The organism is Desulfuromonas carbonis (assembly GCF_054658035.1).
The window spans coordinates 109,803-166,717 of record NZ_BAAHXR010000003.1 but is presented as its reverse complement, the minus strand read 5'-3'; the positions used below and the strand labels follow the sequence as shown (position 1 = coordinate 166,717).

The window sequence follows — 56,915 nt, the reverse complement described above, 5'->3', positions numbered from 1 at the left end:
GGTGCCGGCGAGCTTTCTGTCCTCTGCGGCGCGATGGTCGGCGCCGGGCTCGGCTTTCTCTGGTTCAACAGCTATCCGGCGCAGGTCTTCATGGGAGATGTCGGCAGCCTCTCCCTTGGAGGCGCCCTCGGAACGATCGCGGTGATTACCAAGCAGGAGATCGTTCTCGTTATCGTTGGCGGCATCTTCGTCCTCGAGGCGTTGTCGGTGATCTTCCAGGTCACCTCCTTCCGCCTTTACGGCAAGCGCATCTTTCGCATGGCGCCAATTCACCACCATTTTGAACTCAAAGGGTGGCCGGAGCCGAAGATCATCGTCCGCTTCTGGATCATCAGTATCATTCTCGCCCTGGTCGCCCTGTCGACCCTCAAGCTGAGGTAACATGCGCGTCACGTATGCGGAAAAAGAGGTGATGGTTGTCGGTGCCGGGCGCACCGGGCGCTCCCTCTGCGACTATTTCCTCGCACGCGGCGCACGTGTCACCCTCTCCGATCGCCGTCCGGCGTCGGAACTGGCGGAAGCCGAGGCGCTCCGCGCCAGGGGGGTCCGTCTCGACCTCGGCGGCCATACCACGGCGCTCTTCACCGGTGCCGACCTGGTCGTGGTCAGCCCCGGCATTCCGCTGACGCTGCCGGCGATTGCCGCGGCGATCAGCGCCGGGGTGCGGGTGGTTGGGGAAGTCGAGGTCGCTGCCGCCGAACTGGCGGCGCCCCTGGTCGCCATTACCGGCACCAACGGCAAATCGACGACGACCAGCGTCGCGGGTGCGGTCTTCAGCGCCTGGGGGAAGAAGACCTTCGTCGGCGGCAACCTCGGAACCCCGCTGATCGAGGCGACACAGCGCCAGGACTGGGACTACCTGGTCGCCGAACTCTCCTCGTTCCAGCTCGAGGCGATCGAGACTTTCCAGCCGCGCTATGGGCTGCTCCTCAACCTCAGCGCGGACCATCTCGACCGCTATGCGGATATGGCCGCCTACGTCGCCGCCAAGCTGCGCCTGTTCGAAAGGATGACGGCCGCCGAGGTGGCAATCCTCAACGCCGCCGACCCCCTGGTGGTGGAGGCAGCTGCCGCGATCTTAGCCCGCAAGGTCTGGTTCGATTCTACGCGGCTGCTGGCAGAGGGGATGGGCTATGCCGACGGTGAACTGGTCTGGCGCCAGAACGGCGCCGAAGTCCGGTTTCCGGCGGCCGAGCTGCAATTGAAGGGGATTCACAACCTCGAAAACGTCATGGCGGCGCTGCTGCCTGCACTCCTCGAAGGATGTCCGCCGGCAGTGGCCTGGCAGGCCGCCTGTGACTTTCCCGGCCTGCCGCACCGCATGGTCCTGGTCCGGGTGCTCGACGGCGTGACCTGGTACAACGACTCGAAGGGAACCAATGTCGGCAGCGTCGTCAAGAGTCTGGCCGGGCTTTCCGCCCCGGTCACCCTGATTGCCGGCGGCAAGGACAAGGGGGGGGACTATGCGCCCCTTGCCGACCTGGTACGAGAGAAGGTCGCCTGCCTGATCCTGATCGGCCAGGCCGCGGAGCGGATCGCGGCCGAACTCGGCGGCCTGACGCGCACCCTGCGCGCCGATTCGTTGCCGGCGGCAGTGCGCCTGGCACGGCAGGAGACGCCCGCCGGCGGCTCGGTCCTCCTTTCGCCGGCCTGCTCAAGTTTCGACATGTTCAAGAGTTACGAGGAACGGGGCGAGGTCTTCAGTCGCGCCGTGCGGGGTTTATCGGAACAGGGGGAGAACTGACCGTGGAAGTGCGCCGGGGATTCGATACCACGATCCTGCTGCTCGCCGTAGCCCTCACCTGCTTCGGCGTGGTGATGGTCTATTCCGCGTCGTCGATCATGGCCGCCAAGAAGTACAGCGACGGTTTCTATTTCCTGAAGCGCCAGGGGCTCTTTGCCCTGATCGGCTTCCTGGTGATGGCCGCTTTCATGTACTTCGACTACCGCCGCCTGCGGCGGCTCGCCGTCCCCTTCTTCCTCCTCTGCGGGGTGCTGCTGGTGGCAGTCCTGATCCCCGGCATCGGTTCCCACGCCGGCGGCGCCTCGCGCTGGATTCGTCTGCCCCTCTTTTCGGTGCAGCCGGCGGAACTGGTCAAGCTCGGCATGGTCCTTTACATGGCCCACTCCCTGGCGAAGAAACGCGAAAAAATCCGTAGCTTCAAACTCGGCTTTATCCCCTACATGCTGGTTCTCGCCCTGCTGCTGGTGCTGCTGCTGCTGCAACCTGATCTGGGGAGCGCGATCACCATCGCCGCGGTCGCCATGGTGATGCTGCTGGTGGCCGGTACCCGCCTCAGCTACCTGTTGTCGGTAGTGATCCTGGCGCTGCCGTTCCTTTATTTCCTGGTCATGAACGTCGACTACCGGCGCAAGCGGATTCTCGCTTTTCTCAACCCCTGGGACGATCCGACCAACAGCGGGTTCCAGATCATCCAGAGCTGGATCGCCTTTGGCACCGGTGGTCTTTTCGGCAACGGTCTCGGCGAAGGAAAGCAGAAACTCTTCTTCCTTCCCGAGGCGCACACCGATTTTATCTTCAGCGTTATCGGCGAGGAGCTCGGCTTCATCGGCGTGCTGGTGGTGGCGGCGATGTTCCTGCTGCTGGTGATGCGCGGTATCCGCACCGCCCTGGCCGCGCCGGACGATTTTGGCCGCTTCCTCGCTTTCGGGGTGACGCTGCTGCTCGGCCTGCAGGCCTTTACCAATATCGCCGTCGTCATGGGGATGCTGCCGACCAAGGGCTTGGCGCTGCCGTTTCTTTCCTACGGCGGGACCAGCCTGTTGACCACCCTGATGGGGGTCGGCATCCTCCTCAACGTCTCCAGTCACGCCCCGGGGGAGGTGCGATGAAACTATTGCTGGCCGGTGGCGGCACCGGCGGACATCTCTTTCCGGCCGTGGCCCTGGCCCAGCGGTTGCTGGCCACGGACCCGGAGGCTCAGGTCCATTTCGTCGGTACCGCCCGCGGTATCGAGTCCCGGGTGCTGCCGCAGCTCGGTCTGCCGCTGACGACCGTCGACATCGAAGGGGTGGTCGGCCGCGGCTGGCGCAGCAAGCTCGGTCTGCTCCCCAAGCTGGTGCGCAGCGTGCGGCAGTCGCAGGTGGTGCTTGATCGCTTTGCCCCCGATGTCGTGGTCGGCGTCGGCGGCTACGCCTCGGCGCCGGCGCTGGTCGCGGCGCTGCTGCGCAAGACACCGACCCTGATTCACGAGCAGAATGCCTGGCCGGGGCTGACCAACCGCCTGCTGGCCGCCTGGGTCGATCGGGTCTGTCTCTCGATTACCGATGCCGACCGCGCCTTCCATCGTGGTAAGGTGGTGGTGACCGGAAATCCGTTGCGCAGCGGCATGGAAGAGTGCCCGCCGCTCCCCGAGTCGGGGGCCTCCCTCCTCATCTTCGGTGGCAGCCGCGGCGCCCGGGCCATTAATGACCTGATGCTGGCCGCTCTGCCCGGCCTCGATCCCCTGCGCGGGCAGCTGCGCATCCGGCACCAGACCGGCAGTGACGATTTTGAACGGGTAAAGGAAGGCTATCAGGCCGCCGGCTGGAGCGCCGAGGTGGTTCCCTTTATCGACGACATGGTGGCCGCCTATGGCGCGGCGCAGCTGGTTGTCTGCCGTTCCGGCGCCACGACGATTGCCGAGCTGACCGCCTGTGGCCGGCCGGCCCTGCTGATCCCCTATCCCCACGCCACCGGCGATCATCAGACCGGTAACGCCCAGGCCCTGGCGCGGCGCGGTGCGGCGTTGATGCTGCCGCAGGCGGAGTTGACCGCCGAACTCCTGGCCCGCCTGGTGGGCGACCTGCTCGCCGACCGCGAGCGTTTGCAGAGCATGGCGGGTGCTGCCCGCTCGCTGGCGAAACGGGGTGCGGCTGACCTGATTCTGAAGGAGTGCCGGGCGATTATGAAAACGGTTCACTGATGGCTGAGCCGAGAAGGTAATTAATTATGTACGGCAAGATTCGCAAAATTCATTTCATCGGCATCGGCGGCATCGGCATGAGCGGCATCGCCGAGGTGCTGCTCAACCTCGGCTACCAGGTGAGCGGTTCCGACTTGCGCGAGAGCGAAATCACCCGCCGGCTGAGCGAGCTGGGAGGAGAAATCGCCTACGGTCACCGGGCCGAGAACCTGCGGGAGGTCGACGTGGTCGTCACCTCGACGGCGGTCAAGGCTGACAACCCCGAGGTGCAGGAAGCCCATCGCCAGCTGGTGCCGGTGATTCCGCGGGCCGAAATGCTCGCCGAGCTGATGCGTATGAAGTACGGCATCGCGGTGGCTGGTACCCACGGCAAGACCACCACCACCAGCATGATCGCCACAGTCCTCTCCCACGGCGGCCTCGACCCGACGGCGGTGATCGGCGGCCGTCTCGACCTGCTCGGCTCCAACGCCAAGCTCGGCCAGGGGAAGTTCCTGGTCGCCGAGGCCGACGAGTCGGACGGCTCCTTTCTCAAGCTGTCGCCAACCATCGCCATCGTCACCAATATCGACCTCGACCACCTCGACTATTATCACGACCTGGAGGAGATCAAGGCGACCTTCGTCGATTTTATCAACAAGGTCCCTTTTTACGGTGCCGCGGTCCTCTGCCTCGACGACCCCAACATCCAGAGCATCATCCCCCAGGTCAGGAAGCGTTTCATCAGCTATGGCCTGGCGACCCAGGCCGATTACCAGGCGACCGAGATCATGCACCGGGAAGGAGAGACTTCCTTCACCGTCCTCTGTCGCGGCGAACGTCTCGGGTCGATCTCCTTTCGCATGCCGGGGCGGCACAATGTCCTCAACGCGCTCGCCACGGTGGCGGTCGCCATGGAACTCGAGCTCCCCTTTGCCGAGATCGCGGCGGGCTTCGCCGATTTCGGCGGCGTCGGGCGCCGTTTCCAGATTCGCTACAATGCGGGCGGCATCATGGTGGTCGACGATTACGGCCATCACCCGGCGGAGATCAAGGCGACCCTGGCGGCGGCCCGTTCCGGTTGGGACCGGCGCGTGGTGGCGGTCTTCCAGCCCCATCGCTTCACCCGCACCAGGGCGCTGTTCGATGACTTTGTCACCGCTTTTTACCAGGCAGACACCCTGCTGGTGATGGATATCTACGCCGCCGGCGAGGAGCCGATTGCTGGTGTCGATGCCCGGGCGCTGACGGCAGGCATCGCCGGCCATGGTCATCGGGACGCCCATTACCTGGCGGAGCAGGCCGCGGTGATCGACCATTTGCTGGGGCAGGTGCGCCCCGGCGATATTGTCATTACCCTCGGGGCCGGCAACGTCTGGCAAGTCGGGGCGGAACTGGCGGAATTGCTGAAACAGCGGCAGCCGGAGAGTTCCCCGGCCGGGACCTGAAATTGCGGTCCGGAAACAGGATACTATGCAACGTGACGAGCTGAAAAAGAAGACGATCGGTGTACTCCTCGGCGGCCTTTCGGCGGAACGGGAGATCTCGTTGCGGACCGGTCGCGCCGTCCATGCGGCGCTGGTCGCCGCCGGCTACCGGGCGGTAGCGATCGATGCCGGCCGCGATCTGCCGCAGCAGCTGGCGGAAGCTGGCGTCGAGGTTGCCTTCATCGCCCTGCATGGCCGCTTCGGTGAGGACGGCACGGTTCAGGGCCTGCTCGAACTGATCGGCATCCCCTATACCGGCAGCGGCGTCCAGGCCTCGGCGGTGGCGATGGACAAGGTGACGACCAAGAAGTTGCTGCTGCACCATGAATTGCCGACTCCGGCCTTCGAGGTGTTCCATCGCGGTGAGGACGTGGCGGCCCTGGCCGAGCGCTGCCGGCACTATCCGCGGGTGGTCAAGCCGGCCCGGGAGGGGTCGACGATCGGGGTTCACATCGTGCACGATGCCGCCGAACTGAAGGCCGGGGTTGCCGAGGCCCTGGAGCACGATGACCTGCTGCTGATCGAGGACTATATCCCGGGCGCGGAGGTGACCGTCAGCGTCCTCGGTGAAGCGGTGCTGCCGGTAATCCAGATCGTCCCCAAAGGGGGATTTTACGACTACCAGGCCAAGTATACGGCGGGCCAGACCGAGTACCTGCTGCCGGCGCCGCTGGAGCCGGCCCTCTACGCCCGCCTGCAGCAGGTCGCACTACAGGCCTGCCGGGTCCTCGGCTGCCGGGGGGCGGCCCGGGTCGATTTCATGGTGCGCGAGCGCGAATTCTATTGCCTCGAGGTCAACACCATCCCGGGAATGACCGAGACCAGCCTGCTGCCCAAAGCGGCGCGCCAGGCCGGCATCGATTTTCCGGAACTGGTGTTGCGTATCCTCGAGGATGCCGGGTTGAACAAGTAGTGGTCAGGCGATAGCAAGGATAGCGATGCGGGATTTCAAGAGTGACAAGCCGGCCCGGGTCAAGGGCAACCGCCTGAAGCGGGAAAAACAGCCTCTCGACTGGAGGAAGCTGCTCCATCGCGGGCTCGGCGTCACTCTGTTCCTCGGCAAGCTGGCGCTGGTGATCCTGTTGGTCGGTGCTGCCTTTCTCGCCGGCCGGACGGTCTTTCATTCGGACTATTTCGCCGTCGCCGCGATCCGGGTCGAAAACCTTCAGCGCCTTCTGGAGGACGACGTGATCGGCCTCTCGGATATCCGCCCCGGGGTCAATATCTTTGACCTCGACCTGGAAGCGATCGGGCGCAAGATCGCCGAAAATCCCTGGGTGGCGACGGCCGAGGTGCGCAGAGTCTTTCCGCGCGAGGTCGTCATTTCAGTCCATGAGCGGGAGCCGCAGGCGATCATCAACCTCGGCTATCTCTACTATATCGACGGCAATGGCGAGATTTTCAAGGTACTCAGCGGCGAGGACCGTCTCAATTACCCGGCCCTGACCGGCATCGACCGCAAGTTTTTACTCGACAACCCGGGTGAGGCGCATGCCCTGCTCAGGGATGCGATGAACCTGCTCGCCGAGCTGGCCGGCCGTCGCGTCTTCACCCTCGACGAAATCTCGGAGGTTCATCTCGACCGGGAGGACGGCCTCAGTATCCATACCCTGGTGGGCGGGGTGCCGGTGCGGATGGGGTTTCGCGATTTTCGCGGCAAGCTGGACCGCCTTGAGCGCATCTATCCGGAGCTGCAGGGGCGGCTGACGGGACTGAAATACATCGACTTGAACGTTACGGACCGGGTGATCGTCAAGGTGGACACCCTCCGTAACGGCCGCGGCTAGGACACGAGAGCGAGGGGAAGGGGAGGACCATGAGCAGCAGAAGAGGAGAAAACCTGATTGTCGGCCTGGACATCGGCACGACCAAGATCTGCGCAATCGTCGGCAACATGACCGACGAGGGGCTCGACATCGTCGGCATCGGCACCAGCCCGTCGAAGGGCCTGCGCAAGGGCGTCGTCATCAACATCGAGAGCACCGTCGAGGCGATCCAGAAGGCGCTGCGCGAGGCCGAGCTGATGGCCGGCTGCGAGATCAAGTCGGTCTTTGCCGGCATTGCCGGCGGCCACATCCGCGGTTTCAATTCGCAGGGGGTGATTGCGATCAAGAACCGCGAGGTCAACAAGGACGACGTGCGGCGGGTGATCGACGCCGCCAAGGCGATTGCCATCCCGATGGACCGCGAGGTGATCCATATCCTGCCCCAGGAGTTCATCATCGACGACCAGGACGGCATCAAGGAGCCGTTGGGGATGAGCGGCGTGCGCCTCGAAGCGAAGGTCCATATCGTTACCGGCGCGGTCGCCAGCGCCCAGAACATCATCAAGTCGTGCCAGCGCGCCGGCGTCGGTGTCGCCGACATCGTCCTCGAACAGCTCGCCTCCAGCGAGGCGGTCCTCTCGCCGGACGAGAAGGAACTCGGCGTGGCGCTGATCGACATCGGCGGAGGCACCACCGATATCGCCATCTTTGTCGACGGTGCGATCAAGCACACCGCCGTGCTGTCCCTGGGGGGGAACCATCTCACCAACGACATCGCCGTCGGTCTGCGCACGCCGATGGCCGAGGCGGAGAAGATCAAGCAGCAGTACGGCTGCAGCCTCACCTCGATGGTCGGCAAGGACGAAACGATCGAGGTGCCTTCCGTCGGTGGCCGTGAGGCGCGGATCCTCTCGCGCCAGCTGCTCGCCGAGATTCTCGAGCCGCGGGTGGAGGAGATCTTCACCCTGGTCAACCGGGAGATCGTCAAGAGCGGGTTCGAGGATGTCATCGCCTCGGGAGTGGTGATCACCGGCGGGACTTCGATCCTGCCAGGGATGCCCGAACTGGCCGAGCAGATCTTCAACCTGCCGGTGCGCCGCGGCAACCCGCGGGATATCGGTGGTCTGACCGACGTTGTCAATTCACCGATCTACGCTACCGGCGTCGGCCTCGTCAAGTACGGCAGCCGCAATCTGCAGACCCGCAACTTCAGTGTCGGTGAGGCGAATATCTTCGACAAGGTGGTGCGGCGGATGAAAGAATGGTTCGGGGAGTTTTTCTGATTCCCATCGCAGTTCAAGGAACAAGAGGCAATCGCGGAGAAGGTTCAACAATCCGGCGCTACGGAGAGTGTCCGGAGTAACCAGAGAAGGGAGGGAGTCATGTTCGAATTTGATGAGAATGTGGATCAGTCAGCCAAGATCAAGGTGATCGGGGTCGGTGGCGGTGGCGGCAACGCGGTCAATACCATGATCGTGTCCCAGATCGAGGGGGTCGAGTTCATCACCTGCAACACCGACGCCCAGGCGCTGAAGACGAGCCGCTCGCCGATGAAGCTGCAGCTTGGCGCCAAGCTTACCAAGGGGCTCGGCGCCGGGGCCAACCCGGAAATCGGCCGGGAGGCGGCCCTGGAAGACCGCAACCGGCTTGCCGACGTCCTCGCCGGCGCCGACATGGTCTTCATCGCCGCGGGCCTGGGCGGCGGAACCGGCACCGGCGCGGCGCCGATCATCGCCGAGGTCGCCCGCGAGTCGGGGGCGCTGACGGTTGGTGTCGTCACCAAGCCCTTCTCGCGCGAAGGGCGGCAGCGCCTGAAGAAGGCGGAAGAGGGGGTCAGCCAGCTCAAGGAAGTGGTCGATTCGCTGATCGTCATCCCCAATGACCGTCTCCTCGGCCTCGCCGGCAAGAACATGAGCATCCTCGATGCCTTCAAGCCGGCCGACGACGTGCTGCGCCAGGCGGTGCAGGGGATCTCGGATCTGATCACCACCCACGGCCTGATCAACGTCGACTTTGCCGACGTCCGGGCGATCATGAGCGAGCGCGGCATGGCAATGATGGGAATCGGGGTCGGCGAAGGCGACCGGCGGGCCGCGGAAGCGGCGCACATGGCGATCAGCAGCCCGCTGCTGGAGGATATCGACATCTCTGGCGCCCGCGGGGTGCTGGTCAATATCTCCGGATCCTCCAACATGACGATGGAGGAGTTCGACGAGGCGTCGCGCATCATTCATGAGAAGGTGCACGAGGACGCCAATATCATCATCGGCCTGGTGATCAACGAAGACCTCGGCGAGCGCATCAAGATTACTGCCATCGCCACCGGTTTCGGGGCCTCCTTTGAAAAGGACAAGCGTCACGCCGAGGAGTTGAAGAAGAATGCGGCGGCCGTCGCCATGGGCAAGATCGACCGCGACCTGCCGACCTTCATCCGCGAGCGGCAGAAGAGTGCGCCGCGCAGCCTCGGCACCGTGGCTGGCGACGAGGATCAGTACGATATTCCGACCTTCCTGCGCAAGCGGGTCGATTAATCGCTGACCGCTGACCGCTGATCGCTTGGTTTTTTTCGCCAGAACGCCGTCCTGTGCCGGTTCTCCGCCCGGCATGCCACGGGGGCGTATCTGTTCCACGCTGCAATGCCTGACGACTCCCTCGTCAACCGGGCCGCCCCTGGCGGCCCTTTTTTTGTGCGCCAGGCGTACCTGTTTGGCAGCAAGGGTCCAGTTGGTGTAGTCTTGTGTCCATCGGGAAACCCAGCTGGGCACGGCGTGGTTTCCGAATCGGAAACGAGTCTTGCCTCAGCTCCATGAGATATTCCCCCTGTTGCCGGTAATGGAATCGGATGTCGCGAAAATTGCTCGACAAGGCACGCCGCCGCCTGGAGGCGGAGAGCGGTTGCCACGCCAACCCCTGGGGGGGACGGCTCAGCGTGGCGCTGGTCTATCCCAACACCTATCACCAGGCAATGAGCAATCTCGGTTTTCTGACCGTCTATCAGCTCCTCAACAGCCGGGACGATACCCTCTGCGAGCGCTTCTTCCTCCCCGATACCGACGACCTCGCCGAACACCGGAAAACCGGTTACCCGCTCTTCTCTCTCGAATCGAGGCGCCCCCTGGCCGATTTCGACCTGGTCGCCTTCTCGATCTCCTTCGAGAATGACTACCTCAACCTGCCGCTCCTGTTCGAGCTGGCCCGTATCCCTTTCTGGCGGGAGGAGCGCGGCGACCGTTATCCCCTGATCCTCTGCGGCGGGGTCTGTGCCTTTCTCAACCCGGAGCCGCTGGCCGAGGTCATGGACCTGTTTGCCATCGGCGAGGCCGAGCCGTTGTTGCCCGACCTTCTGGCGGTCCTGCTCGCCGCCGGACCGCGGGACGGGTTGCTGGACCGCCTGGCCGAGGTGCCGGGACTCTACCTGCCATCCTTTTATACGGTGCGTCAGGCGGCGGATGGTTTCATCACCGATGTCGAGGTCGCGCCGCCGGCCCCGGCGCGGGTCGCGCGGCGCTGGCAGGCTGACCTCGATGCCAGTGATACCCGCTCCTTCGTCCTGACGCCGGAGACTGAGCTCGGCGACATGGCCCTGACCGAGATCTCCCGGGGGTGCTCGCGGGGGTGTCGCTTCTGCGCCGCCGGCTTTCTCTTCCTGCCGCCGCGGGAGCGCAGCCTGGAGAATCTGCAGCGCCAGGTGGGCGAAGGGCTCTGTCATCACCCCAAGCAGGGGCTGGTCGGTGCCGCGGTTTCCGACTACCCGCAGATCGTCGAACTGGAGGAGTCGATCCTCGCCGCCGGCGGCAAGGTCTCGGTCGCCAGCCTGCGCATCGATGCCTTGAGCGAGAAAGAGGTCGCTGCGCTCGCCGCCTCCGGGCACCGCACCGTGGCCCTCGCCCCGGAAGCGGGGAGCCAGCGCCTGCGAGACCTGATCAACAAGAATCTCGACGAGGAGCAGATTCTCGCCGCAGTTCAGCGCCTGGCCGCCGCCGGCATTCCCAATCTCAAGCTCTATTTTCTCATCGGCCTTCCCGGTGAGGAGGAGAGCGACATCGAGGAACTCCTCGCCCTGGTGGGCCGGGTGCGGGAGGTCTGGCTGGTCGAAGGGAAGCGGCGCGGCCGGCTCGGGCAGATTACCCTCTCGGTGAATCCCTTTATTCCCAAGCCCTTCACCCCGTTCCAGTGGGCCGCGATGCCCGCCGATGCCATTCTCAAGGCCCGCCTCGGCCAGCTGCGCCGCGGCATCGCCCGGCTCGGCAACGTCGAGCTGCACTCCGAGTCGCTGCGCGCCGCGACCCTGCAGGCGCTCCTCTCCCGCGGCGATCGCCGGGTCGGACGCATCCTGCCCGCCTTGGCGTCCGGGCGTCCTCTGCGGGCTGCCTGTGCCGCTGCCGGGTTCGAGCCGTCCTGGTTCGTGCACCGACAACGCGCTGCCGGAGAGACTTTTCCCTGGGAAGTTCTCGATAGTGGCGTCCGGCGGGACTATCTCTGGGCCGAGTACCAGCGTGGTCTGACCGAACAGCTTTCGCCGCGTTGTCAGGCGGGCTGCCGCCGTTGCGGCGTCTGTGGCTAACGGAGGCCGGCGCCTATCCACACAGCCAGCCCCTGTGCTGGTTCGCAGCAGATGTTGCGCTTATCACCCTGTTGCCAGTAACAACTCCTGTTTGATAATTGAACAGATCGATTTATTCCCCTCTTCGCCAGAGGGTAAAGGGGGTATTGTGTAGTGGACCCTGGGGAGTTCGGTACTCCCGCCCGCAGGGTAACCCGTTGTAATCAGAGAACCTCCCGAAAGACCTGAAGACTCTACCGCCGCTCGATTGAAATTCCGTTCCAGAAAAATGACCAATTCGGTTATATAAAGTTGTATTAAAGTCCGTCTCTGGTATATACGAAGGACGCGCCGGAAGTGCTGGACTACTGCCGGTGTCGTTTTTTAACAGGTACCGCCAAGGAGGAGACATGGATAACGCATGCAGGACAGTGCTACGCCGTTCACGGGTAATCTTCATTGTCGGTTGTCTGCTGCTCCTCGGGCCGGGATGGGTCGGGGCGGCAGAAATTTCGCTGCAATCGGAGACCCTGTTCCGATTCATGCAGCGGGATACGCTGACGACCAGGGATGCCGCGGTGCTGCCGATTTACGAATACCTGCAGGCGGATGCCGGCAATCTCAACGCCCGCGGGCTTTCGCTCCACCTTTACGGCTGGGGGCGGGCCGATCTCGGCAACGGCGATTATTACAGTGATGATCCGAGTGGCGAACTCCTCTACGGTTACCTCGAATACACCCGGCCGTTCAGCAATTTCAACCTACGCCTTGGCCGCCAGTACGTGATCGCCGGCTTGGCGAACGACAGTATTGACGGGCTCTCCCTGCGGACCGATCTCGGTCCCTATTTTACGCTCTCCGCCTACGGCGGGCTGCCGGTCGCTCTCGATACGGCCGCCGGCCGTAGCGGGGACAGCATCTACGGTGGTCGGCTCGCCCATCACTTCGGCACCCGCTACGAAGTCGGCGTTTCCTACCAGCAGGTTGCCAATGACAGCGTCACCGAGGATCAGCAGGTCGGGATCGATCTGGCCCTTGCGCTCCCTGCCGGTATCAGCCTCTCCGGCAAGTCCAGCTACAACCTGGAGAGCGATGGCTGGGGGGAAAACTTCTACGAGGTGCGTTTTTCGCTGGGCGATTTTCACTTCCGCCCCTTTTTCGAGAGTTACAATTATCGTGATTATTTTGCCGCCGGGGAAGAGACCCCCAACCCCTTCTATATCCTGAGCCAGGGTAACGAGGCGCTCACCGCCTACGGCACCGACCTCCTCTGGACCGGGCTCGGCAGCTGGGAGGTCGGCGCCAAGGTCAAGTTCTTCAACTACGATGTCAACAACGATTCGGCCGCCTATTACGCGGCCATCCTCACCTGGCATGGCGCGGAGCTGACCCAGGCGGGGGGGGAAATCGGCACCAGCCAGGGGGATGCCGCCAGCAACAACTATCTGCTCGGCAGGCTCTTTTTCTACTGGGACAAGCCAATCGATCTGCCGCACACCTTTGTCAGCGGCGATCTCCTCTATGCCTCCTACGACAAGCCGGTCTACGGCCAGGACGGCTCTTTCTTCGCCTCCCTCGGCGCCGGTCACCGTTTTCTCGATGACCACCTGGAGCTGAAACTCTCCGCTGATTACAGTTCCGATCCCAACTTCGACAGCGACTGGCGAGGGATGCTGGTGGCCAGTTACCGATTCGGCCGCTAAGCGGACAAGGTACCTCGACTTCCTTCAGGAGCAGATATATGCCTAAGCGACTCTTCTTTGTCCTCGCCGTCTTGATTCTCCCTCTCACCCTTCTCTATGCTTGCGCCGGGCTGGAGCGGGGGTATGTCTTCCCCACCCAGCACCCACCGGAGGCGGAGCTCGGCAGCAACCGGCCGATGTGCACCGATTGCCACGATTCGCGCGATGACCATGTCGCCTACGTCGATTTCAATCACACGACCTTCTTTACCGAAAGCCATCGCAGTGTGGCCGGTCGCAGCGCCCAGGTCTGTGCCATGTGTCACCAGCAGAGTTTTTGCAACAGTTGCCATGCCACTGGCATCGAGCTGAAACCTTCTGTCAAGGACCAGAGCGATACCTACCGGCGCATGCCGCACCGGGGCGATTACCTGACCCGGCACAAGATGGACGGCCGGCTCGACCCGACCTCCTGCTACCGCTGTCACGGCAACCCCAAGGCGGCCCGTACCTGTGCCCCCTGTCACGGCTGATCGAGCAAGGAGACGCGTATGCTGAACACCCGATTCCGTCTGTTCCCCCTGCTGCTGTTGCTTGCACTGCTGGGGGGTTGCTCCAGCGGCAATTCCGATGGGCCCCGGCCCGGCCCGGTCCACCCCCAGAACTGGGCGGCCCTTCATGGTGCCGAGGCAAAGACGGACCTTGCCTCCTGTACCCTCTGCCACGGCCTGGACTTTCAGGGGGGGAGGATCGGGATCTCCTGTTACGACTGTCACCTTGCCGGACCGCCCTTTGCCCTGCATCCACTCGCGTGGACTAACGTGGTGACCGACCATCAGGGATTTGCCGACAGCTACAGCTGGACCGGCTGCGCTGCGGCGGCCTGCCATGGTGCGACCCTGCAGGGGGGCGCTGGCGGGCCGAGCTGCCTGCGCGCTACCCTCGGCAGCGTTGCCTGCCACCCGGGAGTCGATCCGCCGGCACCGGGCAATCACGTCGCTCCCTTTACCGACCCGGCCAACCACGGCCCCCTGGCCAAGAGCAAGCAGCTCTATTGCCGCAACTGCCACGGCCGGCCTGACAATATCTTCGACGGCGGCTTCGTCGCCGATGCGCTGATTCTCAACAATCCGTCCGGCAACTGCTCTGGCTGTCATAGCGCTGCCCAGGCCCACCCGACCAACTGGCAGGGAGGCAATGACGCCGGCGCCGGCAACGACGCCCAGGACAATAACTATGCCTCCTCCCACCGGGGGCTGAATACCCCGGGGTGCCAGCTCTGCCACAGCACCACCGCTCCCGGGATTGGCCCGATCGCGGCGGCGCCGAGCTGTTTTGACGCCAATCACACCAACGCCAACGGCCTCACCACCGGTTGCCATGGTTCTGGCGGCCCGGGCGCTACCCATTCGCTCAGCCCGAGCTGGTTGCTGCCAAGCGGTACGGTTGCCAGCAGCCATGTCCAGGCGAGCATTGCCGGAACCCCCGATTGCAGTGCCTGCCATGCCCAGAGCGGCGGTCTGATCCAGCCCGACTGTGGCAGTTGCCACACGGCCACGGCGCCCAATAACGTCTCCGGCAGCTGTGACTCCTGTCACAATACGCCCCCCGACGGGTTGGCCCCGGCCGGCAATGCCCGCCCCAACCGGGCCGGCGGCCACCTCGCCCACGATGCGCTGACCACCGCAACCGGCAACTGCTCGGCCTGTCATAATGGCGCCGGGAGTGATACTCTCAGTCACTACGACGCCACTGCCCCCGCCAATGTCGCCTTCGTGGCAACCTACAGTGCCAAAGCCGGTGCGGCCGCTTTCACGCCGGACGGCGCCAACCCGGCCACCGGCAGCTGTACCAACGTCAGCTGCCACGGCGGACAGACCAGCCCCGACTGGCTGACCGGTTCTCTGATTGTCGATCAGGATTGCACCTCCTGCCACGAGCAGGGGACGGCGGCACAGGCGCCGGAGAACAACAGCTATTACTCCGGTCGCCATATTACCCATGCCGGTACCGGCGGCCGGGCGGACACCGCCGGCTACAGCCCGACCTGCAGCGCCTGCCACGACGCCACGGCCCTGGCCGTTGACCATTTCGCTAACCTCGACACCGCGGCCTTCGAGGGGACCCCGGCGGCAACCCTGGTTGCCGGCCTCGGTTACGACACCACGGTGACGCCGCCAACCTGCACCACCAATATCGCCGGCTGCCATAGCGGTAGCACCCGCTCCTGGAGTGCCACCGGCGGCGCTCCCCATGCCCTTGACGGCAGTTACCTGCTGGGAAGCAACCACGGTCCGGACGCCAAGGGCCTTAACTCTTCCATCTTCCCCAATGGCATGCTCGACTGTCAGCCCTGCCACGGAGAGGCCGGCGGCGCCGGCAGCAATCCGCAATTCAATATCGGTATCTTCAGCCAGGGCGGCAACGGTTGCGAGGGTTGTCACAACACCGGCACGGCCCATCCCTCGGTCTCTTCTATCATGTCGCCGCCGAATGAAAGCGTCGACTGGTACGATGGCAGTTATACCCACCGCAACGTGCCCAACGCGCTCTATTCGACTGCCTGCGCCCTCTGCCACGGAGCGAACCTCGAAGGGCTGCCGGCGGGAACCGGTCCCTCCTGTTCCGCCGGGGTCTGCCATGTTGCCGACCCGGTGGTCAACTCGAGCGGCTGTGTTTCCTGCCACGCGACGCCCCCTTCCAGCGCCGGTGTGGCCGGGAACGTTCGCCCCAACCGGGCCGGCGCGCACACGTCGCACAATGCCTTGACCGGTGTCACCGGCAGCTGCGCTGTCTGCCATAATGGTGTCGGTTACGGGACCCTGGCACATTTTGATATGATGGAACCGGCCGATGTGGCGATTCCGGCCGTTGCCGGGGGCTACATGGCGCAGACCGGCGGCAGTCCCGTCTTCACACCCAATGGGACCGATCCCTCGACCGGCACCTGCAGCAACGTCAGCTGCCACGGCGGCAAGACGACCCTCGACTGGGCGACGGGGAGCCTCGCCACCCTGACCGGCAATGCCCTTTGTCTCAGCTGCCACGCCTCCGGCACCAGCCAGTACAACAGCTATGACTCTGGACGGCATAACCGGAACACCAGCCATACCAATTTTGCCCTTTGCACCGAGTGTCACGATCCGACCAAGCTGACCAACTCGGCTGGCATCCACTTCAATGATCTGGCGACGACCGCCATGACCGAAGCGAAGCTGACCATCAAGCTTCCGGGGACCGGGACCTACACGCCGGGGGCGATATCGAGGACGGGGACCTGCAACAATTTCACCTGCCACGGATTTACCCACTCCAACGAATCCTGGTAGTGTTGACAGGTCGAGGTATCAAGGTAAAATTATGACCGTTTCACGAATCTATCCCAGGAGGATTTACCCATGAGCCAGGAACGTACCGGTGTCATCACCTTCAAAGGCAACCCCATGACCTTGCTCGGCCCCGATGTCAAGGTCGGCGACGCCGCCCCCGATTTCCGGGTGGTGGACAACGGGCTGCAACCGGTCACCCGCGACAGCGCCAAGGGGAAGGTGCAGCTGATCACCGTCGTGCCGTCCCTCGACACGCCGGTTTGCGACACCATGACCCGCAAGTTCAACGAGGAGGCGGCCAAACTTCCGGGGTCGGTCGTTGTCTACACCGTCAGCCTCGATCTCCCCTTCGCCCAGAAACGCTGGTGCGGCAATGCCGGGATCGAGAAGGTCCAGACCCTCTCCGATTACCAGGACCGCTCCTTTGGCCTCAACTTCGGAGTTCTGATCAAGGAGCTTAAACTTCTCGCCCGGGCTGTTTTCGTGATCGGCAAAGACGGCAAGCTTGCCTACCGGGAGATCGTCAAGGAAGTCACTGCCGAACCCGATTATCAGGCCGCGCTTGCCGCCACCCGTGCCCTCATCTAGGTACCTCCGGCTACCTGTTGCGAAGCGATCGCCCCGGCCACCTGCCGGGGCGATCGTGCTTTGGAACAGGAATCCAAAAGACCACATTCTCCTCCTGGACCGGCCTTTTGCCGGAATCACGTCCCCCGGTCGGGCGCGCTCCCGGAATCGCTGGGTCCGCCGGCAAGTTTCCCCCCGGGAAATTAAAGACACTCGAGAACACGCGACCCTCGCGACGAGCAGGGCACGACAATTGCTAATCCTTTTCGACAGAACGTCAGCCGAAAGGGGTTTCTCATGCTCGATTTACGGGTTCTCCACCCCGTGAAGCGGTTTATCCGCTTCATCACCTTCGTCGACCTGCCGATCCGGAAAAAATTCACCCTCTACTCGGTCGGAGTTCTCTTCTGGTTCCTGGCGATGGCGGTGCTATCTTTTGTTGCCATGTACAGCATCAACGGCAGCTATAACCGGGTCATCAACGAAGTGATTCCCCAGGACCGGGTGGTGCAGAAGATCATTCGCAATCTGCAGGCCCTCTCCATCGATGCCTCCGGCGCCCTCAAGGCCCGTGACGTCGAAGCGGCGGTCCGCGCCGCCGATCTCTCCCACAAGCGCCTCCTCGATATCCGCAGCTTCATCTCCGCCCTCGCCCTGGGGGGCGAGGTCAACGACTATTCCCACGATACCGGCAAGCTGCTGGAAACGGTCCGCACCAGCTCGGTTCGCAACGATCCGGCCGGAGTCGAATTCCTCAAGCAGTTGACCAGCCAGCTCGGTGCCATCGACGAGGCAAACCAGGCATTCTTCTCCTCCAAGCTCGAACTGCTGAAAAAGGGGAGCGGCGTTCCCGAGACCCTGGCCAAGACCCACGACCAGCTGCAGGAAGAGCTCTACGCCGCCAACAACCTCGCCGTCGACTATTCCGCCCAGCTTTCGGATCTCTATTCCGGTTACGCCCGCACCATCGGCCAGACTATCCGCCAGACCTCGCTGGTCATTGCCGGTGTTCTCGGCATCGCCGTGCTGCTGCTCGCCCTCTTCACCGTCTGGATCGCCGGGGCATTCGCCCGGCCGATCCGCTCGATCATCGACCAGATTCACAGTCTCGGCACCGGTGACGTCGACCTGACCAACAAGATCAAGATCAGCTCACGGGACGAGATCGGCCAGCTCTCCTCCGAGTTCAACGAGCTGATGGAGACGGTCTACGGCATGACCATGTTCAAGAAGGTGATCGAGGAGGACTCGACCCTGGAAGACGTCTACTCGCGCCTCGGGGACGCCTTCGGCAAGGAGTGCGGGATCGAGGAGTTCGTCATTTACGAGGTCAAGGACAATCACCGCGAGATGCAGCCGGTCTATCCGGCGATCGTCGCCAACAAGGATCTCGCCTGCAACCCTGATATCCTCGCCAACTGCGAGCTCTGTCGGGCGCGCAAGACCGGCCATTCGATCTCCTCCCTCAACTACCCGGGGGTCTGCAAGATGTTCAAGCAGGAGACCGGCCTCGAACACGTCTGTATCCCGATGATCATCGGCGGCCGCACCGGCGGCGTGGTGCAGTTTCTTTTCCGCCCGGACAGCACTGGCAAGGTCGATGCCCACGATGACGCCCGCATCTTCAAAGCGGAGACCTACGTCAACCAGGCGCTGTCGGTGATCGAGGCGAAGCGGCTGATGAATACCCTGCGCGACTCGGCGCTCAAGGACCCGATGACCGGGCTCTACAACCGGCGCTTCCTGCAGGACCACGCCGGGCCGATCATCGCTGGTCTGCAGCGGCGCAAACGCACCCTCGGCCTGGTGATGTGCGACATCGACTACTTCAAGCAGGTCAACGACAAGTTCGGTCATGATGTCGGCGACCAGATCCTCAAGGAGACCGCGTCGATCATCCGCAAGAGCGTACGCGAGGCGGACATCGTCATCCGCTTCGGCGGCGAGGAGTTCCTGGTGCTGGTGGTCGACATCCACCCCGGCGAGGCGCTGACCGTGGCCGAGAAGATCCGCCAGAACATGGAGGCGATCAAGTTCTCGACGCCGGACGGGCCGCTGAAGAAGACCATCAGCCTCGGCGTCAGCGAATTCCCCGGTGACAGCGAGGCCTTCTGGCAGGCGATCAAATACGCCGACGTTGCTCTCTACAAAGCGAAGGAGACCGGCCGCAACCGGGCGCTGCACTTTGTGCCGGAGATGTGGACGGGGGAGGAGTTCTAGCCTGTCGCCAAGTGGCACCCCGCAACCGGGTATTGCTCCGTAACCTGGTGCGTGAGGCACCAATCTGTTGCCGGTTTCGGCGGCAACAAAGATAATTTTTTTTGGGGCTAATGCGAAGAATCACTCAAATGGGTGATTCTTCTTTATTCCCTCTCTGCTACTCTCTTTTTAAAATCCCACTCTTCCTGTCAACAGTCCGTCAATGTCTGGAGCTCTTCATGGCCCAGTGTCGGAATTCCCTGGCTCCCGGTCTGGCTCTTGGTTTCAGTAGCCACCAGACGTTGTTGCACCTCGCGGACGCTGCCACTCTCCATGTCGTCGACCATGGGAATCAGCGGATCCAGGTCTTCCCTCCCGATTGACCCGGAGCGAGAGACTCTCAACCTTTGTTTGCCGTGCTATGCTGTAAAGCCCCTGACAATCGTCAGGGGCTTCTTTTCTGCGGGGAGGAGGAAGGCAGGCTCAGCGGGGCGGATCGTCCTTCGGCTTGAGCAGGTGATCGAGGGGGTTGCGCGCGGCGCTGCGCAGCCGGGTGTAATCGGACCAGAGGCTGCGGGCCCGGGCAAGGAGACGCCGGCTGGTGGCGGGGCCGAGGAGGAGCAGAAGCAGCCCGCCGATGAGGATCATTTCCGTCAGTCCCAAACCGAACATCGTCGCCTCCGTAGAAGGGAGATTCATCCTCGCACGGATCGGTCGCCGAGGCAAGCTGCGCACACGAACAGCTGCGCACACGAAAGGGTCTGGACCTCGCTGCCGATTTGCGCTATCGTTTGATTCCTGACCGAAAACGATATCAATTCCCGAACAGGATGAATTTTCAGCAATGAACGTCGAACAGATGAAGCTGGTGCTGGCCGAAATCCTCACCAAGACCGATCTCACCCCCTGCATCGTCGGCCACCGCGGCGTCGGCAAAACCGCTGGCGTAATCCAGGTCTGCCGGGAGATGGGGCGCCGTTACGTACCGTTGCGCCTTGGCCAGATGGAGGTCGGCGACCTGGTCGGTATCCCCTTTCGAGATGGGGAAACGATGCGCTGGTCGCGCCCCTCCTGGTGGCCGGCCGACGACGCTGCCGAAACGGTGGTGCACTGCGACGAGCTGAATCGTGCCCAGCAGGAGGATACCCTGCAGGCGATCTTCCAGTTTGTCGAGCCGCCGGTCGAAGGAGAGCGCCGCGCCCTGCACACCCACACCCTGCATCCCCGTCACAAGGTGGTGGTCTCCATCAATCCCCCGGACGGCAGCTACCAGGTCGCGACCCTCGATCGGGCGCTTCTCGACCGCATGGTCATCCTCCAGGTCGAGAGCGACTACGCCTGCTGGGCGCGCTATGCCCGGGAACGGCGGCTCGACACGGAGGTCTGCCAGTTCCTCGGTGCCAACACCCATCTGCTGGCCCGGCAGGACCAGCCCTTCGAACTGCCGGTCGAACCGACCGAACGCGCCTGGGAGATGGTCAGTATCCTGCGGCGCTCCTGTCGCTTCCCGGCGGAACTGGAGATGGAGGTCTATGCCGGTATCGTCGGCAAGGAAGCGGCGGTCATCTTCCTGCGCTGGTGTCACGAACAGCGTGAACGCCCGGTAACGGCGCTCGAAGTGCTCGACAGCTGGCCCGAAGTGGCCGCCCGGGTGGCGGCCCAGCGCGACGATCTGCAGGCGGTGACGCAGAGCGATGTGGTCGTCACCCTCGACGGCGGGCTGGAACTGACCGCCGCGCGCGAGGCCAACCTGGTCGCCTATATTGCCGTCCTCCCCCGTGACCAGCGCTTCGGGCTGGTGAAATCGCTGGCGCGAATCCCGGCAGTGGCGGCGGCAATTACCCAGGACAAGTACGATGCGGTGGTCTTCGAGGCGATCGCAGCGATCAGTGGCGAATGCTGACAACCGAGCCATGAGCGATGAGCAGTGAGGCGGTAACGGGACTGGAAGGGGTGCGCAGCGCCATCGTGCGGCTGCTCAAGGAGCGTCCCTTCTACGGCCACTTCCTGCTCCCCTTCCGGCGCGAACTCGGGCCGGGACCGCAGGCGCTGGGGGTGACGATCCGCGGCGGCGTCCCGACCCTCGCGGTCTGTCCGCCCGCCTTCGCCGGCTATAGCGCGCCAGAGCAGCAGGCGCTTCTCGAACATGTCCTCAAGCATGTCCTGCACCTGCATCCGCTGCGCCGCAAGGAGCGTCACAGCCAGAGCTGGGACATCGCCTGCGACCTGGCGATCAACCCCGGCATCGCCAACCTCCCCCTTGCGGCGATCACCCCCGAACGGCTGGGGTTGCCGGCAAGGCTGGCGGCCGAGGAATATTACCGGCTGGTGACCCGCCCCTACGATAGCGGCAACCTGGACGGGGAGGGGTACGGCAATGCCGCCCGCGACGCCGGCAGCTACCAACAGGCGGATGCGGCCGGCGAGCGGCCGTTAGCGGACCCCCTGGCCTCAGCGCAAACCATCGACGACCACCGCGCCTGGGCCGAGGCGGACAGCACCCCGGCACCGCTCGGCGAGGAGGTGGTGCGCGGCCTGGTGCGGGAGGCCTGGCGGGCAAGCCGGGGCGAGGTGCCGGGGGAAGTGCGGCAGCTGGTGGCCGGGTGGCTGGCGCCGCCGATCATCCCCTGGCGCCAGGTATTGCGGCAATTCGTCGCCACTGCCGGCCGGGTCGGACGGCGCTCAACCTGGAAACGCGAGCATCGGCGCTTCGCGCATACCACCCCGGGCATCCGCAAGCGCCAGCGGCTCAACCTCCTGGTCGGGGTCGATGTCTCCGATTCGACCGACCGGCAGCCGCTGCGGGAGGCCTTCGCCCGCGAGCTGCTACAGCTCGCCCGCGGCCGGGAGAGCCTGATCACCGTTCTCTATGCCGGCAGCCGCATCCAGAAGATCGAAACCTTTCGCAGCAGCGCCGCCGTCGCCGAGGTCTACCACGGCGGCGGCTTCACCGACCTGCGCCCGGTCTTTGCCTATGCGCGGACCATGCAGCCGCGACCGGCGGCCGTCATCTACCTGACCGACGGCTTCGGCGCGGCGCCGCAGGAGATGGAGTTCCCGACCCTGTGGGTGCTGACCCGGGATGGCCAGAGGCCGGTCCCCTGGGGGGTGGAGCTGCGGCTCGATACCTGAGTTGACAGATTGAATCAGACCAAAGGGAGATAACAGATGGAACAGCCGCAGCCGATGACAGTCGAGTCGGTACAGGCGATGCTCGAAACGGCAGGGGCACGGGTCATGGCCCGCTCCGGCCGCAGTGAGAATTACAGCGCACCGCGGGAATTCTCCTTCGAGGTCCGGGGCGTCTGGCCCAACGGTCTCGGCCTGCATATCGTCGCGCGCCAGTTCAACTACCGCGATCCCTGGGAGGCGCAGGGGCGGGTCAACGACCTGGTCGATGTCGCGCTGCTGCGTGACGGGAGCTTTTCGCCGCTGCCGAAGGGGTACGCCTGGTTTCAAGGGCGGGACGAGGAAGTCGGGATCGACGAGACCGCCCTGCGCGAGATTATCGCCGTGGTGGCCGGGATCAACCCCAAGCTCTTCCGCCTGCAGGAGCTGACCGGGGATCTTTGAAACGGGTGCAGGAATGAAGCAGGAAGAGCCGGCCGCAAGCCGGCTCTTCCTGCTTCAGGGCACTGGGCGGCGCTGGTGCCGCCAGAGGGAGATTCCCAGGGTGACGACGGTGAGCGGTGCGATGAACCAGGCCATGGTACGCATCAGCTGTGGCAGGCTTGGATGTTGGGTCGATAGCAAAAAGACGAGCAGGGTATAGGCGCCGTAGTAGACGAGAAACAATCCCCCTTCCCAGCGTTCAATGCGGTGGCCGAGCCAGAAGATGGGGAGACAGGCGATCGCAACAATCAGCATTACCGGCAAGTCGAAGGCCCAGGCCGTCTCTGGCACCGGGATCCCGGCCGGGGAAACCAGGGCGGTCAGGCCAAGGACACTGAGAATGTTGTAAATATTGCTGCCGACGACATTGCCAACGGCGATGTCCCGCTGCCCGCGCAGGCTGGCCAGGGCCGAGGTGGCGAGCTCCGGCAGCGAGGTACCGATGGCGACCACGGTCAGGCCGATGACAAGGTCGCTGACCCCGAAATGCTGGGCAATGACGACCGCGCTGTTGACCAGCCAGCGGGCGCCGATCCCGAGCAGGATCAGGCCGCCGACGATCAGCAGCAGTTGCATGGTGCGGCTGGCGTGCCCGCGCGCCTCGGCCGGGATTTCCTCCTGCGCCGCCCGGTTTTCGCGGCGGCTGCGGTGGATGGCCCAGGTGGTATAGAAGATGATCCCGGCAAAGAGGAGCAACCCTTCGAAGCGGCCGATGCTGCCGTCGAGGGCAAAGAGGAGGAGCAACAGCGAAGTGCCGATCATGATCGGCACTTCAAGGCGGATAACCTGGCGGTGGACCACCAGCGGAGCCACCAGCGCGGAGAGACCGAGGATCAGCAGGATGTTGGCGATGTTGCTGCCGACGACATTGCCGAGGGCGATGCCGGCTTGGCCGTTCCAGGCGGAGAAGACCGAAACCCCGAGTTCCGGGGCGCTGGTGCCAAAGGCGACCACGGTGAGGCCGACCACCAGCGGTGAAATACCGAGCCCGATGGCGAGCTGCGCCGCGCCGCGCACCAGCAGCTCGGCGCCGGCGATCAGCAGCACGAATCCAGCCAGCAGCAACAAAAGGGTCAACCAGGTCATCTAGGTATCCTTGTTCTCCAATGCTAGGACCGCCCCCCCCTTGGCGTGGCCGGGCAGGGAGGATTAAAATGAGACCGAGGAGGGATCACCCCAGCCAAGGAGAACCACCATGCAAGCATTGCAGATCATGGATTCCATCTACTGGAGCGATCGCTGGTCCGCTGAGATCGGGCGGCGGCTGGCGGTGGCCGACAGCAGCGAAGGTCTCTTCATCTTCCCAAAAGAGTTGTCGCGCCGGCAGATTCTCGAAGTGCTGCAGGAAGTTCCGGCCGATCTGTACCGACTCTTCGAGCTGGAACCGGCCGCCGAAGCGGACTGCCAGGTCATGGCCGATTCAGGCGCCTGCTACCGGCGCCTGAACTGAATCCTAGACGACCCGCAGCCAGCCGGCCGGACCTGCGGCGACCCGTCCGACGGGCCATGCGCTGACGTGCCGCGCCTGCAGGGCCATTTGTAACACGGTCAGTCGCTCCGGCGCCACCGCCAGCAGCAGACCCCCGGAGGTCTGTGGATCGGCGAGCAGGTCGAGGAGGGCGCGGTCGAGGCGCTCGGCCTCCACCACTCGCGGCAGGTAATGCTCGCGATTGCGGTAACTGCCGGTGGGGATCAGCCCCATGGCGGCCAGTTCGCGGACTTCGGGGTAGCTGGGAAGGGCTGCGCCGTCGAACTCCAGCAGCACCCCGCTCGCTTCCGCCATCTCCAGGGCATGACCGAGCAGGCCGAAGCCGCTGATGTCGGTGCAGGCGGCGACACCGGCTTCAAGCATCGCCGCGGCCGCTTCGCGGTTGAGGGTCTCCATGCCGGCAATCGCCTCGGCCATCTCTGCCTCGCTGATCATCTCCCCTTTGAGGGCGGTGGCGAGGATGCCGGTACCGAGGGGTTTGGTCAGCAGCAGCAGGTCGCCGGGACGCGCGCCGCGGCTGGAAACCAGGCGCGCCGGGTCGACCAGGCCGGTCACCGCCAGGCCGATCTTCGGTTCTTCGTCCTCGACACTGTGGCCGCCGACGATCACCGCGCCAGCTTCGAGGACCTTTTCGGTGCAGCCACGCAGGATCTCCACCAGGACCGAGGTGTCGAGGCAGGGAGGGAAGGCGACCAGGGAGAGCGCCGTCAGCGGCGTCCCGCCCATGGCGTAGATATCCGACAGGGCGTTGGCAGCGGCGATGCGGCCATAGCTGGTCGGATCGTCGACGATCGGCGTAAAGAAATCGACCGACTGCACCAGCGCCCGGTTCTGGTCGAGGCGGTAAACTCCGGCATCGGCACAGGGAATCGTGGCCGAGAGGAGGTTGGGGTCGTCAAACTGCGGTAATTGGCGCAGCACCTGCGCCAGCGGCCCGGGGGCCAGTTTGGCGGCTCAACCGCTGCTGCGGGAGAGGCTGGTCAGTTTGATTGGTCCGCTCATCGGCTCACCTCCTTCCCTGTTCGTGTTCATTTGGCTCATCCATCCTGTCATTCGCGGATTTTTCCATGGGCAGTTTCCAGGCCACCCGCGCATCGCCCTGGCGCAGAGTGTACTTGAGTCCGTCCCAGAATTCCAGCAGTGCCTGCACCTGTTTGCGGGAGCTGCCGAGGAGGTCGCGAAACTCGGCCAGGGTCAGGGTCTGCTGGCGCGCGAAGTGGTCGTGCAGCAGTTGCAGTGCCGCCTGGTAGGTGTCGCGATGGAAGAAGGTCTCGTCGTTGAGGCGCACCAGTCGCCCCTGGCTGAAGAGGTAGGCAAGGGCGGTTTCGGCCGCGGCCGGCGCGATTCCCAGCCGGTCGAGCATCTCCTGCCGGTTCTTGGCCTGGGCGCCGGCGTCACGGTAGGCATTTTCGATGTTGGCCACCAGCCGCTCCAGTTCCGGGGGCAGGGTCGGCGCAAAGGTTGGTTGCGCCACCAGTTCGCCGCTGCAGGTCAGTTCCTGGGCGGCGCTCATCAGGGCGGTCAGCTGGTCGAAGCCTTTTGGTCCGAGGGCCGCAGGGAGCAGGCTCTTGACCGTGGCCCGGGGCATGCCGGGGAGGATCGGGTGGCTGGCATGGTAGCCCGCGACGGCCTCGATCAGCTTGCGCCGCCAGGCCCGCAGGGTCGCGGTGGTCAGCCACTGGTCGCCGAGAAGTACGACCCCTCCTTGGGCCGCCAACTCCTCGAGGTGGCTGCGGATGCGCTCCTGGCCGAGCCCGGAGAGCTGTTCGAGTTCCTTGACCCTTTGAACTTCGTGGTCGGCAAGCTTCTGCAGCAGAAACGATTTCTCGCCCGACTCGAGTTCGCGCAGCGCAGTCATGACCTCGTCGCGAAAACGGCGGTGCTTTACCGGGTCGGGATCGATCACCACGCCACCGCCGATGGTGGTCATCGGCGAATAGGAGCGAATGATGAAACGGTCCTGGCGATGGGCAACCAGCGGCCGGTCGAGGTGGATCTGCACCAGGGCGCTCTCTCCCGGCTTAAGCTGGTCGCGATCGAGCAGGGCGACCAGGCCGACGACCCGGGCGGTGCCGAGGTAAAAATGGACCGGATCCCGGAACTTTAGCGGCCGCGGGGCGGAGTCGAGAAGGGTAAGGCGGGCGTCGAGGCGCTCGGTCTGCTCAAAAATTCCCGGCGTCCCGACCACGGTTCCCCGTTCGATGCGGGCCCGGTCGAGCCCAACCAGGTTGAGGGCGACCCGTTGGCCAGCCAGCGCCTGGTCGGTCTTCTTGCCATGGACCTGGACTTCGCGCACCCGCACCTGTTCGCCCGGCGGCAGGACTTCCACAGTCGCGCCGGCAGTGACGCTGCCGGATATCAGGGTGCCGGTGACGACGGTGCCGAAGCCGCTGACACTGAAGTGGCGATCGACGGGGAGGCGTAACGGGCCATCGGCGTCTTTGGGTGTGGTGCTCTTGAGCTGTTCGCGGATGGTTTTGACCAGCTCCGACATGCCGGCGCCGCTGATCGAGGAGACCCGGCAGCAGGGTGCTTCCGCCAGGAAACTGCCTGCCACCTGCTCACGGACTTCCTCTTCGACAATGTCGATCCAGTCGGGCTCCGCCAGGTCACACTTGGTCAGCACCAGGATGCCCCGTTCGATGCCGAGGAGTTGCAGAATGTCGAGATGCTCGCGCGTCTGCGGCATCACCCCTTCGTTGACGTCAATCACCAGCAGTACCAGGTCCATGCCGCCAACGCCGGCGAGCATGTTGTGGATAAAGCGCTCATGGCCGGGGACATCGACCACCCCGGCGACTTCACCTCCCGGGAGGCGAAACGGCGCGAAGCCGAGATCGATGGAGATACCGCGGTCCTTCTCTTCCTTGAGCCGGTCGGTCTCTTCTCCGGTCAGGGCGCGGATCAAGGCGGTCTTGCCGTGGTCGACATGGCCGGCCGTTCCGATAATGAAGTGGCGTTTGCTCTGGCTCATGGCTCTGGCGTGGTGACGGCGGCCAGGGCCGCGACGAGTGGCCCTTCCTCGTCGCTGGCGAGGGTGCGCAGGTCGAGGAGCAGGCGGTCTTCATGCAGGCGTCCCACCACGGGAAGTTCGCCGTTTCTCAGCCGGGTGGCCAATTGGTCAACGGAGCCGTTCTGCGGGAATAACGCCAGGGCGTAACCCTCCAGTTCGGTCAGCGGCAGGGCGCCGCCACCGACCGTCGCCGTCGCCGCAACGACCTGAACGTCCAGTGCCGCGCCGCAGCTTTTCCGGATCCGCTGTTGCAGCCGCCGGCAGCGGCGGCGCAGCTCGTCTGCCGACCGGGAGAGAGTGCGCAGGGCCGGGATTTCGGCCAGGGCCCGTTGCGGATCGAGATAGAGGCGCAGGGTCGCTTCCAGCGCGGCCAGGGTCAGCTTGTCGCTGCGCAGCGCCCGGGCCAGCGGGTGGCGGCGAATCGTCTCAATCGCTTCACGTCGACCGACGATCAGTCCCGCCTGGGGTCCGCCGAGAAGCTTGTCGCCGGAGAAGGTGACGACGTCGAGACCGGCGGCCACCGCTTCGGCCACCGTCGGTTCCCGGGGCAGGCCAAAGGGGGAGAGGTCGAGGAGCATGCCGCTGCCGAGATCTTCCAGGACCGGGAGATTCTTTTCCCGGCCGAGGGCGACGAGCTCGGCGCTGGTGACGCTGCTGGTAAAGCCGACGATGCGGTAATTGCTGGTATGGACTTTGAGCAACAGCCCGGTGGCCTCGCCGATGGCGTTGCGGTAGTCGGCGAGGTGGGTCTTGTTGGTGCTGCCGACCTCGCGCAGAAGGACGCCGCCGGCCGCCATGACATCGGGGATGCGAAAGGCGCCGCCGATCTCCACCAGTTCGCCGCGGGAGACGATTGCCTCCCGGCCCTGTGCCAGCGCGGTCAGGGCCAGCAACACGGCACCGGCGTTGTTGTTGACCACGGTCGCCGCTTCGGCGCCGGTGAGGCGTTGCAGCAATCCCTCAATGTGGCTGTAGCGGTGCCCCCGTTCGCCGCTGGCGAGGTCGAGTTCCAGATTGGAATAGCCCTTGGAGACCGCTGTTACTGCGGCCAGGGCGGAGGGCGCCAGGGGGGCGCGCCCGAGGTTGGTGTGGAGGATGGTGCCGGTCAGATTGAGGACGGGGCGCAGGTTGAGCGCGGCGAGCCGGCGGGCGCGGCTGGCCACCTGCACGCTCAAACGGCCCAGGTCAAGGTCGACGGGTTCCTGGCCAGCAAGGAGTGTGGTACGCAACTCGGCCACGACCTGCTGCGCCGCCTCGACCAGAAGCTGGTGGGGGATCTCCCCGGCCAGGGCGGTCAGCGTTTCGCTGGCCAACAGGGTGTCGATGCCGGGAAGTTGACGCAAGAGGTTCGATTGGGAAGCGGTTTTGGACATTGGTGCTCCATCGATTTGCATGAAAAGAGCCGGAGGATACAGGCGCTATCCCGTCGGCCAGGAGGGCATCTGCTTATGTAACAAATTACCATGATAAAAACAAGCTAATGACCCTGCTTGCAACCTTTCAAAATATGAAACCGTAAGCGCCAAACAAATTGTTCAAATATTCGGTTAAATCATACGATCCCTTGCTTTTCGCATGCCCGAAAAAATCGCTGTAGCGACTTTGTCCGGGAATCCAACGGGCAGGTCCGCTGCGACTTTCTCGATCACCTTGTCCACATCTCCCAAAACTCTTCCCAGAATCTCCGACATCTCATCTTTAGGGAAATTGCACCTTTTGGCTGTGGCAAACCAGTGCCTTGCAAAAATCCCTTCCCATTTGTAATGACGTCGATTCCCAGAAACGGCCATGGCCATGGAGATCTCTTTCCTGCTTTTGAGAATGGGATAGGCTGAAATGACGTCATAGGCTGGCGTGAGCCTGTAGGCTCCGGTGGGCAGAAGGAATATGCTGAAGTTCTTTGCGTGTCCATCTATGGCACCCAGTACCCAGAACAAGAATACCTGGGTCATGAATAGTTTCCGGTCCTCAAGGCTATTCTCAGAGCCCAGGAGCAGTGCCATGATCTCCTCGATGCCGGGCCCTCCATCTGATTCGTATTTGAGGTTCGGCGGAACATTCAGGGCCTGGCACATGTCTTCCTGTGGCAGTCGAATCAACCAGGATCTGTCTTTTGCCCATCGCCGGTCGAAGCGTTCAACGACCAGGGTCTTTATACTTTCGAAGGTCATGATTTCTGCGTTTGCGATCGGCACGCCATAGGCCTTGAAAATTGCGTGGCAGAGCCATTCGTTTTCAAGGCTTTCACTCAGGTCCAGGTCGCTGTGCTCGATCCGGCCAATCGGCAGTTTGACAATATGGCTGGTCGGAGTTGCTCCCAGTGGCCGATGCCATCCGTCTTCGCGCCGCAAAAATGCTGATTTTTCCTGTGCCCCGGCCATTGATATACGAAACTCGTTTTCCGCGGACATTCCCAGCGGTTTGGTCCGGTAGCTTTTAAGCGTTTCTGCAATTTCCGCGTCGGTCAACAGTTCGGATTCGATGGACTTGATGGTGACAGGAGGATGCTCTGGGGAAAGCTGAATCGCCCCGATGCAGTCTCTGCCGATGTGCCACAAAAGATCAAAGCCGCGATTTGACCTGGCCCCGAATTTTTTCTGGATTCGGTTTCGAATCGGCAGGCTGTCCGGCAACAGGTTGTCAAAGAAATTTTCAACGACATCACCTGAATAAATCTGCCGTGCCAGAGGCATGGAGAGCGAGAGCGGCCGCCCGGATCGGCTCCCCAACCACCCATCGTCGTAGCGGAATTCGAGCTTCCCGGTGGATGCCCGGGTGAGCAGGCCCACGTCTTCGCCATTCATGGCTACGAACAGCTCAGACCTTTGGCGTTTGCGGCCCATTTACCAGTTGTCCCCTTTACTCAAGTCCGCTGAGATGTCCCGTGGCTTTACGGTCATTTCCATGCCGAGCGCAGCCAGTAACCGGAACAGCGTGTCGATACGGGCGTTTGACTCCCCTGTTTCAATACGGGAGACCATGGCTTGCGTAATCCCGACAAGATTTCCGGCCTGTTGTTGGTTTAGTCCTTTTTCGTTTCGGGCTGATTTCAGGATCTGCCCGAGAACTTTTGGTGATGTTGCTTTTTGCATGACGTTACTCTCCCGTCCTGCCGGTTTTTTAGGGGATCCCAACATTGCTCAAGAATATATCTAGTTAAGCATAAAGTCAAATTATGTCGAAATAGGTATATGGGAAATTTATGCCGCATTAGATATGAGGCGAGAGGGGTTTTCTCCTCGGTTTGGTCTCGGTAGCTCACGCACACCAGGTGCCTTGAAGCGAAACGGTGGCGGCCCATACCCCTTTTCGGCAGAGGAAAACTTGAAATGCTCGAATATCCCATGCTCATCCCGTGAAGGAATTATTCGCCTCCAGAGGTTTCGGTAAAGGAATGGCGAAACCAGAGCCGGGGATAAAAATTTCCACAAAAGAGTTGACAAGTACTAATCGGATTTCCTATAGAAGAGGGGCTAGAACACTGGTTTAATGTTTGTCATGCCGTGGGGGGGATTGACGAGGACCGCTACGGGCCGCCGGAAGGCGTTGCTTTAAGCGGTCTTTTTTATTGACTCAACTTTCGCACCGATCAAAACACTGCAACAGAGCGAAAACACGTGGATCTTTCAGAAAATACAGGCCGGAAGTAGCATCGGCCGTCGAATTATCGCCGGAATCTGCGCCATGAACTCCTCCAAGGCGGCGGCAACCGGTGCTGCGATTTCGTCGGCGAACTTCTTGAGCATCTGGCGGAATGAATTCAGCAGCAAAGTCACGGCCTCGGCGAAACTGGCTTGCCGCAGCTCGTCGCAGCCGGCATGAAACAGAGTCCCCAACGTTCTCGGATCCTTTGCCGAGCGCCTGGCGAGTTCCAGCATGATGTAGCGGGCGAAGACAATCGTTGTATGGGCTACCAGCGCATCGTAACTGCGGCTCTGAAATTCTTTGGCCAATTTCAGATAGCTCTTTGAGATCTTGAAAAAAACTTCGATGTCCCAGCGGCGCTTGTAGAGCTTGACGATCTCTTCATCGGCAAGATCGACATCGGTCGATAGCAGCGCCAGCCACTTCTTGGTGTTGCGGGCGCGGACAAAGACGATCTTAGCCATAATAGCCCGGTTGCGGGAATCCGTCCCCAGCTCTACCTGGACCGAGGCCAGAATCTTTGCTCGGCCACACCGCTTGCGGACACTCTTGTACAATTCTTTGAGGGTGAGATCGAAACCTTTATAGCCGTATCTGGTCTTCGCCTCCTTGAGCATGCAGATGACCTGCTGCTTCTGTTCGAGCAGGCCGATGATCGTCGCAGGAAAGGCGAACCAGCTGTCGAACAGCAGATAATCGGCCCGGATGCCGCTCTCTCGGGCCTGCTGCACCAGATCCTTGAGCACCTCCGGAGCCTTGCGCAGACTTTCGGCCCGACGCTTGAATCCGTTAGTCCGCTTATCGACTGCGGCCATGGGAGCCAGGCGGTTTTTCTGCTTGGCGGAACTGAGCAGACTGAACGAGACCGGCAGATAGCTGGAACCGTCCGACCAGCCCAGGGTCAGCAGGCGGAAGCCGCGATAGTAGCGCTTGTCGTTATGGTCATGGACACGCGCCAGAAGTTCGACTTTCTTGCTCCGATTGCGGTCGTAGAGTGAGTCGTCGACGATGAAAACCTTGGGTGTCTCTTCGGCCGTCAGCGGCAGGATCGTTTTGCTGAGCACCGTCGCGCAGAGCAGGTGGAGAAACTTCCGCCAGTTGGCGTTTGAAGAATTCAGAAAGCGGTACACGGAATCCTTGCCGATCTCCGCTCCTGAGGATTCGGCCAGCAGATAGCGGAAGAGGTTCTTGCCGGTGAAGACCAGGCTGAAGATCATCCGCATGACCACAACCGGGGCGATCCCGCACTGTTTGACGATGTTGCTTTGCTTCAGTAAGAGTGCGATGCGCTGATTATCAAAGAACGACGAAATTTGGTTCTGACATGAAACAGTTTCTGCTACAATCGGGCTCAAAGCATCATCTCCTTGTATGTGTCTAGGTTGTTTGGCGACTACCTATTTTACAGCAAGAGATGATGCTTTTGTTTAATCAAAAGTTGGGTTCAATTCCCCGCAGCTTGCTGCGCGATTTTTACTAAGGGTGTAGGCTGTTGATACCCCGTAGCTTGCTGCGGGGTAGTTCATTTGCTATTGGAGGGGCTGGTGAAAAAAGGTTTAGCGCTGTTAGTGCTGGTGCAGGTGTTGGTTTGGTTCGTGGCCGGTTTGGCCCTGGCCGCCGATCCGGAGGACGAACTGCAGCAGTTGCTGCACAGCCTGCGCAGCCAGGCCGTCCAGATGCAACGCCAGCTGAGTGCCGCCACGGTCGTTGCCGACCCCCTGGCCCCTTTGCGGGATCTCGGCCAACAGCTAGAAATCCTCGACCTGTTGCTGGCGGAGCGATACCAGACCCGGCTGGAACCGCAGGCGGCACCAGCCGGGATCATTGCCGAGCGCCAGCAAGGGGTGAGTGAGAAGCTGCAGGCGACCGTCGCCCAGGTCGGTGCGGAACTGGCCAGGCTCTCCACCCTGCTTCATCCCGCCGCCACCGACCTCCAGCCGCTGCTCGATCTCCTCGATTCCACTCTCTACGTCCCGTCCGCACCCCTGTTGGGGAACCTCCCCTATCGTCATCTGCAACTGCCGGCGGTTGCCCCGCGCCAGACCCCGACGGTCGTTCCCGCCTATCGGGGCGGTCCCGCCTATCGGGGCGGTCCCGACACCGTCGATGCGGCGGAGCTGAGCGGCGATACCCTGGCGAGCGTCACCCCGGAGATCGCCGAACTGGCCCAATCCCTCGACTGGAGTCCGGTCGCCATCTACCAGTGGGTGCAACAGAACATCGCTACCGAGTGGTACTGGGGCGCCATGAAGGGGGCGGCCGAGACCCTGCGGCAGAAGAGCGGCAACGACGCCGATCAGGCGACGCTGCTGGTTGCCCTGCTGCGCGCCGGGGGCTTTCCCGCCCGCTACCTGCGCGGCGTGATCGAGTTCGACCCGGGGAGCGGGCGTTTGCAGAACCTGCTCGGGCTCGACGATCCCCAGGCGGCCCTGCATTACCTGCAGCAGGCCGGCATCCCCGCCGAGCCGGTGATCGCCGGCGGAAGAATCGCCAGTGTACGCTTCGAGCATGTCTGGGTCGAAACCGAGGTCCCCTACAGCAACTACCGCGGGGCGGTGCTCGATGAGCAGGGGAAGATCTGGCTGGCGCTCGATACCCACCTCAAGCCCGACGGCTATCTCGACACCCCGGCGGCAACTCCGGTTTCCGATACGCTCCTGGGCGGATTGCGCGATGACTACTTGACGACCGTGCGCAGCGAGTCCCCCCTTGAATTCTTCCAGCAGCGCTACACGGCCGCCACCGGCGCCCCCTGGAGCGCCGCCCTGCGCAGCCGCAGCCTGGTGGCGGCGCCCCTCGACCTGCTGCCGGCCAGCCTGCAGTTCCGGACCCTGGCGATCACCGAAGCCAGTGCAAAGTTTCCCGCCGAGCTGGTGCAGCAGGTCACCTTCCGCGCCGGCAGCGACGACGGCAGCGAACTCTTCAGCCTGACCCTGCCGGTGGCCGAGGTCACCAATCGCCAGATCGTGCTCAGCTACGAGCCGGAGACCGTCGCCGATCAGGAGACGATCGATGCCTATGGCGGTCTTTCCAACACCCCGGCCTACCTGGTGCGGCTGCGCCCGGCCCTGATCATCGACGGCGAACGTCGCGTGGTCGCCGGCGACGGGCTGGCGATGGGCGGGGACTACCAGCTGACGGTGCTGTTCACCGGACCGAACGGCCGCGAGGGGCAGAGTGCTCACCACGTCGTCGGCAACCTCGCCGTCCTCGGCATCGCTGCCCAGCAGGCCCTGCCGGTGGTTGAACTGCCCGAAGACCAGCAGGACGCGGCCTGGTTGCTGCAGGGGACCGCCCAGCGCTACATCGCGCGCTGGAACGCCGCCGAGGAGGAACTGGCCGCCGCCCTCGATCTGGCCATCGCCCGGCCGTTGCCGACCCTGGTCACCGTCGGCGGGGTGCTGGAGGTCTCGCATCTGCTCGACCTGCCACGGCAGTTGACCTGGAAAGGCCTGTTCATGGATGCCGGTCTGCGCCGCGTCGAGGCCGTCGCCCGGGCTGGCCAGTTGCAGCGGGTCGCCGCGCTTATGGGACTCTCTGCCCTGCAGGGATCGGTGCTCGAAGAGCAGGCCTTTGTCGACGACTACCAGGTGGCGGCGGTGGCGACTGCCAAGGTCCTCGCCCTGGCCGCCGATGCCAGTCAGCCGTCGTCGATTCTGACGGCCGTCAATGTCGATGAACTGCTGCCGACCTTGAACCTGCCGGAAAACGTTCGCGCCGATATCGAAGCGGCGGTGCGGCAGGGACTGACGGTCACTCTGCCGGGCAAGACCTCCCTACAACTCTGGTCCGGGTATGGTTACCGCAAGGAGGACCCGGCCACCGGCGAGGCCGGCTATATGCTCTCCGGCATGCTCGCCGGCTCGATGACCGTCGAGGAATGGGCGCAGGGCTACATCAAGGATCTGCTCGAAGCGCCCTTTGCCGACCCGCCCAACCGCGATCCGCTGGCTGCAGCCCACATCGTCAAGATCGCGGTCAGCGACCTGCAGAGTGGTCTGGTCGGCCAGCAGCTTGAAAAGCCGCTGGCGGTGCTGGTGACCGACATCAAGGCGCGGCCGGTGGTCGGTGCCGCGGTGACTTTCAAGGTGCTGGAAGGAGCGGGGAATTTCGCCGGCGCCGCCGAGGAGGCGGTACTGACCGATGCCCAGGGGATTGCCCGGATCCAGCCGGTGCTGGGCCAGCATACCGATGTCAACCCGAGTTTCCAGCGAATCGATCAGAGTGACCCGAATATCACCCAGGTTGGCGTTAATCTTTTTGACGCGGCGGTGCCAAGCCGTTACGGCGAGCTCTCCCTGCCTCAGCCCTTCCAGATCTATGGAAAACCCGACGCGGCGGCCAGCCTCCTGAGAATGCTTGGGGATGGCAATACCTCCCTCGTCAACAGCCCGGCCGAGACCTTGTCCCTGAAGGTCCTCGACCAATACGGCAACCCGGTCTCCAATGTGGCGGTGACGTTCGAGGCGCAACCGACCTCGGGTTACGCCTATCCGCTCCCTCCGAACCACCGCAATATCGAATTTTACCAGCCGGCCGAATGTCGCAGCGATTTTCCGCTCTGGGAGGAGTGCCAGGGCGTTTCCAGCTCAAATCTGTCGGTCACCTCGGCCTGGTACGGGGCCAGCGTCGATACTTTCCTGGGTGACTCGGTTGGTACCCGCTATACCGTCAAGGCGACGGCGGACGGGGTTCCGGACCCGGTCTTCTATACCCTCTACAGCTGGGGAGCGAACCCGGCCGACGGCTATTATCCCCCCCGTCTTTGGGCCCGGCATCTGGCCAGGGTCAACGACAACGCCCAGGTCATCGATGCGGTTCGGGTCGGTGACGCCTTCGAAACGCCGTTGCAGGCAGCACTGATACTGACCTATTCCGACTATGTCCTGGAGGGGCCGAGAACCTGTTCGACGAAAAACCCGGACGGCACGACAGAGGAATACGATTGCTGGGACCTGAAAGGGACGGGGCTGATCCAAACGCGCAGGATTACCGACGGAACGGTCGATTTTGTGCCCCAGGGCGGGGGCTCGGTCGATGCGACCGAAGCCACCAAGGATGGCCTCTACCAGACCCATTTCACCGCTGGTGACTTCCCGGTCCTGAACAAGATTGATGTCCGGGGTGAGACTGTCGTCAAGGTGCCGGTGGTTATGGGGGAGGTCTACGACGATACCTATTTCGACGCATTCGGTTCCGGGTTGAAGTCAGCGACCCTCCCCGAGCAGAGCGTGACCCTAAAGAGTGGGCAGGTGGCGCTGTTCGACAAGGACACCAAGGAACTGATCCCCATTCAGAACCAGCAGAAAGAGACCTATCGGGTCTACGGTGTTGATGTTCCGACCACCGTCGACCCGGAGCTGGTCATGCTCGGTGACGGCGGTATGGCGCGCCAGGATGTCATTTTCGCCTACACCATCCAGCCCCAGGGGGGAGGGGAGGCCGGCTACGCCGCCCAAAACGCCCAGCTCGATCTCTTTGCCGGCGACTGTAACGGCAAACCGAACGCCAAGGACCAATGGGTCGGTTTTCTCGTCGGTGACGCCACCCGCGGGGCCGGGACGGCAGTCTTCAGTCATGGGTCGGTATTCGACCCGGCCCGACAGTACTGCGTACAGATGGTGCTCAATCGCGGCTCCTCCGCAGCGATCCTTGGCGACAAGGTGAAGGTGCAGACCCTCTACGCTGATCTCGACATCGACAGCGACAACAATGCCGGCTGGCAACAGGACGGTACTCACAACCTGCCGAGCCGCAACCCCCTGGAGGACCAGATCGAGGATTTGGAGGACCTGCCGGGCAAGGTGCTGCGTCCCAACCTGGCCGATACGGACAAGGACAAGGTCCCGGGCTATGCCGACGGCATCAATGTCAATGAGCAGCAGGGAGACGGCGCCAGCCAGCCCTTCTATCCGTTGAAATTCACCGTCGAAGGGAGCGTCGTCGATCTGGGCGCTGCGACGGTGAAGTTCAAGTATTCCGCCAGCGATCCGGCACTGATCGTGGCGAAAACGGCGGATGATGGAAAAGTCTCCTATCCCCTGCCGGTTGGCGGCGGCACCATGCGGCTTTGGACCAAGGACGGTCAGTTCAGTCGCAAGGTAGCGGATTTTAAAGAGGGTGGGGACTACCTGACGCCGAACAAGGTGTACCCGCTGGGGTTGTTCAAGGATGTCGAGACGCTCTTTGCCGAGGGGATTCGCGGGGTTGTCGAGGCGGATGAAAAGAAGATCACCCTGGTGGTCGATCCGGATGGCCCCGCCGGACCGTTGCCGGAGGTCGATGGCGACTTGGTCCTCGCAACGCCGATTTATGCGGCGCTGGTGCCGGACTACAATCATGATCGGGTGATTGACGATCTGGACCGTGAGCGGGCTGGTTTGGGGGATACCTATTATTTCTGGATTAATGATGATGACGATAGTGGCGAAACTGGGGGGAGTGATATTCCTGGAGATACAGGTTTCCTCGGTCAGCTGGATTGCGTCAGTGCAACGGTCGATGGTGTGCGCGATCTGATCGACTTTTTCCCCGTCGCATTTGAAACGAAAGAGTTGGTCAATACCTTTCCCTTGTCGAGATATAAATATCGGCTTCGGGCTCAAGATAGTCAGGTGAATGTGTTGTTTCCTGAATTGACCACATCAACAGTCGACACCTATCTTGTTGACGTTGATACTGCAAGGCGACTTTCCGATCACTGGATAAAGCTGGTTCCGGCTGATGGAAAAATGTTGGGCATAAGAGGGGATCAAACGCTAAAAACCCCTCAAGAAGAGCTGGACGAAGTTTTGCAAAAGTCCGCATCAGACGCAGACCAGCCAGTCTTGTTGTTTGAGGGGAATAAAAAGAGTGCCCTTCCTTTGACTTTGGATATTTTTGACGAATCGGAACAGATGGTATTTTCGACGCAATTGAATCTTAGTCTCGATGGTGTGGAGCAGATGTTCAGGCACCTGAATTTAATACCAGCCGTCGCCAACCGAGATGGCCGAAACGTTCAGCCTGAGCACGGTTCGAAGGAAACGGGAGAGCCAGATCGGTTCCTTGGGCCGGATGTACAACCGAGCAACTATCCCAATAGCGAGTGTGCCAATACTTACCTCGTGATGTTACATGGATTTAAGGTCAACGGCCAAGATGCGCGTGGCTGGCATTCTGAAATGTTCAAGAGGCTATACTGGAGTGGCTCCAGAGTGAGACTTTTAGGTGTTTCTTGGTATGGGTTCGAGAATATCCCCGATTATCATCAGAATGTTGCCAATGCTTTCAAGACGGCGTCAGTCTTTGGAGGACGACTCAAGCTAGTTGTCGGTGACATGTCTATTTCCATCCTAGCCCACAGTCTTGGAAATATGGTCGTTTCAAGCTATTTAGAAGATTATCACTGGCAACTGCCACCAGAGCAGCGCCCCAATTTATCAAAATATTTCCTGATTAGCCCTAATTCTCAGCTGAGGGGCGAGAGCGCTTGGGCATCCAATATGTAGGGGCCCCATTGTTCAATTCATCGCTACGGCTTGGGCTCTTGTAGGGGCGATCCGCATCAAGCTGAGAATCGGACCTAATCAGGAAATATTTTATGTTCAATGCCGCAGTGGCTCTCGAAGCTTATCTCGGCGATTATCAGGAGTATGCTGAAGGAAAAGGAACTGAACTCTATGCCTTGGATAACCCAATGGTTCATCCCAGCTGGTACGAATATCAAAAGCGTCTCGGTTCAAGTGAATGGCACCAACTTTTCAATGATACTGATGATCCTCGCAATAAACTAACTTGGCGCGAGAGATTTGCAGATATCACCCAAAAGGGTGTGAATGTTTATAGCTTTTACTCCCGGGGGGAAGACGTACTTGGTACGCATTTAGGGGACCCTGGGTTGTTTGAAGCTGTAGGAAACGCCCTTTTGAACGAAGGCCGTTACTCATGGGTGTTTCAGGAAAAGTGGAAAGGACGCGCACCCTATGATGGTTATGGTGGCACAACCTTGATGGGGTGGGCGTTCAACTCGAGCTATTATGTGCTGTCGGATAAGTTTGCTGCTAGCTCAATTCCAGCGAGCCAATTAAAAACAATTCCTTTTTTTCGGAAACTGCAATCAGGAGAATTGGGGAGTAGTTTGTTTGAGGATTCTGTCAGTGCAGAATATGTGGACCAGTGCCGAGGTGAATTGCTTGCCAAGGCTTTTCCGGCACTGACACTTCCGGTGGGAGGTGCCTTTGGAGGAGATATGACTAGCGATGAGTTTCTTGATTATGCTTTTGATATGAATGGCGAGGACTTTAAGGATAGTTTAAGTTGGCCCGAATCTAGGGGGGAAGATAAAAACTGGAAGCATTCTGATCTTAAAAAAGTGGCATACCCTTTCAACTATAGAGTCTTTGAAAAAATTAATATATTGGAGCAATAGCATGAAATACATACTAGCAGTCATAGTGGCAGTCTTTTTAATAACCATTTTTTGCACTAGTTCGAGAGTGTTTGCAAATCAAGAAAAATTAACCATTAAAACATTTGATGATAATGAAAGGCCAGTTGAAGGCGCGAATGTTGGTGTGTCATTTGAGAGAAACACCTCTCAGGGAACACAGGTTTCCACTGTAAGGGGGAAAACCGATGATGATGGATTTTTCACGGCACTGGGAAGCGGCAATGGCTTTATCTCTGTTGGAGTCCATAAACAAGGGTTTTACGATACTTATTATAACTACACATTCTCGGAACATGGGCTTGATCGTTGGCTGCCATGGAATCCTGTTTTTAACGTTCATTTGCGTAAAATTGAAAAACCAGTTCCCATGTATGCACGCAATACAAGGCACTCAATAATTGAAATTCCTGAAATAAATAAAGATATCGGATTTGATTTGGTTGAGTTTGACTGGGTTATTCCTTACGGTAGCGGTACTCATGAGGATTTTATCTTTCACTTGAATCGCCGGGTGATCGACAGAAAAGATTTTGACGCGACTCTAACGATTACCTTTTTAAATAAACATGACGGTATTCAACTGATCCATGAAGATATGGAAAACGGCAGCTTGTTCAAATTGCCAAGGTATGCTCCAGAGAAAGGGTATAACAGTGAACTCATTTTAAGAGAATGGCGAAATTCAGGTGATTACAACGTTAAAAGGAATTTCGACTTTCTTGGCAGCGACGTGAATTATATATTCCGAGTCCGCTCAGAGGAGGATGATGGACTATTTAAACGAGGAATGTATGGAAAAATTTTGGGGGGTATTGACTTTACGGCAGTGCATTCGAAGACAGCCAAGATTTATTTTAAATACTACCTCAATCCTGACTACACGAATAATCTTGAATTCGACCCGAAAGAAAACCTCTTCGGACTCCTCCCGCCGATGGAGCAGGTTGGAGTCAAGTAGGAAAAGGGGTCGGGCTCGTCAGCAGAATCTGTGGGTGCCTTCCGGTTCGGGTAGGCAGCCAAGTGTATGATACAAGGCGATTTTTAGGACCTCGTAACTGCGAAAACCGTACGCTTTTCTACAGGTCACTTTCGCTTTGTTGTTAAGACCCTCGACAGCTCCCAGGGCGATCTGCTCCCGGGCGCGAAACCAGTTGAGCAGCAATTCCCGATGAGACCGCAGCATCTTCGCCACCTGCTTCATCGGTTGAATGCGGGAACGCATGGTGCGCCGGCACCACTCGTCGAGGAATCGGGCGGCCCAAGCGGCCCGCTGGTACTGCCAGAACCGTTGGAAGTCCTCCTTGAGCAGGTAGGCCCGGATCGTCTTGAGGTTGCAGGCCAGCAGTTCCTTCAGCTTGACGCCCTGCTTGTCGGTCAAGTTCTCCGGGCGTTTGAGGATGCACCAGCGGCTGCGAGTGAGTACCGGCTGCTCTCCCTTGGCCCTCAGCTCCCGGGTCTCCTGGGCGCGAACTTTATCGAGAGCCTTGTTCATCTGGCTCATGATGTGAAAACGGTCCAGGATGTGAAGCGCTTTTCCGGCCGCCGCCGCCACGATTTGCAAATACGGCTTCCACATGTCGCTGCAGACGAACCGGAGCCGGGCGGTACGCTCAGCGCCGAATTCCTTGAAGAACTGCCGCAGGGTCCTCTGGGTCCGCTCTTTGCCGATCCACAGCAAGCGACGGCAGCCGGCGTCGATCTGGTAGACCACGGTCAGGTAGCTGTTGTGCCCCTTCTTGTAGGCGATCTCGTCGATGCCGATGGCGGTGACGTTCTCCAGGTCGCGGTGGGCCAAGCCCCAGGCGACGGCCATCTTGACCGAGCGAAAGACGTTGTCCCAGGAGGTTTGGAAGACGTCGCCGACCTCCTTCCAGGACAACCGTCGCGCCCAACGGGCCAGGAACCAGGCATAGGTGGTGGTGAGGTGATTCTTCCCTTCGGCCCAAGGGACCTTTTCCACCTTGACGCCACAGCGCGGGCAGTCAACCCGGCGCATGGAATAGACGAAGAAGACGGCGATGCCCCACAGCGGGACGAACTCAAAGCGCCGAACCGGCAACGTGTCGTAGCCTGGGGCGCTGCGCCCGCAGCCCGAGCAGATCGGACGGCTACCGTCTCGGGGACGGATATCGATATCAAGGACCGTGGCTTTTCCCTGTTCCCGCCAGCGAGAGGAGCCGTAGACAAAACCACTATGCTTCTGGACCCGATTCAGGATAGACTTGACCAGCATCCCGGTTTCCTCCGCCTGGTTATGGGGTAGTCTTGGTCGACGTCCATAATGCCAGACTTGGAATCGGGATGCGCTTTTTTCAGCAACCGGTAGGCTGCTCAGCCCCCATCCCGGGGTTGCTGTTTACCCACAAATTCTGCGGAAGAACCAGGGGTCGATAAGGGTCAGCCCCAGACAGAGGGGTCGATAAGGGGCAGCCCCAGACATGGGACAATCGAAGGTAAAAGCGAGGCCGGAATGCCGGGGAGGGGGAGATGGCCAGACCGCTGCGGATCGAATACGAAGGCGCTTTGTATCATGTGACCGCGCGTGGCAACGAGCGGCGCAAGACCTTTTTCTCGCGTCGGGATTACGAGAAGTTTTTGGTCTATGTGGACGAAGCGCGGGAAAAGTTCGTTATCCGGCTTCACGCCTATGTGCTGATGAGCAACCACTATCACCTGATTCTGGAGATACCGGCGGGGAATCTGAGCCGAGCGATGCACCATATCAACAGCGAGTACATGACCTACGGTAGATTCAATTTGTAAGTGCACCAAATCGGCAATGGGGCATTTTGAGAGACAGACAAATTCCTTTCCCAGTTTTTAATGCGAGTTCCAATCACTGCAATTTCCATCGATTTGGAGGGTACCTGTGAATATCGCAACAAGATTCGCCCTGCTGGTATTGATACTGGTCGATTCCGCCAGCCTCGCATCTGCCGCTACCTTTACCGGCTATCGACTGCTGAAAATCTCCGCTGCGGATCAACGTGCTGTTATCCAGCAACCCGACGGCGCGCTCAAGGCTATTGCAACCGGTGACGGGGTCGATGGGGCGCGGAAGCCATATAGGTTCCAGGTCTACACATTCACAAGTTGATTCTCATGGGAAGAGGGGACCATGGGCAGACCGCTACGCATTGAATACCCCGGCGCCTTTTACCATGTCACCGCACGCGGAAACGAACAGCGGGAGATTTATAAGAGCGTTGCGGATCGAGAGCGGTTTCTGGGCTATCTCGCCTCAGCCACTGAGCGCTATGGCGCCGCCGTCCATGTTTGGTGCCTGATGACCAACCATTACCACCTGTTGTTGGAAACCCCCGAAGGAAATCTTTCGCGGATCATGCGCCACATAAACGGTGCTTACACCAACTACTTCAACACCAAGCGTCGCCGGGCGGGGCATCTATTTCAGGGACGCTATAAGGCGATTCTGGTGGACCGTGATGCCTACGCACTGGAGTTGTCGCGTTACATCCATCTCAACCCGGTGCGGGCCGGGATGAGCCTGCGGCCCGAGGAGTATGCCTGGTCTAGTTATCGGAATTATGTGGGGCAGCAGGTCGCCCCAGGATGGCTTCGTCGGGAGGAAGTTTTGGGTTACTTCGGCGGGGATGAGACGCGTTATCAAGGATTTGTGGAGGAAGGCCTGAAAGCCGCGATCATGAACCCCTTAGACGAGGCGCTGGCATCTACCATTCTCGGAGGGGAGAAATTCGTCCAGGAGATTACCGCTCTGCATCTGTCCGGAGTATCGCCGAACCGCGATCTCCCGGGCATACAACAGCTGAATTCCCGCTGGTCGATAGATGACATTGTGGCCGCGGTTGAGGCGACTCTGGGTGCGGAGAAGGGCTTGTCCCGAAGTGTGGCCATTTATCTATGCCACCGCCACAGCGGCGCGAGGTTGCGGGAGATCGGTGAGAGGTTCGGTGTTGGCGAGTCGGCAGTTTCCCAGGGAAGCCGCCGGACGCGGGAGAAGGTTGCAGAAGAGGAAGGGCTCAGGGTGAGGGTTGAGCGAATCTGCCAGGCCCTGGGCATTGTCAATGTGTAGACGCGACACCTTTGGACTGCTTTCTCAAGGAAGAAATGCTCGCCAACGAGATTCCGGCGCTGACGAATGCGGCGGGGCATCGAGGGGTGAGGGAGATTAGAGTTGATCACCCGGATCGTGACATCGATATCCGGTTGCAGTATGCGGTTGGAAAGCCGTGGCCACAGGATAGATTGAACGGGTTTGAATGGCGGCATAGCGATACCTATGTCGTCGCCTACCCCTTTCTGTCTGGATTATATGATGAATGGGTTAAAAAGATAAAAGGAGAGTAGCCATGAGGAATGCTCTAGCCATTGTACCGATAATGTTTTTTCTGTTGGCAACAAGCTCCCCAGTATTGGCCATTGGCATGGTGAAAATTAACGTCAAAGTTATCGATGAGGCCGGTATCCCTCTCGAGGATGTTAAACTGAGGGTGTAAAAAAGATTGTGTAAATGGCCATTCAGGGGTACACCGGGACCCCACCCTCTAAGGAGCCCCCATGGCCATCGAAAAAGATCTGCTGGACCGTCTGCTTGCCGACTACAAGAAGCCCGAAGACCTGATCGGCGAAACCGGCTTGCTTAAACAGCTCACCAAGGCCCTTCTGGAACGAGCTTTGGAAGCGGAATTGACCCAACACCTGGGGCACGAGAAGCATGCTCCCGTGGCCACGAAAGGCGGCAATGCCCGCAATGGCAAGTCGGCCAAAACCATCAAGGGCGAATTCGGCAAACTGCCGATCGAGGTTCCGCGTGACCGGGACAGCAGCTTCGAGCCGCTCATCATTCCCAAGGGCCAGACCCGCTTCGCCGGCTTCGACGGCAAGATCATCTCCCTCTACGCCCGGGGGATGACGACCCGGGAGATCCAGGGGCATCTGGAAGAGATTTATGGCGTCGAGGTCTCTCCCGCCCTCATTTCCAGCGTGACCGATGCCGTCGCGGACGAGGTCAAGATCTGGCAGAACCGACCGCTCGACGCCCTCTATCCCATCGTCTATATGGACGCGGTCCGGGTCAAGGTGCGAGACAACGGCCACGTCAGCAATAAAGCGGTCTACCTGGCCCTGGGCGTCACCCTGGACGGCATCAAGGAGGTCCTGGGCATGTGGGTGGCCGAGAACGAGGGCGCCAAGTTCTGGCTACAGGTGGTGACCGAGTTGAAAAACCGGGGTGTCGAAGACATCTTCATCGCCTGCGTGGACGGGCTCAAAGGTTTCCCCGAGGCCATCGAAGCAGTCTTTCCTCGCACCCAGGTCCAGCTCTGCCTCGTTCACATGGTGCGCCATTCTCTCCGCTACGTCTCCTGGAAACAGCGCAAGGAAGTGGCGGCCGATCTGAAGTCCATTTACCAGGCCGCGACGGCCGAGCAGGCCGAAATGAACCTGACGGAGTTCGAAGCGAAGTGGGATAAAACCCACCCCTCCATCGGCCAGTCCTGGCGGCGCAACTGGGAGAGAATCACCCCTTTTTTCGCCTACCCGGCGGAGATTCGCAAGGTGATCTACACCACCAATGCGATCGAATCGCTAAACATGTCGCTGCGCAAGGTCACCAAGAACCGGGGCTCATTCCCCAACGACGCAGCCATGTTCAAACTGCTCTACCTGGCGCTGAACAATATCGCCAAGAAATGGACCCTGCCGATTCGGGACTGGAAGGCCGCCCTCAACCAGTTCTCTATCTTGTTCGAAGGCAGGTTGCCGGTTTACTGACGACAAAAACCCAAGCCATTTACACAAACTGATTTACACCGCCGTTAAACTAAGCGTGCGGTTTTCCGGTGGCGAAATGCCAGTAATGAAAAATGCCGACGATCATGGTAATTGCAGCATCACGGCAAGTTCGAATGATGGCGTTGTTGTCGGAACGGCTATCAAGGAAGGCTATTACAACAGTACCTTTAATCAAAAGTTGGGTTCAATTCCCCGCAGCTTGCTGCGCGATTTTTACTAAGGGTGTAGGCTGTTGATACCCCGTAGCTTGCTGCGGGGTAGTTCATTCACGATTTCTATGTCAAAAAATTCGGTTTTTGGCAGCCGTGGGGAAAGGATCTCACGGTCGTCATGCGTCCAATCGTCAACCCGGTGCCGATGTATGTGCGGAACCACTCCTTTAAGGTTCCCGTAAAAGGCGAAGAGGTCGGTTTCGATCTGGAGAAGGCCGATTGGGTGATCCCCTATGGCCAGGGAACAACAGCGGATTTTGTGTTCAAGTTCGTGCAACGCTTTGACAATATGAACAACTACGATGCAACCATGATATTGACATTTTCAAATCCATTTGATGGCATCCAGGTTGTTAAAGACGATGGCGGTGGTGATTTCAATATCGGAAGTTGGTACAGATTGCAAAGAACTGCACCTGAGACTGGGTATTTGCCGAGAATTGAAAAGCGTATTTCAAGGGGATCGTATGGAAGATATTCCGACATTGAAGATGATAATAACTACATCTTTCGGATTCGTTCTGAAGTTGGTGAGAATGGCAAATTGAAACAAGCTATGTATGGCAAAATTCGCGGCGAACTGAGGCACTTTGTAGGTGATGGTGGCGGGATAAAAATACACTACTACCTAAATCCCGACTATACCCGAAACCTTGAATTCGACCCGAAACGCAATTTGTTTCGATCATTGCCACAGAACGAAAATGTCCGACAACCTTAAAAAAAGTCGGTTCTTCCGCAGAATTTGTGGGTAAACAGCAACCCGAAGAGCGATAGAAAGCCATATAGGTTCCAGGTCTACACATTCACAAGTTGATTCTCATGGGAAGAGGGGACCATGGGCAGACCGCTACGCATTGAATACCCCGGCGCCTTTTACCAAACAAGCCATAGGGGTCAGCCCCAGACATGGGACAATCGAGGGTAAAAGCGAGGCCGGAATGGCAGATTCAAATTGCAAGTGCACCACAATAGCAATAAGACACTTTTAGGGAGAGACAACCTCCTTTCCCAGTTTTTATGCGAGTTCCAATCACTGCAATTTCCATCGATTTGGAGGGTACCTGTGAATATCGCAACAAGATTCGCCCTGCTGGTATTGATACTGGTCGTTTCCGCCAGCCTCGCATCTGCGGCACCCTTTACCGGTTATCGCCTGCTTAAAATCTCCGCTGCGGATCAACGCGCTGTTATCCAGCAACCTGACGGCGCGCTTAAGGCGATTGGAACCGGTGACGGGGTCGACGGGGCGCGCGTGACTGAGATTGCCGAAGGTCGGGTGGTGTTGGAGGGAAAAGACGGCGAGACGGTGGTCGTGCGGCTGGAGAAGGGGAGGCAGCGGATCGAGACCTATCAGCGCCTTGGCGAATCGGCGCCGCCGATGACCGTTCCTGCGGATGGGGATGCCGGGCTGGCGTTACCGAGCGGATCAGGCGCCCGTCAGTAGCAGGTCGAGCGCCGCGATAATAGTGTCGCGTTCGGCGGCAAGAGTGGCGACGGTTTCCCCCAGTTCGCTGCGGGCAATGCCGGCCAGTTCGGGCGTTGACAGGATCACTCGGGTTCCCTCAACGGTGAAGGCCGGATTCAGGATTTGCAGGGGGTGCGCAATGCTGGCAGCGGTCAGCAGTGGTACCACCACCCGGGTAGCAAGCCCGGAGAGGAGATCGGCCTGAATGTCGAGCAGGTAGGGAACCTGGCGCTTGCTGGCCGGGTCGGGGTTGCGATGGACGTCGAACTGGGCCATCAGAAACGCCTCCGGCCGTCGCTGAAGACGCCCTGCTCGGCCACCCGGCCATTGTAGGCGTCGATCGCCTCGGCATTCTCCTGCAACCAGAGCTGCCGGCGCTGCTGGGCCACCAATTCCGCGAGGCGGTCTTCCAGTGCCCGGGAGAGGTTGATACCGAAGGCCTTTGCCTGTTGCAGCAGGTCGCTGTTGATCGAAACGTTGGTCGCTTTTTTCGGCGCGGAAAGGTTGTATGCCGCTTCCATGGGCGTCTCCTAGTTATTTGGTTTGTTGTTATTTTATGCGCATGATATATGCGCGTCAATCTTTTGCTTTGCTGAATTAGTTGATATCGGCGCAGTTCTGCCTGTAGCGGAACCGGTTCCTTGGACACAAGTTTAGTGTGAAGTAGAAACCCCCGTCCTCTGGACGGGGTCAGAGTCCTTTGGCTTTGCCAAAAGGGCTCATGGCAATCCATATTCAGGCGTTGTTCCCGCAACGACCTGAACAGAAAGGAAAGCCATGAGCCGTTTTCGAAAATTAACACATGCGATCTGGCACTGCCAGTATCACATCGTCTGGGTGCCCAAGTATCGCTTCCGGATATTGGAAGGTGAACTGGCGCAAGAAGTTCGAGCGTGTATCCGGATCTTCAGCGAGCAGAGTCACTGCGAGGTCGTCGAGCTGAATGTCCAGAAAGACCATATTCACCTGATCATCATGGTGCCGCCCAAGGTGTCCATTTCGGAGTTGATGGGGCGCCTGAAGGGCCGATCAGCGATACGTATTTTAAAGAACCATCCCAAGTTGCGGAAGAAACGCTACTGGGGCAATCATTTTTGGGCGCCCGGCTACTGCGTTGACACGGTAGGCCTGGATGCCGAGATGATCAGGCGCTACGTGCGGTATCAAGAGCAGCATGAGAAGAAAGTGGAACAACAGCAACTCAAATTCTAATTGTTGTGGACGTGGGAACAACGCTCCGGTGACCCTCTTTGGGGGTCACCGGCAACGCCCCCTCTGGGGGCGCCTTTAAAGCCCCGTCCTCTGGGCGGGGTTTTTTTACATTATGCCGCCTGACGGATTTCGTCGGGCGACCGGAAGCCATTTTTCTCGACTCGCCATTCGCTGTTGTAGAGTTCGACGAAGGTTTTCACGGCCTCGCGAACATCATCGATGGTACGGAATATTCGGCCATAGATGGCTTGCTCTTTCAAGGTGCGGTTGAATCGTTCAGCAACTCCGTTGGTCTGTGGTTCGGCAACGAAGGCAAAGCTGGGGGTGATTCCCCAGAACTTGATCTGGTTCAGAAAATGGTCTGAGAGGTACTGGGTGCCGTGATCCATACGCAGAGACAACCCTCGGGCAATATCTTTCTCTACGCCCCCATAGATGTTGTCTAACGCCATGGAAAGTGGTTGAAGAGCAGCATAACGGTCGCCGGTCTTGCAAACATGCCAGCCGACACATTCGGCGTTCCAGTGCTCGACGGCGCTAAAGATCCAGACCCAGCCTTCGTCGAGAGTGAATACGCGGGTGCCATCGGTGCCCCACATTAGATTCGGAGCCATGGTGATGATTTTACCATCATGCGCCTTGGCTGCTTTGGGCCAACCCCGGTGAGGTGACAACAGATGATTCTCGCGCATCAACCGCAGAACCCGCTTGCGTGCGATGCGCACGCCGTCACAAATCCGCAGCCTGGCCCAGACCTTGCGGTGTCCTTCGCCGGTGAACGGGGACGTGGCCAGATCGTGACGGATCATGGCGAGAAGATCCTCATCACTGATTGACGGACGTGGGCCACGACGCTTGGGAGTTGATTGCGGAATCTGGCGCGAGGCATGGTAGAACGAGGAGCGAGCCTGCTCCCAAACATTGCAAACCCGCTGGACGCCGTAGGCCTTTTCAGCGCCTGGGGAGATCGTTTGGCTCATTTCGACGACCTCCGTTTGGCTAAAGGGCCGGGTTTTTTAACCCGTTCCCAAAGTAGTTCGTTTTCCATGGTCAATTCGCCGATCCGGCGCATGGCCTGGTTGAGTTCCGCTTGAGTCGGATCGTTCTGACGTTGTTTCAACGACTCATCGATTCCGGTCAGCGCTTTCTCTCGCCACTGCTCCAGGCGGTAGATTTCGATGTTCAACTCGCGGGACAGAGCATCAACCGATTCGCCCCGCAGCAAGCGCAGAACCACTTCACGCTTGCGGGCAGCGCTCCAACGTTGCCCTTCGGCCAAAGGCCCAGTGACTGTTTCGTTCTTGTTGTTTGTTGTCATTATTAATCTCCTTGGACATCGGGATTCTATCCCAAATCAGTGTCCAAGAAAACTGGTGCCGCTATAGGCGCAGTTCTGCCGTGCGTATCGGTTGTCTATTCCTGGAGGGGATTCGATGAAATCCATTGTCGTGCGTCCGGAGGGGCGTTCCCGGTTCAACCTGGCTACTTGTCTGCTACTCTGCCTGACCCTGCTTTGCGGCATCGCCCCACCGGCCCGCGGCGAAGAGCCGCTGGCGACCTGGCGCGGCGATCTCGGCAATATTACGCCTCAGACCCTGCAGTGGGGGGCAATTGCCGCAGCGGTCGGCATTCTGCCGCTGAGGAGGATCGCAGGCGGGTCAAACGCCGATTTCCGCCAGACCGGCATCGTGCAGGGTTGGGAAGAGTGGTGTCACTGGTTGAAAGCGAGCGAGGAGAAACAGTAACGGGCAGGGCCGGATGGCCCTGCCCGTAATGATTTGGCGGGAGTAGATGGGGATCGAACCCACCGCGGACGGGATACGCCCGCCACCGGTTTTGAAGACCGGGCGCGTCACCAGACTACGAACTACTCCCGAGCGAAGACATTAGATTATCTAAATACCATGTTTCGTTACATCGGGCAATTGGAAACAACCCGCAGCCGCCGCGGCCCGAGACCGCAACTCGCCCTGGCAGCCGGTTCATGGGATCTGGGCGCTGGGGTCGGAAATGGCGGGGATGGATGGGGTGGCGGTCCCCGCCGCCCCGTTGTTGCCCAGGAAGAAGTAGAAGGTCGCACCTTGGCCGGGAGCGCTTTCGGCCCAGACCTGGCCACCGTGGCGATGGATGATGCGCTGCACGGTCGCCAGGCCGATACCGGTACCGTCGAACTCGCCGGTTTCGTGCAGGCGCTGAAAGGGCGTGAAGAGCTTTTCGGCACGGGCCATGTCGAAACCGACGCCGTTGTCACGGACAAAGCAGGTGCGCTGGCCGGCGCGCTGGACGACGCCGAACTCGATCAGCGTGGTCCCGGTCCTGGCACTGTACTTCCAGGCGTTGCCGAGGAGGTTGGCGAGAACCACCAGCAGCAGGCTGCGATCGCCGTTGACGACCACGCCCGGGGCGATCCGGAATTCAGCGGAACGCTGCGGCTGGCGCTGGCGCAGCTCGGCCGCCAGGGTTTCCACCAGGGCCGAGAGATCGACGGCCGTACGGTTGAGTTCTCCGCTGGTAACCTGGGAGAGGCTGAGGAGAGCCTGGATCAGCTGCTCCATCTCCTGAGTCGACTGGCCGATGCGCTGCAGTGTCGCCATGATTTCCGGCGGTTCCGGGAGGGTTTCGTCGGCGAGCAGGACCTGGCAGAGGGCGCTGATGCGCGCCAGCGGGGTACGCAGGTCGTGGGAGACCGAGTAGCTGAAGGACTGGAGTTCACGGTTGGCGGTTTCCAGCTGCAGGGTGCGATCGATAACGCGCTGTTCCAGCTCCCGGTTGAGCCGTTCGACATCGGCCCGGCTCTGCTGCAGGCGGTCGACCATGGTGTCGAACTGGGCGGCGAGGTTGCCGAATTCGTCGGGGGTCGCAAGGTTGATGCGGTAATCGAGGTTGCCGGCGCCGATGATGGTGATGCCGGCGCGAAGCTGACGCAGGGAGCGCAGGATCTGCTGAATCAGCTTGGCCGTGCCGACCGCCAGCAGCAGCGAGACGAGGATAACAACGATCACCCCCTGGCGACTGGCGGCCCGGGTCAGGTTGAAGATCTCCTGGCCGCCATCGTCGAGGGCCAGGGCGAGTTTCGGCATCAGGCCGCCATCGAGGAGCGGATCGAGCTGTTCGACGATCAGGGCCAGGGCCGCGCCGGTCTGGTTGTTCTGTTTGAGGTGGATCGCCTTTTCGGCCAGGGCGAGGACCTGGCCGTAGCTGCGCTCGATGGTAACAACCTCGTTGAGCAGATCGGAGCGGCTGGCAGGGTCGAGGGCGGCCTTGCGATTCGCCGCCCGGGCGCAGGCCTCGATGGCACTTTTGGTGTCCTTGCCGTAGTCGGCGAAGAACTGGCGGTCATGGTCGGCGCCGAAGAACAGGTAGTCGAGCAAGGCCTTGAGCTGCTTGTTGACCCCGGCGCTGAGGCGGTTGACCGCCAGCAGGTAGTCGATGGAGGCCTGGGTGCCACGGATCTGGTGCAGGGCATCGCTGGCAATCCAGGGGATCATGCCGGCGCTCATCAGCAGGTCGAGGTAAGCGTCCTGAACCTCGTTCAGGCCGTCCTCCAGGGATTCATCGATCCGGGCCAGCACCGCCCCTTCGATCAGGCGGTCGGATTGATCGGCGAAGAGTCGCTGCGCCTCGCTCTGGTGCCCGGCATCGACCAGACTGAAGAGGTGATGGATCTGCTCTTCCCAGAGGTCATAACTGGCCCGGATGGTCTCCGCTTTCGCCAGGTCTTCCCCCTCCCCCTCGACGCCAAGCGCTTTTTGCTGGCGGGCCGAACCCTCCCACAGCTCAAACGATTGCCGGGTCAGGCGACCGAAATGGGCAAACCCGGCCCGGTCTCCGGCTTCGCCCATGACCAGGTAGTCGGTCGCCTCCTTGACCTGGCGGGTAAGGTTGGCGCGCACATCGGCTATCCCCCGCAGATAACTGATGGCAGGGACGAAATAGCCGACCTGGTGGCGGATCTTCCAGGAGGCCCAGAGCAGATAACCGGCGAGCATGGCAAAGACCAGGCTCATCAGCAGTACCAGGCCAATCAGTTTTCCCTTAATGCTCATGCAGGGCTCTACCGGAAGGGGGCCGGGGGCAACCGTGGAATTGGCGCCCTGGAATGGAAAAGGGGGCCGGAGTTGGACGACTTTAACCTATCCACCGGTGAGGGTCAACCGCAGGGAGCACCGCAGGGGGGGCATAATCAGCGGCGCCCGAGCAGGCGCAGCAGCCCGTCGAGAGCCGTGTAGGGATGGGGCGGACAGCCGGGGATATAGAGATCGACCGGGAGCAGGTCACTGACGCCATTGTTGACCTCGGCCAGGTCGCGGAAGGGTCCGCCGCCGATGGCGCAGGCGCCGGAAGCGATGACCAGCTTCGGTTCGGGTATGGCGGCATAGGTGTCGAGCAGGGCACTTCGCATGTTCGCCGTCACCGGTCCGGTAACCAGGAGGCCGTCGGCGTGGCGGGGGGAGGCGACGAACTGGATGCCAAAACGGCCGAGATCGAAGACCAGGGTACCAAGGACATTGAGATCGGCTTCGCAGGCATTGCAGCCGCCGGCGGAAACCTGGCGCAGCTTGAGGGAGCGGCCGAAGAGTTTGAGCATGCGCGCGTTGAGCTTTTCGGCCAGGCGGTATTCACGCTCCCCCACCAGCAGGTCGTGGCGGTTGCTGGCGGCGAGGCGGTAATCGCTGCTGAACTGCAGCGCCCCCTGCTCGGCAGGCGGACAGTCGCCGCAGAAGAGACAGCGGCCAAGGTCGATGCAGAGGCTGGTGCCGGCGCTGGCGAGAGCTTCGCAGGGGCAAGCGGCCACGGCCTGCGCCTGCTGCTGCGCTGAAAGCTCCGTCGCGGCGACAGGGAGGCCGCGGAAGCGGGACGGCAGGGTCGGTTCGACGCGCGGGAACTTGCCGGTACGGTGTCCCTGGCGCAGGCGTTCACGGATGATACCCAGCATGGCTGCACTCCTAAAGATCGAAACCGCAATAAGAGAGGTTGAAGCTCTTGTTGCAAAGCGGGAAGTCGGAAATCTGCTGACCGCGCAGGGCGAGCGCCAGGCCGCTCCAGTTGTGAAAAGAGGGGTCGACGATCTTGTAGCGGGCGATCCGGCCGGCGCTATCAGTCAGCGCCGCATGCACCACTTCGCCGCGCCACCCTTCGCAGAGGGAAACCGCGAGGCTGTCGGCGGCGAGGGGGGCGGCGGGGGTGCGCAGCTGTCCGTCGGGGAGATACCGCAGCAGGCGGCGGATCAGCTCGAAAGAGGCATAGATCTCCCGGCGGCGCACGTTGCCGCGGGCAAAGACGTCACCCTCGAATTCGATCACCGGGGTGTCGAACTGTCCCTCGCCGGCGCCGAAAGGATGGTGCAGGCGGGCGTCGCGGACCAGGCCGCAGGCTCGTGCCGCCACCCCGACCAGGCCGAGGGCCTCGGCATCGTCGGTGCTGACCGGTCCCGTCCCCTCGAAGCGGGCGAGAACGGACGGGGAGTCGAAACAGAGCTCGATGGCGCCGCGGGTCTCCCGTTCCAGGATCTGCAGACGCCCAGCAAAGGTCTGTGCAAGGTCGCCGTCGAGATCGAAATTCACCCCACCCGGGCGCACCAGCCCCCGGCCGAAGCGGCTGCCGCAGAGCTCGGCGGTCAGGTTGAGAAAGTCGCCGCGCAGCCGGCCGCAGAAGGAGGCGGTCGGCAGAAAGCCGACGTCGCCGGCGAGGGCCCCGATATCGCCGACGTGATTGGCGAGCCGTTCGAGTTCGAGCGCGATGGCCCGAATCGCCTGCGCGCGCCGCGGCGCTTCGATGCCGGCGAGGCTCTCGAGGAGCTGGCAGCCGGCAGTGGCGTGGCCGATGCTGGTATCGCCGGCGGCGGTTTCAAAGAGGGCGCTCGCCCTGGCCGGTGGCGCGCCGAGGAGCTGCTGCTCGATGCCGCGATGCTGGTAGCCGAGGGAGATTTCGAGGTGCATCACCTCCTCGCCGTGGCACTGGAAGCGGAAGTGCCCCGGTTCGATCACCCCGGCGTGGACCGGGCCGACCGCGACCTCGTGAACGTCATCCCCCTCGACCCGGTAGAATTCCATCGCCCCCGGTACCGGGTGGCTCCCCTGCGGACGCCCCCAGATGTCGGCGGCATCGATCCAGGGGGCATGAAAACGGACCGGTTTCAGCCAGGGATGATCGAGCGGACGCACGCCGAATTGCTCGGCCAGCTCCCGCTCGAAGAGGTGGAGCTGCGGACACTGGGGCGTCAGGGCCGGAAAACTGCCGCTGACCCGGGTCCGCAGCAGGGCCAGCTCTTCCTTCCAGTCGTGGGCGAGGATGGCGAAGATTTCCAGACCCGTCGTCACCGGACGGCCGAAATAACTCGCCACCCGGGCGTCGGCGGCGATGTCTGCCAGCAGCGAGGCGCTGAACTGGGCGTAGTCGAGAATCGGCAGCTCGGCGAGGGGGACCGAAAGGCCGTGGCGAAAACGGACCAGTTTCGACAGGCTCATGGCAGCACCTCCAGCAGGGCGGCGGCATCGCGCAGGGCGTTCTCCAGGGGCGCCGGGAGATAGACGCCGAGGAGCAGGACCAGCAGCAGAAAGACGATCGGCGCCAGGACCAGCAGCAGGCTGTCCTTGAAGGCAGTGTCGAGTTTGACCGGCTCCCCCTGGGTGGCGGTGAGAGCGGTGGCACCCATGCCGATAAAGACCACCGCCAGCAGCACCAGCATCGTCAGGCCGACCCCGAGCCGGCCACTGCCGAAGATGCCACGCAAAATGGTGAATTCGCTCATGAACGGCCCGAAGGGGGGGGAGCCGGTGATGGCGAGAAAGCCGGCCAAAAAGAGGCTGCCGGAGATCGGCAGGGTGGCGATGGCGCCGTGGACCTCGGAGAGGCGCTTGCTGTCGTAGGCGCGCTGGATATTGCCGGCGGAGAGAAAGAGACAACCCTTGGTCAGGGCGTTGTTGACCAGATGAAACATGGCGCCGTAGGTCGCCAGGCCGCCGATGCCGACGCCGATGGCGAGAATCCCCATATGTTCCACCGAGGAGTAGGCGAGCAGCCGCTTGATGTCGGGCTGGCGCACCATGAAGACTGCCGCCACCAGCAGCGACAGCAGCCCCATGCCGAGCAGGGTCTGGCGGGCCATGGCGCCGTCGCCGGCGGCGACCATCAGCTGCAGGGCGCGCAGGATGGCGAGAAAGGCGACGCTGGTCAGCCCGCCGGCCAAAAGCGCCCCGACCATCCCCGGGGCCTCGCCGTAGGCGTCCGGTTTCCAGCTGTGCAGGGGGGCCAGGCCCATCTTGGTGCCGAAGCCGACCAGCAGAAAGACGAAGCCGGCATGGAGCCAGGGACGCGAGAGGGTCGCCGCCCCGGCGAGGAGGTTGTCGAACTGGAGGTTGACCGGCACGCCGCCGCCGAGCAGGGCCGCGTAGGCGACGAAGAGCATGCCGAGCATCGCCAGGGCGATGCCGACGGAACAGAGGAGCAGATATTTCCAGGTCGCCTCGATGGAGAGCCGGTTGCGGTTGTAGTAGATCAACGGCGCGCTGGCGATGGTCGTCGCCTCCACCGCCATCCAGAGCAGGCCGAGATGGCGGGCCGATATCGCCAGGGTCATGGCGGCAAGAAAGACCAGCAGACAGGGGACGATGACCCGGTTGCCGCGGTCCCGGCGCAGATCGAGGTAGCCGACCGCATAGAGCGCGCAGCCAAAATAGAGGAGGCTGGTGACGATCAGCACCAGCCGGGAGAGGGCATCGAGGCCGATCCAGGGGCCGAAGCCGGCCTCCGGGGCGGCGACGAGAAACCCGGCGAGGAGCAGGTGCAGCCCGCCGCTGACCGGGAGGAGCCAGGAGCGTCCCTGGTGCCAGGGGAAGATCAAGGCGAGAAGCGCAGCAGCGAGGGGAAAGAGAATCAGCAACAGGAGCATGGCGCTATTCCTTCAGGGCGGTCAGGCGTTCGGTATTCAGGGTCGAGAACTCGCGGCTGATCTGATTGAGGACGATCCCCATGACGAAGACACCGACCAGCAGGTCGAGGAGGATACCCGCCTCGACCATCAGCGGAATCGCCGTCGAGAGGAGGACGGCGAAGACGAAGATGCCGTTTTCCAGCATCAGGTAGCCGAGGACCTGGGTGATCGCCTTGCGCCGGGTGATCAGGAGCAGAAAGCCGCTCGCCATGGTCGCCAGCGCGGTCGGCACGAAGAGCCCGTCCTGGTGTTCCGGGGCCAGCGGCAGAAAGCCGGAGAAGATAAAGGCGCCGGCGGTGACCAGGGCGCCGATCACCAGGGTCGGCACGAAGCCGATGAAGGGCTCGACCTCGCGGCGGATGCGCACTTCGCGAATCGCCCGCAGCAGCAGCCAGGGAATGAAGATTCCCTTGAACGCCAGCGCGCCGGCGCCGAGGAGCAGGGCATGGCCGGAGAGGCCGTGGGCGGCCAGCGGCAGGAGCGCCAGCAGGGCGCCCTGAAAGGCGACGGCCCGGATGCAGGCAACCAGCCGGGCGCTGCCGAGGGTGAAGAAGTTGATCAGAATGACGGTCAGCAGGAGCAGGTTCGACATCGGGACTCTCCTAACGCAGGACCAGGACCAGGGCGAAGATCGAGAGGAGGGTGGT

Annotated in this window: 51 protein-coding genes and 1 tRNA gene (2 of these 52 cut by a window edge); 32 read left to right on the top strand and 20 right to left on the bottom strand. The window is 61.4% G+C overall.

The window, feature by feature from the left end; translation table 11 throughout:
• From mraY to ACYQ8E_RS07680, 16 genes are all read left to right on the top strand, one after another.
• A protein-coding gene (gene mraY / locus ACYQ8E_RS07755) for a phospho-N-acetylmuramoyl-pentapeptide-transferase (protein WP_459860575.1) crosses the window boundary here: on the top strand, window positions 1–381 show its final stretch. Its footprint begins 696 nt before the window's first position; 381 of the gene's 1,077 nt are visible here — the last part of the coding sequence; its start codon lies beyond the left edge, outside the window; its stop codon occupies window positions 379–381.
• A 1-nt stretch (window position 382) separates the two neighbouring features.
• Complete coding sequence (gene murD, locus ACYQ8E_RS07750) at window positions 383–1,744, top strand: UDP-N-acetylmuramoyl-L-alanine--D-glutamate ligase (protein ID WP_066728049.1); 1,362 nt, start codon at window positions 383–385, stop codon at window positions 1,742–1,744.
• The gene (gene ftsW / locus ACYQ8E_RS07745; protein ID WP_442856866.1) at window positions 1,741–2,853 is read left to right on the top strand and encodes a putative lipid II flippase FtsW; all 1,113 of its coding nucleotides are present in this window, start codon (window positions 1,741–1,743) and stop codon (window positions 2,851–2,853) included. Before murD ends, ftsW begins: the two co-directional genes overlap by 4 nt.
• Complete coding sequence (gene murG / locus ACYQ8E_RS07740) at window positions 2,850–3,926, top strand: undecaprenyldiphospho-muramoylpentapeptide beta-N-acetylglucosaminyltransferase (protein WP_066728043.1); 1,077 nt, start codon at window positions 2,850–2,852, stop codon at window positions 3,924–3,926. The genes ftsW and murG overlap by 4 nt, the downstream gene beginning before the upstream one ends.
• Before the next feature lie 26 nt (window positions 3,927–3,952).
• Window positions 3,953–5,353, top strand: coding sequence for a UDP-N-acetylmuramate--L-alanine ligase (gene murC, locus ACYQ8E_RS07735; protein ID WP_459860573.1), 1,401 nt, complete (start codon window positions 3,953–3,955; stop codon window positions 5,351–5,353).
• Window positions 5,354–5,378: 25 nt separating this feature from the next.
• Window positions 5,379–6,305: a D-alanine--D-alanine ligase gene (locus tag ACYQ8E_RS07730; protein ID WP_066728033.1), complete on the top strand. Its 927-nt coding sequence runs from the start codon at window positions 5,379–5,381 to the stop codon at window positions 6,303–6,305.
• Window positions 6,306–6,330: 25 nt separating this feature from the next.
• The gene (locus ACYQ8E_RS07725) at window positions 6,331–7,179 is read left to right on the top strand and encodes a cell division protein FtsQ/DivIB (protein WP_066728032.1); all 849 of its coding nucleotides are present in this window, start codon (window positions 6,331–6,333) and stop codon (window positions 7,177–7,179) included.
• Between the two features lie 29 nt (window positions 7,180–7,208).
• Window positions 7,209–8,441 (top strand): cell division protein FtsA, encoded by a 1,233-nt coding sequence (ftsA, locus tag ACYQ8E_RS07720; RefSeq protein WP_066728031.1) that lies wholly within the window; start codon window positions 7,209–7,211, stop codon window positions 8,439–8,441.
• A 99-nt stretch (window positions 8,442–8,540) separates the two neighbouring features.
• Window positions 8,541–9,689, top strand: coding sequence for a cell division protein FtsZ (gene ftsZ / locus ACYQ8E_RS07715; protein ID WP_066728029.1), 1,149 nt, complete (start codon window positions 8,541–8,543; stop codon window positions 9,687–9,689).
• Between the two features lie 311 nt (window positions 9,690–10,000).
• Window positions 10,001–11,722, top strand: a complete 1,722-nt coding sequence (locus ACYQ8E_RS07710) for a radical SAM protein (protein ID WP_459860571.1) — start codon at window positions 10,001–10,003, stop codon at window positions 11,720–11,722.
• A gap of 389 nt (window positions 11,723–12,111) precedes the next feature.
• The gene (locus ACYQ8E_RS07705) at window positions 12,112–13,404 is read left to right on the top strand and encodes a hypothetical protein (RefSeq protein WP_157471900.1); all 1,293 of its coding nucleotides are present in this window, start codon (window positions 12,112–12,114) and stop codon (window positions 13,402–13,404) included.
• Between the two features lie 38 nt (window positions 13,405–13,442).
• Window positions 13,443–13,916, top strand: coding sequence for a cytochrome C (locus ACYQ8E_RS07700; protein WP_066728026.1), 474 nt, complete (start codon window positions 13,443–13,445; stop codon window positions 13,914–13,916).
• Between the two features lie 18 nt (window positions 13,917–13,934).
• Window positions 13,935–16,712, top strand: coding sequence for a CxxxxCH/CxxCH domain c-type cytochrome (locus tag ACYQ8E_RS07695; protein ID WP_066728025.1), 2,778 nt, complete (start codon window positions 13,935–13,937; stop codon window positions 16,710–16,712).
• Window positions 16,713–16,781: 69 nt separating this feature from the next.
• Window positions 16,782–17,300, top strand: coding sequence for a thiol peroxidase (tpx, locus tag ACYQ8E_RS07690; protein ID WP_066728024.1), 519 nt, complete (start codon window positions 16,782–16,784; stop codon window positions 17,298–17,300).
• A 276-nt stretch (window positions 17,301–17,576) separates the two neighbouring features.
• Complete coding sequence (locus tag ACYQ8E_RS07685) at window positions 17,577–19,499, top strand: diguanylate cyclase (protein ID WP_459860570.1); 1,923 nt, start codon at window positions 17,577–17,579, stop codon at window positions 19,497–19,499.
• 218 nt (window positions 19,500–19,717) lie between these two features.
• Window positions 19,718–19,861, top strand: a complete 144-nt coding sequence (locus ACYQ8E_RS07680; protein ID WP_157471899.1) for a hypothetical protein — start codon at window positions 19,718–19,720, stop codon at window positions 19,859–19,861.
• Window positions 19,862–19,961: 100 nt separating this feature from the next.
• Here ACYQ8E_RS07680 and ACYQ8E_RS07675 read toward each other — a convergent pair whose 3' ends face one another.
• Window positions 19,962–20,150 (bottom strand): hypothetical protein, encoded by a 189-nt coding sequence (locus ACYQ8E_RS07675; protein WP_066728022.1) that lies wholly within the window; start codon window positions 20,148–20,150, stop codon window positions 19,962–19,964.
• A gap of 172 nt (window positions 20,151–20,322) precedes the next feature.
• Between ACYQ8E_RS07675 and ACYQ8E_RS07670 the strand changes: the two genes are divergently transcribed.
• Genes ACYQ8E_RS07670 through ACYQ8E_RS07660 form a run of 3 tightly spaced genes read left to right on the top strand, consistent with a single transcriptional unit; the run spans window position 20,323 to window position 23,051 of the window.
• Complete coding sequence (locus tag ACYQ8E_RS07670; protein WP_066728021.1) at window positions 20,323–21,381, top strand: hypothetical protein; 1,059 nt, start codon at window positions 20,323–20,325, stop codon at window positions 21,379–21,381.
• A 17-nt stretch (window positions 21,382–21,398) separates the two neighbouring features.
• Window positions 21,399–22,610, top strand: a complete 1,212-nt coding sequence (locus ACYQ8E_RS07665) for a vWA domain-containing protein (protein WP_066728020.1) — start codon at window positions 21,399–21,401, stop codon at window positions 22,608–22,610.
• 36 nt (window positions 22,611–22,646) lie between these two features.
• Window positions 22,647–23,051 carry a hypothetical protein gene (locus ACYQ8E_RS07660; RefSeq protein ID WP_066728019.1) on the top strand — a complete coding sequence of 135 codons (405 nt, stop codon included), beginning with the start codon at window positions 22,647–22,649 and terminating at the stop codon, window positions 23,049–23,051.
• Window positions 23,052–23,105: 54 nt separating this feature from the next.
• Here the strand turns inward: ACYQ8E_RS07660 and ACYQ8E_RS07655 are convergent, their stop codons facing one another.
• Complete coding sequence (locus ACYQ8E_RS07655; RefSeq protein WP_066728018.1) at window positions 23,106–24,176, bottom strand: calcium/sodium antiporter; 1,071 nt, start codon at window positions 24,174–24,176, stop codon at window positions 23,106–23,108.
• 109 nt (window positions 24,177–24,285) lie between these two features.
• Here ACYQ8E_RS07655 and ACYQ8E_RS07650 point away from each other — a divergent pair, with 109 nt between their 5' ends.
• The gene (locus tag ACYQ8E_RS07650) at window positions 24,286–24,540 is read left to right on the top strand and encodes a hypothetical protein (RefSeq protein WP_066728017.1); all 255 of its coding nucleotides are present in this window, start codon (window positions 24,286–24,288) and stop codon (window positions 24,538–24,540) included.
• Window positions 24,541–24,543: 3 nt separating this feature from the next.
• Here ACYQ8E_RS07650 and selD read toward each other — a convergent pair whose 3' ends face one another.
• The 6 genes from selD to ACYQ8E_RS07620 form a co-directional block, all read right to left on the bottom strand.
• Complete coding sequence (gene selD, locus ACYQ8E_RS07645) at window positions 24,544–25,581, bottom strand: selenide, water dikinase SelD (protein ID WP_082820351.1); 1,038 nt, start codon at window positions 25,579–25,581, stop codon at window positions 24,544–24,546.
• Window positions 25,582–25,585: 4 nt separating this feature from the next.
• The gene (gene selB, locus ACYQ8E_RS07640; RefSeq protein WP_066728015.1) at window positions 25,586–27,553 is read right to left on the bottom strand and encodes a selenocysteine-specific translation elongation factor; all 1,968 of its coding nucleotides are present in this window, start codon (window positions 27,551–27,553) and stop codon (window positions 25,586–25,588) included.
• Complete coding sequence (selA, locus tag ACYQ8E_RS07635; RefSeq protein WP_066728014.1) at window positions 27,550–28,965, bottom strand: L-seryl-tRNA(Sec) selenium transferase; 1,416 nt, start codon at window positions 28,963–28,965, stop codon at window positions 27,550–27,552. The genes selB and selA overlap by 4 nt, the downstream gene beginning before the upstream one ends.
• 174 nt (window positions 28,966–29,139) lie before the next feature.
• On the bottom strand, window positions 29,140–30,435 hold the full coding sequence (locus ACYQ8E_RS07630) for a type II toxin-antitoxin system HipA family toxin (protein WP_066728013.1): 1,296 nt from the start codon (window positions 30,433–30,435) through the stop codon (window positions 29,140–29,142).
• Window positions 30,436–30,684, bottom strand: a complete 249-nt coding sequence (locus ACYQ8E_RS07625) for a helix-turn-helix domain-containing protein (RefSeq protein ID WP_066728012.1) — start codon at window positions 30,682–30,684, stop codon at window positions 30,436–30,438.
• 534 nt (window positions 30,685–31,218) lie between these two features.
• Window positions 31,219–32,592 (bottom strand): IS4 family transposase, encoded by a 1,374-nt coding sequence (locus ACYQ8E_RS07620; protein WP_066728011.1) that lies wholly within the window; start codon window positions 32,590–32,592, stop codon window positions 31,219–31,221.
• Window positions 32,593–32,781: 189 nt separating this feature from the next.
• Here ACYQ8E_RS07620 and ACYQ8E_RS07615 point away from each other — a divergent pair, with 189 nt between their 5' ends.
• The 3 genes from ACYQ8E_RS07615 (at window position 32,782) to ACYQ8E_RS07605 (ending at window position 40,626) form a co-directional block, all read left to right on the top strand.
• Window positions 32,782–38,727 carry a transglutaminase-like domain-containing protein gene (locus ACYQ8E_RS07615; protein WP_459860567.1) on the top strand — a complete coding sequence of 1,982 codons (5,946 nt, stop codon included), beginning with the start codon at window positions 32,782–32,784 and terminating at the stop codon, window positions 38,725–38,727.
• A 92-nt stretch (window positions 38,728–38,819) separates the two neighbouring features.
• Window positions 38,820–39,647 (top strand): hypothetical protein, encoded by an 828-nt coding sequence (locus tag ACYQ8E_RS07610; RefSeq protein ID WP_459860565.1) that lies wholly within the window; start codon window positions 38,820–38,822, stop codon window positions 39,645–39,647.
• Window position 39,648: 1 nt separating this feature from the next.
• Window positions 39,649–40,626, top strand: coding sequence for a hypothetical protein (locus ACYQ8E_RS07605; RefSeq protein ID WP_459860563.1), 978 nt, complete (start codon window positions 39,649–39,651; stop codon window positions 40,624–40,626).
• Window positions 40,627–40,644: 18 nt separating this feature from the next.
• Here the strand turns inward: ACYQ8E_RS07605 and ACYQ8E_RS07600 are convergent, their stop codons facing one another.
• On the bottom strand, window positions 40,645–41,901 hold the full coding sequence (locus ACYQ8E_RS07600) for an ISL3 family transposase (RefSeq protein WP_066726437.1): 1,257 nt from the start codon (window positions 41,899–41,901) through the stop codon (window positions 40,645–40,647).
• Window positions 41,902–42,155: 254 nt separating this feature from the next.
• Between ACYQ8E_RS07600 and ACYQ8E_RS07595 the strand changes: the two genes are divergently transcribed.
• From ACYQ8E_RS07595 to ACYQ8E_RS07565, 7 genes are all read left to right on the top strand, one after another.
• Window positions 42,156–42,431 carry a transposase gene (locus ACYQ8E_RS07595; RefSeq protein WP_459860562.1) on the top strand — a complete coding sequence of 92 codons (276 nt, stop codon included), beginning with the start codon at window positions 42,156–42,158 and terminating at the stop codon, window positions 42,429–42,431.
• 106 nt (window positions 42,432–42,537) lie between these two features.
• Window positions 42,538–42,765 (top strand): LolA-like protein, encoded by a 228-nt coding sequence (locus ACYQ8E_RS07590; protein ID WP_459860560.1) that lies wholly within the window; start codon window positions 42,538–42,540, stop codon window positions 42,763–42,765.
• Between the two features lie 21 nt (window positions 42,766–42,786).
• A complete protein-coding gene (locus ACYQ8E_RS07585; protein WP_066728006.1) occupies window positions 42,787–43,722 on the top strand; it encodes an REP-associated tyrosine transposase in 936 nt (311 codons plus the stop codon).
• A gap of 35 nt (window positions 43,723–43,757) precedes the next feature.
• Window positions 43,758–43,997 carry a hypothetical protein gene (locus ACYQ8E_RS07580; RefSeq protein WP_066728005.1) on the top strand — a complete coding sequence of 80 codons (240 nt, stop codon included), beginning with the start codon at window positions 43,758–43,760 and terminating at the stop codon, window positions 43,995–43,997.
• Window positions 43,998–44,207: 210 nt separating this feature from the next.
• Window positions 44,208–45,422, top strand: a complete 1,215-nt coding sequence (locus ACYQ8E_RS07575) for an IS256 family transposase (RefSeq protein WP_066722594.1) — start codon at window positions 44,208–44,210, stop codon at window positions 45,420–45,422.
• A 351-nt stretch (window positions 45,423–45,773) separates the two neighbouring features.
• A complete protein-coding gene (locus ACYQ8E_RS07570; protein WP_066728003.1) occupies window positions 45,774–46,376 on the top strand; it encodes a hypothetical protein in 603 nt (200 codons plus the stop codon).
• 345 nt (window positions 46,377–46,721) lie between these two features.
• Window positions 46,722–47,102: a hypothetical protein gene (locus ACYQ8E_RS07565; protein WP_066728002.1), complete on the top strand. Its 381-nt coding sequence runs from the start codon at window positions 46,722–46,724 to the stop codon at window positions 47,100–47,102.
• On the opposite strand, the gene ACYQ8E_RS07560 is transcribed toward ACYQ8E_RS07565, so the two are convergent.
• Together ACYQ8E_RS07560 and ACYQ8E_RS07555 are read right to left on the bottom strand one after the other, a co-directional pair.
• Window positions 47,085–47,399 carry a CcdB family protein gene (locus ACYQ8E_RS07560; RefSeq protein WP_066728001.1) on the bottom strand — a complete coding sequence of 105 codons (315 nt, stop codon included), beginning with the start codon at window positions 47,397–47,399 and terminating at the stop codon, window positions 47,085–47,087. The genes ACYQ8E_RS07565 and ACYQ8E_RS07560 overlap by 18 nt on opposite strands.
• A complete protein-coding gene (locus ACYQ8E_RS07555) occupies window positions 47,399–47,644 on the bottom strand; it encodes a type II toxin-antitoxin system CcdA family antitoxin (RefSeq protein WP_066728000.1) in 246 nt (81 codons plus the stop codon). Before ACYQ8E_RS07555 ends, ACYQ8E_RS07560 begins: the two co-directional genes overlap by 1 nt.
• A 256-nt stretch (window positions 47,645–47,900) precedes the next feature.
• On the opposite strand from ACYQ8E_RS07555, the gene tnpA reads away from it, so the two are divergent.
• On the top strand, window positions 47,901–48,335 hold the full coding sequence (gene tnpA, locus ACYQ8E_RS07550; protein WP_066724805.1) for an IS200/IS605 family transposase: 435 nt from the start codon (window positions 47,901–47,903) through the stop codon (window positions 48,333–48,335).
• A gap of 110 nt (window positions 48,336–48,445) precedes the next feature.
• On the opposite strand, the gene ACYQ8E_RS07545 is transcribed toward tnpA, so the two are convergent.
• Window positions 48,446–49,315, bottom strand: coding sequence for an integrase core domain-containing protein (locus ACYQ8E_RS07545; RefSeq protein ID WP_066726432.1), 870 nt, complete (start codon window positions 49,313–49,315; stop codon window positions 48,446–48,448).
• Window positions 49,312–49,653: a hypothetical protein gene (locus ACYQ8E_RS07540; RefSeq protein WP_066727999.1), complete on the bottom strand. Its 342-nt coding sequence runs from the start codon at window positions 49,651–49,653 to the stop codon at window positions 49,312–49,314. The genes ACYQ8E_RS07545 and ACYQ8E_RS07540 overlap by 4 nt, the downstream gene beginning before the upstream one ends.
• Before the next feature lie 115 nt (window positions 49,654–49,768).
• Here ACYQ8E_RS07540 and ACYQ8E_RS07535 point away from each other — a divergent pair, with 115 nt between their 5' ends.
• Entirely contained in the window at window positions 49,769–50,080 is a 312-nt protein-coding gene (locus tag ACYQ8E_RS07535) for a hypothetical protein (RefSeq protein ID WP_066727998.1), read from the top strand.
• Between the two features lie 34 nt (window positions 50,081–50,114).
• On the opposite strand, the gene ACYQ8E_RS07530 is transcribed toward ACYQ8E_RS07535, so the two are convergent.
• From ACYQ8E_RS07530 to ACYQ8E_RS07500, 7 genes are all read right to left on the bottom strand, one after another.
• Window positions 50,115–50,210, bottom strand: a tRNA-Sec gene (locus tag ACYQ8E_RS07530).
• 107 nt (window positions 50,211–50,317) lie between these two features.
• Window positions 50,318–52,381 (bottom strand): sensor histidine kinase, encoded by a 2,064-nt coding sequence (locus ACYQ8E_RS07525; protein ID WP_066727997.1) that lies wholly within the window; start codon window positions 52,379–52,381, stop codon window positions 50,318–50,320.
• A gap of 137 nt (window positions 52,382–52,518) precedes the next feature.
• Window positions 52,519–53,271: an NADH-quinone oxidoreductase subunit B family protein gene (locus ACYQ8E_RS07520; RefSeq protein ID WP_066727996.1), complete on the bottom strand. Its 753-nt coding sequence runs from the start codon at window positions 53,269–53,271 to the stop codon at window positions 52,519–52,521.
• 10 nt (window positions 53,272–53,281) lie between these two features.
• On the bottom strand, window positions 53,282–54,802 hold the full coding sequence (locus tag ACYQ8E_RS07515) for a hydrogenase large subunit (protein WP_459860555.1): 1,521 nt from the start codon (window positions 54,800–54,802) through the stop codon (window positions 53,282–53,284).
• A complete protein-coding gene (locus ACYQ8E_RS07510; RefSeq protein WP_459860554.1) occupies window positions 54,799–56,226 on the bottom strand; it encodes a proton-conducting transporter transmembrane domain-containing protein in 1,428 nt (475 codons plus the stop codon). Before ACYQ8E_RS07510 ends, ACYQ8E_RS07515 begins: the two co-directional genes overlap by 4 nt.
• Before the next feature lie 4 nt (window positions 56,227–56,230).
• Complete coding sequence (locus tag ACYQ8E_RS07505; RefSeq protein ID WP_459860553.1) at window positions 56,231–56,860, bottom strand: hydrogenase; 630 nt, start codon at window positions 56,858–56,860, stop codon at window positions 56,231–56,233.
• A gap of 10 nt (window positions 56,861–56,870) precedes the next feature.
• A protein-coding gene (locus tag ACYQ8E_RS07500; protein WP_459860552.1) for a respiratory chain complex I subunit 1 family protein crosses the window boundary here: on the bottom strand, window positions 56,871–56,915 show its 3' portion. Its footprint extends 870 nt past the window's final position; the window shows 45 of its 915 coding nt (coding positions 871–915); the start codon falls outside the window, past its right edge; its stop codon occupies window positions 56,871–56,873.

Bases quoted from the DNA above. Each gene is read 5' to 3' on its own strand.
- ACYQ8E_RS07670 (WP_066728021.1), top strand. From the start codon at position 20,323: ATGAACGTCGAACAGATGAAGCTGGTGCTGGCCGAAATCCTCACCAAG.
- ACYQ8E_RS07725 (WP_066728032.1), top strand. From the start codon at position 6,331: ATGCGGGATTTCAAGAGTGACAAGCCGGCCCGGGTCAAGGGCAACCGC.
- ftsZ (WP_066728029.1), top strand. From the start codon at position 8,541: ATGTTCGAATTTGATGAGAATGTGGATCAGTCAGCCAAGATCAAGGTG.
- ACYQ8E_RS07585 (WP_066728006.1), top strand. From the start codon at position 42,787: ATGGGCAGACCGCTACGCATTGAATACCCCGGCGCCTTTTACCATGTC.
- ACYQ8E_RS07535 (WP_066727998.1), top strand. From the start codon at position 49,769: ATGAAATCCATTGTCGTGCGTCCGGAGGGGCGTTCCCGGTTCAACCTG.
- ACYQ8E_RS07655 (WP_066728018.1), bottom strand. From the start codon at position 24,176: ATGACCTGGTTGACCCTTTTGTTGCTGCTGGCTGGATTCGTGCTGCTG.
- ACYQ8E_RS07545 (WP_066726432.1), bottom strand. From the start codon at position 49,315: ATGAGCCAAACGATCTCCCCAGGCGCTGAAAAGGCCTACGGCGTCCAG.
- ACYQ8E_RS07680 (WP_157471899.1), top strand. From the start codon at position 19,718: ATGGCCCAGTGTCGGAATTCCCTGGCTCCCGGTCTGGCTCTTGGTTTC.
- ACYQ8E_RS07520 (WP_066727996.1), bottom strand. From the start codon at position 53,271: ATGCTGGGTATCATCCGTGAACGCCTGCGCCAGGGACACCGTACCGGC.
- ACYQ8E_RS07705 (WP_157471900.1), top strand. From the start codon at position 12,112: ATGGATAACGCATGCAGGACAGTGCTACGCCGTTCACGGGTAATCTTC.
- ACYQ8E_RS07540 (WP_066727999.1), bottom strand. From the start codon at position 49,653: ATGACAACAAACAACAAGAACGAAACAGTCACTGGGCCTTTGGCCGAA.
- ACYQ8E_RS07710 (WP_459860571.1), top strand. From the start codon at position 10,001: ATGTCGCGAAAATTGCTCGACAAGGCACGCCGCCGCCTGGAGGCGGAG.
- selB (WP_066728015.1), bottom strand. From the start codon at position 27,553: ATGAGCCAGAGCAAACGCCACTTCATTATCGGAACGGCCGGCCATGTC.
- ACYQ8E_RS07605 (WP_459860563.1), top strand. From the start codon at position 39,649: ATGAAATACATACTAGCAGTCATAGTGGCAGTCTTTTTAATAACCATT.
- ACYQ8E_RS07650 (WP_066728017.1), top strand. From the start codon at position 24,286: ATGCAAGCATTGCAGATCATGGATTCCATCTACTGGAGCGATCGCTGG.
- ACYQ8E_RS07595 (WP_459860562.1), top strand. From the start codon at position 42,156: ATGGCCAGACCGCTGCGGATCGAATACGAAGGCGCTTTGTATCATGTG.
- ACYQ8E_RS07580 (WP_066728005.1), top strand. From the start codon at position 43,758: ATGCTCGCCAACGAGATTCCGGCGCTGACGAATGCGGCGGGGCATCGA.
- murG (WP_066728043.1), top strand. From the start codon at position 2,850: ATGAAACTATTGCTGGCCGGTGGCGGCACCGGCGGACATCTCTTTCCG.
- ACYQ8E_RS07630 (WP_066728013.1), bottom strand. From the start codon at position 30,435: ATGGGCCGCAAACGCCAAAGGTCTGAGCTGTTCGTAGCCATGAATGGC.
- ACYQ8E_RS07515 (WP_459860555.1), bottom strand. From the start codon at position 54,802: ATGAGCCTGTCGAAACTGGTCCGTTTTCGCCACGGCCTTTCGGTCCCC.
- ACYQ8E_RS07570 (WP_066728003.1), top strand. From the start codon at position 45,774: ATGCGTCCAATCGTCAACCCGGTGCCGATGTATGTGCGGAACCACTCC.
- ACYQ8E_RS07685 (WP_459860570.1), top strand. From the start codon at position 17,577: ATGCTCGATTTACGGGTTCTCCACCCCGTGAAGCGGTTTATCCGCTTC.
- tnpA (WP_066724805.1), top strand. From the start codon at position 47,901: ATGAGCCGTTTTCGAAAATTAACACATGCGATCTGGCACTGCCAGTAT.
- ACYQ8E_RS07695 (WP_066728025.1), top strand. From the start codon at position 13,935: ATGCTGAACACCCGATTCCGTCTGTTCCCCCTGCTGCTGTTGCTTGCA.
- ACYQ8E_RS07510 (WP_459860554.1), bottom strand. From the start codon at position 56,226: ATGCTCCTGTTGCTGATTCTCTTTCCCCTCGCTGCTGCGCTTCTCGCC.
- ACYQ8E_RS07660 (WP_066728019.1), top strand. From the start codon at position 22,647: ATGGAACAGCCGCAGCCGATGACAGTCGAGTCGGTACAGGCGATGCTC.
- ACYQ8E_RS07575 (WP_066722594.1), top strand. From the start codon at position 44,208: ATGGCCATCGAAAAAGATCTGCTGGACCGTCTGCTTGCCGACTACAAG.
- ACYQ8E_RS07560 (WP_066728001.1), bottom strand. From the start codon at position 47,399: ATGGCCCAGTTCGACGTCCATCGCAACCCCGACCCGGCCAGCAAGCGC.
- ftsA (WP_066728031.1), top strand. From the start codon at position 7,209: ATGAGCAGCAGAAGAGGAGAAAACCTGATTGTCGGCCTGGACATCGGC.
- ACYQ8E_RS07665 (WP_066728020.1), top strand. From the start codon at position 21,399: ATGAGCAGTGAGGCGGTAACGGGACTGGAAGGGGTGCGCAGCGCCATC.
- ACYQ8E_RS07675 (WP_066728022.1), bottom strand. From the start codon at position 20,150: ATGTTCGGTTTGGGACTGACGGAAATGATCCTCATCGGCGGGCTGCTT.
- ACYQ8E_RS07625 (WP_066728012.1), bottom strand. From the start codon at position 30,684: ATGCAAAAAGCAACATCACCAAAAGTTCTCGGGCAGATCCTGAAATCA.
- selA (WP_066728014.1), bottom strand. From the start codon at position 28,965: ATGTCCAAAACCGCTTCCCAATCGAACCTCTTGCGTCAACTTCCCGGC.
- ACYQ8E_RS07555 (WP_066728000.1), bottom strand. From the start codon at position 47,644: ATGGAAGCGGCATACAACCTTTCCGCGCCGAAAAAAGCGACCAACGTT.
- ACYQ8E_RS07525 (WP_066727997.1), bottom strand. From the start codon at position 52,381: ATGAGCATTAAGGGAAAACTGATTGGCCTGGTACTGCTGATGAGCCTG.
- ACYQ8E_RS07700 (WP_066728026.1), top strand. From the start codon at position 13,443: ATGCCTAAGCGACTCTTCTTTGTCCTCGCCGTCTTGATTCTCCCTCTC.
- ACYQ8E_RS07600 (WP_066726437.1), bottom strand. From the start codon at position 41,901: ATGCTGGTCAAGTCTATCCTGAATCGGGTCCAGAAGCATAGTGGTTTT.
- murD (WP_066728049.1), top strand. From the start codon at position 383: ATGCGCGTCACGTATGCGGAAAAAGAGGTGATGGTTGTCGGTGCCGGG.
- murC (WP_459860573.1), top strand. From the start codon at position 3,953: ATGTACGGCAAGATTCGCAAAATTCATTTCATCGGCATCGGCGGCATC.
- ACYQ8E_RS07730 (WP_066728033.1), top strand. From the start codon at position 5,379: ATGCAACGTGACGAGCTGAAAAAGAAGACGATCGGTGTACTCCTCGGC.
- tpx (WP_066728024.1), top strand. From the start codon at position 16,782: ATGAGCCAGGAACGTACCGGTGTCATCACCTTCAAAGGCAACCCCATG.
- ACYQ8E_RS07610 (WP_459860565.1), top strand. From the start codon at position 38,820: ATGTTCAATGCCGCAGTGGCTCTCGAAGCTTATCTCGGCGATTATCAG.
- ACYQ8E_RS07505 (WP_459860553.1), bottom strand. From the start codon at position 56,860: ATGTCGAACCTGCTCCTGCTGACCGTCATTCTGATCAACTTCTTCACC.